The 56,726-nt window shown below is 56.9% G+C and carries 59 protein-coding genes (1 of these 59 cut by a window edge); 16 read left to right on the top strand and 43 right to left on the bottom strand.

Features of this window, described 5'->3' with window-relative positions:
* Positions 1-50: 50 nt before the first annotated feature.
* From hypF to G516_RS0108300, 13 genes are all read right to left on the bottom strand, one after another.
* Positions 51-2,573 carry a carbamoyltransferase HypF gene (hypF, locus tag G516_RS0108360; protein WP_051219090.1) on the bottom strand — a complete coding sequence of 841 codons (2,523 nt, stop codon included), beginning with the start codon at positions 2,571-2,573 and terminating at the stop codon, positions 51-53.
* Complete coding sequence (locus tag G516_RS0108355) at positions 2,573-4,048, bottom strand: sigma-54-dependent transcriptional regulator (RefSeq protein ID WP_028293269.1); 1,476 nt, start codon at positions 4,046-4,048, stop codon at positions 2,573-2,575. Before G516_RS0108355 ends, hypF begins: the two co-directional genes overlap by 1 nt.
* Positions 4,048-5,022, bottom strand: a complete 975-nt coding sequence (gene hypB / locus G516_RS0108350; RefSeq protein WP_028293268.1) for a hydrogenase nickel incorporation protein HypB — start codon at positions 5,020-5,022, stop codon at positions 4,048-4,050. Before hypB ends, G516_RS0108355 begins: the two co-directional genes overlap by 1 nt.
* Positions 5,023-5,364, bottom strand: a complete 342-nt coding sequence (gene hypA / locus G516_RS0108345) for a hydrogenase maturation nickel metallochaperone HypA (protein WP_028293267.1) — start codon at positions 5,362-5,364, stop codon at positions 5,023-5,025.
* A complete protein-coding gene (locus G516_RS0108340) occupies positions 5,357-6,523 on the bottom strand; it encodes a hypothetical protein (protein WP_028293266.1) in 1,167 nt (388 codons plus the stop codon). The genes hypA and G516_RS0108340 overlap by 8 nt, the downstream gene beginning before the upstream one ends.
* 62 nt (positions 6,524-6,585) lie before the next feature.
* A complete protein-coding gene (hybE, locus tag G516_RS23820) occupies positions 6,586-7,284 on the bottom strand; it encodes a [NiFe]-hydrogenase assembly chaperone HybE (RefSeq protein ID WP_051219088.1) in 699 nt (232 codons plus the stop codon).
* A 300-nt stretch (positions 7,285-7,584) separates the two neighbouring features.
* The gene (locus G516_RS24330; protein WP_084644952.1) at positions 7,585-7,872 is read right to left on the bottom strand and encodes a rubredoxin; all 288 of its coding nucleotides are present in this window, start codon (positions 7,870-7,872) and stop codon (positions 7,585-7,587) included.
* A gap of 2 nt (positions 7,873-7,874) precedes the next feature.
* The gene (locus G516_RS0108325) at positions 7,875-8,906 is read right to left on the bottom strand and encodes a hydrogenase expression/formation protein (RefSeq protein ID WP_245582638.1); all 1,032 of its coding nucleotides are present in this window, start codon (positions 8,904-8,906) and stop codon (positions 7,875-7,877) included.
* 16 nt (positions 8,907-8,922) lie between these two features.
* Positions 8,923-9,327: a thioredoxin domain-containing protein gene (locus G516_RS0108320; RefSeq protein ID WP_028293264.1), complete on the bottom strand. Its 405-nt coding sequence runs from the start codon at positions 9,325-9,327 to the stop codon at positions 8,923-8,925.
* Complete coding sequence (locus tag G516_RS0108315; protein WP_028293263.1) at positions 9,327-9,683, bottom strand: HypC/HybG/HupF family hydrogenase formation chaperone; 357 nt, start codon at positions 9,681-9,683, stop codon at positions 9,327-9,329. The genes G516_RS0108320 and G516_RS0108315 overlap by 1 nt, the downstream gene beginning before the upstream one ends.
* Positions 9,683-10,312 (bottom strand): HyaD/HybD family hydrogenase maturation endopeptidase, encoded by a 630-nt coding sequence (locus tag G516_RS0108310; RefSeq protein ID WP_028293262.1) that lies wholly within the window; start codon positions 10,310-10,312, stop codon positions 9,683-9,685. Before G516_RS0108310 ends, G516_RS0108315 begins: the two co-directional genes overlap by 1 nt.
* Positions 10,313-10,662: 350 nt before the next feature.
* The gene (locus G516_RS0108305; protein ID WP_028293261.1) at positions 10,663-11,178 is read right to left on the bottom strand and encodes a cytochrome b/b6 domain-containing protein; all 516 of its coding nucleotides are present in this window, start codon (positions 11,176-11,178) and stop codon (positions 10,663-10,665) included.
* 2 nt (positions 11,179-11,180) lie between these two features.
* Positions 11,181-11,462 (bottom strand): PepSY domain-containing protein, encoded by a 282-nt coding sequence (locus G516_RS0108300; protein ID WP_028293260.1) that lies wholly within the window; start codon positions 11,460-11,462, stop codon positions 11,181-11,183.
* 210 nt (positions 11,463-11,672) lie between these two features.
* On the opposite strand from G516_RS0108300, the gene G516_RS0108295 reads away from it, so the two are divergent.
* From G516_RS0108295 to G516_RS0108285, 3 genes are all read left to right on the top strand, one after another.
* Positions 11,673-13,250 carry an AAA family ATPase gene (locus G516_RS0108295; protein WP_211225084.1) on the top strand — a complete coding sequence of 526 codons (1,578 nt, stop codon included), beginning with the start codon at positions 11,673-11,675 and terminating at the stop codon, positions 13,248-13,250.
* Entirely contained in the window at positions 13,247-14,848 is a 1,602-nt protein-coding gene (locus tag G516_RS21645) for a VWA domain-containing protein (RefSeq protein WP_051219086.1), read from the top strand. Before G516_RS0108295 ends, G516_RS21645 begins: the two co-directional genes overlap by 4 nt.
* Before the next feature lie 277 nt (positions 14,849-15,125).
* On the top strand, positions 15,126-15,584 hold the full coding sequence (locus G516_RS0108285) for an REP-associated tyrosine transposase (protein ID WP_028293258.1): 459 nt from the start codon (positions 15,126-15,128) through the stop codon (positions 15,582-15,584).
* Positions 15,585-15,624: 40 nt separating this feature from the next.
* On the opposite strand, the gene G516_RS0108280 is transcribed toward G516_RS0108285, so the two are convergent.
* From G516_RS0108280 to G516_RS21625, 10 genes are all read right to left on the bottom strand, one after another.
* Positions 15,625-16,353, bottom strand: coding sequence for an ABC transporter ATP-binding protein (locus tag G516_RS0108280; protein WP_028293257.1), 729 nt, complete (start codon positions 16,351-16,353; stop codon positions 15,625-15,627).
* Entirely contained in the window at positions 16,340-17,119 is a 780-nt protein-coding gene (locus G516_RS21640) for an ABC transporter permease (protein ID WP_051219084.1), read from the bottom strand. Before G516_RS21640 ends, G516_RS0108280 begins: the two co-directional genes overlap by 14 nt.
* On the bottom strand, positions 17,116-18,117 hold the full coding sequence (locus tag G516_RS21635; protein WP_245582637.1) for an ABC transporter substrate-binding protein: 1,002 nt from the start codon (positions 18,115-18,117) through the stop codon (positions 17,116-17,118). The genes G516_RS21640 and G516_RS21635 overlap by 4 nt, the downstream gene beginning before the upstream one ends.
* A gap of 510 nt (positions 18,118-18,627) precedes the next feature.
* The gene (locus G516_RS21630) at positions 18,628-18,981 is read right to left on the bottom strand and encodes a HigA family addiction module antitoxin (protein WP_028293256.1); all 354 of its coding nucleotides are present in this window, start codon (positions 18,979-18,981) and stop codon (positions 18,628-18,630) included.
* Between the two features lie 150 nt (positions 18,982-19,131).
* Positions 19,132-19,908, bottom strand: a complete 777-nt coding sequence (gene cybH / locus G516_RS0108260) for a Ni/Fe-hydrogenase, b-type cytochrome subunit (RefSeq protein ID WP_084644951.1) — start codon at positions 19,906-19,908, stop codon at positions 19,132-19,134.
* A gap of 64 nt (positions 19,909-19,972) precedes the next feature.
* Positions 19,973-21,784 (bottom strand): nickel-dependent hydrogenase large subunit, encoded by a 1,812-nt coding sequence (locus tag G516_RS0108255; RefSeq protein ID WP_028293254.1) that lies wholly within the window; start codon positions 21,782-21,784, stop codon positions 19,973-19,975.
* Positions 21,781-22,893, bottom strand: coding sequence for a hydrogenase small subunit (locus G516_RS0108250; protein ID WP_036535297.1), 1,113 nt, complete (start codon positions 22,891-22,893; stop codon positions 21,781-21,783). The genes G516_RS0108255 and G516_RS0108250 overlap by 4 nt, the downstream gene beginning before the upstream one ends.
* 415 nt (positions 22,894-23,308) lie before the next feature.
* The gene (locus G516_RS0108240; RefSeq protein WP_028293252.1) at positions 23,309-24,844 is read right to left on the bottom strand and encodes a nickel-dependent hydrogenase large subunit; all 1,536 of its coding nucleotides are present in this window, start codon (positions 24,842-24,844) and stop codon (positions 23,309-23,311) included.
* Positions 24,841-25,845, bottom strand: coding sequence for an NADH-quinone oxidoreductase subunit B family protein (locus tag G516_RS0108235; protein ID WP_028293251.1), 1,005 nt, complete (start codon positions 25,843-25,845; stop codon positions 24,841-24,843). Before G516_RS0108235 ends, G516_RS0108240 begins: the two co-directional genes overlap by 4 nt.
* Positions 25,832-27,217: a PAS domain-containing sensor histidine kinase gene (locus tag G516_RS21625; protein ID WP_051219080.1), complete on the bottom strand. Its 1,386-nt coding sequence runs from the start codon at positions 27,215-27,217 to the stop codon at positions 25,832-25,834. Before G516_RS21625 ends, G516_RS0108235 begins: the two co-directional genes overlap by 14 nt.
* Positions 27,218-27,832: 615 nt before the next feature.
* On the opposite strand from G516_RS21625, the gene G516_RS21620 reads away from it, so the two are divergent.
* Positions 27,833-28,405 carry a HupE/UreJ family protein gene (locus G516_RS21620; RefSeq protein ID WP_051219078.1) on the top strand — a complete coding sequence of 191 codons (573 nt, stop codon included), beginning with the start codon at positions 27,833-27,835 and terminating at the stop codon, positions 28,403-28,405.
* A gap of 140 nt (positions 28,406-28,545) precedes the next feature.
* On the opposite strand, the gene G516_RS0108220 is transcribed toward G516_RS21620, so the two are convergent.
* The 3 genes from G516_RS0108220 to G516_RS0108210 all read right to left on the bottom strand — a co-directional run bounded on the left by G516_RS0108220 (position 28,546) and on the right by G516_RS0108210 (position 29,763).
* On the bottom strand, positions 28,546-28,773 hold the full coding sequence (locus G516_RS0108220) for a zf-HC2 domain-containing protein (protein ID WP_028293250.1): 228 nt from the start codon (positions 28,771-28,773) through the stop codon (positions 28,546-28,548).
* Positions 28,770-29,399 carry a sigma-70 family RNA polymerase sigma factor gene (locus tag G516_RS0108215; RefSeq protein WP_245582636.1) on the bottom strand — a complete coding sequence of 210 codons (630 nt, stop codon included), beginning with the start codon at positions 29,397-29,399 and terminating at the stop codon, positions 28,770-28,772. The genes G516_RS0108220 and G516_RS0108215 overlap by 4 nt, the downstream gene beginning before the upstream one ends.
* A gap of 160 nt (positions 29,400-29,559) precedes the next feature.
* Positions 29,560-29,763, bottom strand: a complete 204-nt coding sequence (locus tag G516_RS0108210) for a hypothetical protein (protein WP_028293248.1) — start codon at positions 29,761-29,763, stop codon at positions 29,560-29,562.
* Positions 29,764-29,804: 41 nt separating this feature from the next.
* Between G516_RS0108210 and G516_RS0108205 the strand changes: the two genes are divergently transcribed.
* On the top strand, positions 29,805-30,170 hold the full coding sequence (locus tag G516_RS0108205; RefSeq protein ID WP_028293247.1) for a diacylglycerol kinase: 366 nt from the start codon (positions 29,805-29,807) through the stop codon (positions 30,168-30,170).
* Positions 30,171-30,216: 46 nt separating this feature from the next.
* Here G516_RS0108205 and G516_RS23815 read toward each other — a convergent pair whose 3' ends face one another.
* The 7 genes from G516_RS23815 to rpsF form a co-directional block, all read right to left on the bottom strand.
* Entirely contained in the window at positions 30,217-30,762 is a 546-nt protein-coding gene (locus tag G516_RS23815) for a GNAT family N-acetyltransferase (protein WP_028293246.1), read from the bottom strand.
* Positions 30,759-31,325, bottom strand: a complete 567-nt coding sequence (locus G516_RS0108195; RefSeq protein ID WP_028293245.1) for a GNAT family N-acetyltransferase — start codon at positions 31,323-31,325, stop codon at positions 30,759-30,761. Before G516_RS0108195 ends, G516_RS23815 begins: the two co-directional genes overlap by 4 nt.
* A 140-nt stretch (positions 31,326-31,465) precedes the next feature.
* Positions 31,466-32,860: a replicative DNA helicase gene (dnaB, locus tag G516_RS0108190; RefSeq protein WP_028293244.1), complete on the bottom strand. Its 1,395-nt coding sequence runs from the start codon at positions 32,858-32,860 to the stop codon at positions 31,466-31,468.
* A gap of 148 nt (positions 32,861-33,008) precedes the next feature.
* Positions 33,009-33,455 (bottom strand): 50S ribosomal protein L9, encoded by a 447-nt coding sequence (gene rplI, locus G516_RS0108185; RefSeq protein WP_028293243.1) that lies wholly within the window; start codon positions 33,453-33,455, stop codon positions 33,009-33,011.
* A 25-nt stretch (positions 33,456-33,480) separates the two neighbouring features.
* Positions 33,481-34,338, bottom strand: coding sequence for a hypothetical protein (locus G516_RS0108180; RefSeq protein ID WP_028293242.1), 858 nt, complete (start codon positions 34,336-34,338; stop codon positions 33,481-33,483).
* A 57-nt stretch (positions 34,339-34,395) separates the two neighbouring features.
* Positions 34,396-34,626 carry a 30S ribosomal protein S18 gene (rpsR, locus tag G516_RS0108175; RefSeq protein ID WP_028293241.1) on the bottom strand — a complete coding sequence of 77 codons (231 nt, stop codon included), beginning with the start codon at positions 34,624-34,626 and terminating at the stop codon, positions 34,396-34,398.
* Between the two features lie 14 nt (positions 34,627-34,640).
* Positions 34,641-35,069 carry a 30S ribosomal protein S6 gene (gene rpsF, locus G516_RS0108170; RefSeq protein WP_028293240.1) on the bottom strand — a complete coding sequence of 143 codons (429 nt, stop codon included), beginning with the start codon at positions 35,067-35,069 and terminating at the stop codon, positions 34,641-34,643.
* A gap of 741 nt (positions 35,070-35,810) precedes the next feature.
* On the opposite strand from rpsF, the gene G516_RS21610 reads away from it, so the two are divergent.
* The 4 genes from G516_RS21610 to G516_RS0108150 all read left to right on the top strand — a co-directional run bounded on the left by G516_RS21610 (position 35,811) and on the right by G516_RS0108150 (position 37,689).
* Positions 35,811-36,080 carry a hypothetical protein gene (locus G516_RS21610; protein WP_036535289.1) on the top strand — a complete coding sequence of 90 codons (270 nt, stop codon included), beginning with the start codon at positions 35,811-35,813 and terminating at the stop codon, positions 36,078-36,080.
* Positions 36,070-36,438 (top strand): hypothetical protein, encoded by a 369-nt coding sequence (locus G516_RS0108160; protein ID WP_028293238.1) that lies wholly within the window; start codon positions 36,070-36,072, stop codon positions 36,436-36,438. Before G516_RS21610 ends, G516_RS0108160 begins: the two co-directional genes overlap by 11 nt.
* A 213-nt stretch (positions 36,439-36,651) precedes the next feature.
* Positions 36,652-37,089, top strand: a complete 438-nt coding sequence (locus G516_RS0108155) for a hypothetical protein (protein WP_028293237.1) — start codon at positions 36,652-36,654, stop codon at positions 37,087-37,089.
* Positions 37,090-37,104: 15 nt separating this feature from the next.
* Positions 37,105-37,689, top strand: a complete 585-nt coding sequence (locus G516_RS0108150) for a flavodoxin family protein (protein ID WP_156878988.1) — start codon at positions 37,105-37,107, stop codon at positions 37,687-37,689.
* 79 nt (positions 37,690-37,768) lie between these two features.
* Here the strand turns inward: G516_RS0108150 and G516_RS21605 are convergent, their stop codons facing one another.
* The 6 genes from G516_RS21605 to G516_RS21595 form a co-directional block, all read right to left on the bottom strand.
* On the bottom strand, positions 37,769-39,844 hold the full coding sequence (locus G516_RS21605) for an ExeM/NucH family extracellular endonuclease (RefSeq protein ID WP_051219076.1): 2,076 nt from the start codon (positions 39,842-39,844) through the stop codon (positions 37,769-37,771).
* Positions 39,845-39,970: 126 nt separating this feature from the next.
* Positions 39,971-40,999, bottom strand: a complete 1,029-nt coding sequence (locus tag G516_RS0108140) for a CobW family GTP-binding protein (protein WP_028293235.1) — start codon at positions 40,997-40,999, stop codon at positions 39,971-39,973.
* 63 nt (positions 41,000-41,062) lie between these two features.
* A complete protein-coding gene (locus G516_RS21600; RefSeq protein ID WP_084644949.1) occupies positions 41,063-41,689 on the bottom strand; it encodes a histidine phosphatase family protein in 627 nt (208 codons plus the stop codon).
* A gap of 38 nt (positions 41,690-41,727) precedes the next feature.
* The gene (locus G516_RS0108130) at positions 41,728-42,825 is read right to left on the bottom strand and encodes a DUF2955 domain-containing protein (RefSeq protein ID WP_051219073.1); all 1,098 of its coding nucleotides are present in this window, start codon (positions 42,823-42,825) and stop codon (positions 41,728-41,730) included.
* Positions 42,815-43,882, bottom strand: coding sequence for an HlyD family secretion protein (locus G516_RS0108125; protein WP_028293233.1), 1,068 nt, complete (start codon positions 43,880-43,882; stop codon positions 42,815-42,817). Before G516_RS0108125 ends, G516_RS0108130 begins: the two co-directional genes overlap by 11 nt.
* 9 nt (positions 43,883-43,891) lie before the next feature.
* Positions 43,892-44,401 carry a MarR family transcriptional regulator gene (locus G516_RS21595; protein WP_051219071.1) on the bottom strand — a complete coding sequence of 170 codons (510 nt, stop codon included), beginning with the start codon at positions 44,399-44,401 and terminating at the stop codon, positions 43,892-43,894.
* A gap of 710 nt (positions 44,402-45,111) precedes the next feature.
* Here G516_RS21595 and G516_RS0108115 point away from each other — a divergent pair.
* The 4 genes from G516_RS0108115 (at position 45,112) to G516_RS0108100 (ending at position 48,919) form a co-directional block, all read left to right on the top strand.
* Entirely contained in the window at positions 45,112-45,519 is a 408-nt protein-coding gene (locus tag G516_RS0108115; RefSeq protein ID WP_156878986.1) for a DUF6795 domain-containing protein, read from the top strand.
* 30 nt (positions 45,520-45,549) lie between these two features.
* Positions 45,550-46,674 carry a lipase family protein gene (locus G516_RS0108110; RefSeq protein WP_028293231.1) on the top strand — a complete coding sequence of 375 codons (1,125 nt, stop codon included), beginning with the start codon at positions 45,550-45,552 and terminating at the stop codon, positions 46,672-46,674.
* Positions 46,675-46,787: 113 nt separating this feature from the next.
* Positions 46,788-47,966, top strand: a complete 1,179-nt coding sequence (locus tag G516_RS0108105) for a DKNYY domain-containing protein (protein ID WP_028293230.1) — start codon at positions 46,788-46,790, stop codon at positions 47,964-47,966.
* Between the two features lie 176 nt (positions 47,967-48,142).
* A complete protein-coding gene (locus G516_RS0108100) occupies positions 48,143-48,919 on the top strand; it encodes a type IV pili methyl-accepting chemotaxis transducer N-terminal domain-containing protein (protein WP_028293229.1) in 777 nt (258 codons plus the stop codon).
* A gap of 182 nt (positions 48,920-49,101) precedes the next feature.
* On the opposite strand, the gene G516_RS0108095 is transcribed toward G516_RS0108100, so the two are convergent.
* A complete protein-coding gene (locus G516_RS0108095) occupies positions 49,102-51,636 on the bottom strand; it encodes an ABC transporter permease (protein WP_051219069.1) in 2,535 nt (844 codons plus the stop codon).
* Positions 51,633-52,331: an ABC transporter ATP-binding protein gene (locus G516_RS0108090; RefSeq protein ID WP_245582635.1), complete on the bottom strand. Its 699-nt coding sequence runs from the start codon at positions 52,329-52,331 to the stop codon at positions 51,633-51,635. The genes G516_RS0108095 and G516_RS0108090 overlap by 4 nt, the downstream gene beginning before the upstream one ends.
* Before the next feature lie 22 nt (positions 52,332-52,353).
* Between G516_RS0108090 and G516_RS0108085 the strand changes: the two genes are divergently transcribed.
* Positions 52,354-53,112: an arylesterase gene (locus G516_RS0108085; protein ID WP_245582634.1), complete on the top strand. Its 759-nt coding sequence runs from the start codon at positions 52,354-52,356 to the stop codon at positions 53,110-53,112.
* Between the two features lie 32 nt (positions 53,113-53,144).
* Positions 53,145-53,945, top strand: a complete 801-nt coding sequence (locus G516_RS0108080) for an inositol monophosphatase family protein (protein WP_028293225.1) — start codon at positions 53,145-53,147, stop codon at positions 53,943-53,945.
* Positions 53,946-53,966: 21 nt separating this feature from the next.
* On the opposite strand, the gene G516_RS0108075 is transcribed toward G516_RS0108080, so the two are convergent.
* Entirely contained in the window at positions 53,967-55,076 is a 1,110-nt protein-coding gene (locus G516_RS0108075; RefSeq protein WP_028293224.1) for a lipase secretion chaperone, read from the bottom strand.
* Positions 55,077-56,015 (bottom strand): esterase/lipase family protein, encoded by a 939-nt coding sequence (locus tag G516_RS0108070; RefSeq protein WP_036535287.1) that lies wholly within the window; start codon positions 56,013-56,015, stop codon positions 55,077-55,079.
* A 324-nt stretch (positions 56,016-56,339) separates the two neighbouring features.
* Between G516_RS0108070 and G516_RS0108065 the strand changes: the two genes are divergently transcribed.
* Positions 56,340-56,726 carry the 5' portion of a CBS domain-containing protein gene (locus G516_RS0108065; protein ID WP_051219067.1) on the top strand. 33 nt of this gene lie beyond the right edge of the window, so 387 of the gene's 420 nt are visible here — the first part of the coding sequence; its start codon is at positions 56,340-56,342; its stop codon lies off the right edge, out of view.

Raw genomic sequence — 56,726 nt, 5'->3', positions numbered from 1 at the left:
TCCTGGTTGAGCAAATCGGTTGCGTTTGGTCTCAGTGTTCTTATTGGTCGTTATTGATCTGATAGCTGCTGAGTCGCCAGCCACAACTGCCCCAGCGACAACCCGGCATCGTTCAACGGCACCCGGGTGGGCAGCAATACCTTGATGCCCTGCTGTTCCAGCCGGGTTTGTAGCTGATGGCGCAGCAAGGCGTTCTGAAAACAGCCACCCGACAACACCACCGCACGCGGCAAGTCCGCACCATTGGCCCGCTGTGTATCAAGCTGCTGCACCAGCCAGTCTGCCAACATGGCCGCTAGTTGCAGGTGGAACCGGGCCGCCAATTGGGCGCGGCAAGCACCTGTTTTCAGGCCATCCAGCAATTGGCTGAACAATGGGTAGAGGTTCAGATCAGTGGTACCAGAGGACGATGCAGCGGCGTGACATTCGTCTCCAAATTCATACTCAGAAGCAGTTTCCAGACCTTGCTGCCCGCGCGCTTCCAGTCCTTGCTGACCCCGCGCTTCCAGTCCTTCCCGGGCCAGAGCCTCCAGTCGCATCGCGGCTTCGCCTTCGTAACTCTGACGCAGCGGGTTGCCGTCACGGTCAATCAGCTCCGCGCCGATACCCAGCAGCCCGGCTACAGCATCAAACCAGCGACCAGCGCTGGTGCTGCGTGGGCAATTGATGTTCTTCTGCACTTGCAGCTTCAGCATGGCCAGCGCCTGCTCTGACGGTACATTCAGACCGGTTGCCAGTACCTCTTCAGTGCTCAAACCCAGCTCAAACAGTACGGCTGCGGTTAACCGCCACGGTTCGCGGCTGGCAGCATCGCCACCGGGCAGTGCCAACGCGGATAACGAGCCCAGATGCTGGAATTCAGCGCCGTTAATCAACAAACATTCACCACCACGGGCTTGGCCATCCCAGCCCAAGCCAAAACCATCCAGCGCCAGCCCCATGATCGGTCGTTCTGGTCGCCAACCACGGTCAGCAAGCACCGAGGCGATGTGGGCCTGATGGTGAGGAATTTCCAGCAGTGGTATATCCAGTTCAGCGGCCAGCTTGCGGCCCAGTACCGCCCCGAAGCCTTCCGGATGCAGATCACAGGCAATGGCATCTGGAGTGACTTTCATCAGTTGTAACCAGCGCCGTGCCGTGTGTTCCAGCAAGGCGCAGTTGTCGGGGTGGTCGAGGTCGCCAATGTGCTGGGAAATCGCCACCTGCTGCTGACTGTTCAAGGCGATGGTATTTTTCAGAAAGCTGCCCAGCGCCAGCACCGACGGCAACGGTCGCTCTTCACCTTCTATGTTGCGAGCCGGCAGCAGCGACAACGACAGCGGTGCAAAGCCCCGGCCAATGCGTTGCACCAGCGGCGCACGCTCGGTCAGGCAAGCCACCACACTGTCGTCGTTGCGGGTTTCGATATCGCGGTTGTGCAGCAGCCAGGCATCGGCGACACCGGCCAGCTGACCCAGCGATTGCTGGTTGTCGGTAATCAGTGGTTCCCCAGACAGATTGGCACTGGTCATCACTAACGCCAGTTCAGGGCAATCCAACTCGGTGCGGGCAATTTCGAACAACAGCCAATGCAACGGGCTTTGCGGCAACATCAGGCCAATGGCATCCAGCCCAGGGGCCAACTGTTGCAGGCTGTCGTTGTGGAAGGTGCGGGCTGCGCCGCCCTGGGGTACCAGCACCACCGGAGCCCCCGGTGCCATTAGCTGCTTGCCCGCATAACCACTGAGTTTGCCCCACACCCGCGCCTGATCATGATTGGCGACCATCACGGCAAACGGCTTGGACGGCCGATGTTTGCGCTGGCGTAGATTGGCAACCGCGGCGGCGTTGGTGGCATCGCACACCAAATGGAAACCACCCACGCCTTTGATAGCAACAATATCGCCCTGCCAAAGTCGGTGAATAACTTGCGCTAAAAGTTCACTGTCTGAACCCGTCAGTTGACGTTGTTCACCACCCGATTCAGTCACGACCAGAGACAACGATGGCCCACACGCCGGACAGGCGTTAGGTTGCGCATGAAAGCGACGATCAGCCGGGTCCTGATACTCGGCACTGCAAGCGTCACAAAGCTGGAACTCTGCCATCGAGGTGTTAGGGCGGTCGTATGGCAGCTCTCGAATCAGGGTGTATCTGGGGCCGCACTGGGTGCAGTTGGTAAAGGGATAGTGATAGCGGCGGTTGTGGCGGTCGGCCATTTCCGCCAGACAGTCGGCACAAGGCGCGGTGTCGACGGTGATCGACAAACCGGCGTCGTCCGAGCGGTCACTGTGGTCGATAAAGAATTCGCTGATTTCCGTCAGCTGCGACGGCTCGAACGACTGACTGTCGAAGCGCTGAATATGCGACAACGATGGCGCTTGCTGTTGCAGGCGCTGCTCGAATTGCTGCAAGGCCGTCCAGCTGCCTCCGGCTTCAATGATCACATCGGCGCCACGGTTGAACACCCGTCCAACCAGCTCCAGCTCGATGGCCATGCGATAAACGAACGGCCGAAAGCCAACGCCTTGCACCTGCCCCTGAATATGAATCCGGTGGGCATGGGCTGGTAGCGGGATCGCAGCCGTTGCCATCAGGCCAGCGGCTCCAGTCCGTAGCGGTCGAGCTTGGCGCGCAAACCAACCCGCGACAGCCCCAGTTCATCAGCGGCGCGGCTCTTGTTCCATTTGTGGCGGATCATGGTTTCACGCAGCAGTTGTTTTTCCAGCAGCTCGGTTTTGTCCTTCAGGGTACTGCCTTCGCTCCAGCCTTCCTGACGACGCAGCACGGCTTCCAGAATCGGTTCCGGCTCGGTGTGTTCAGGCAGGTTGCGCAGCAGCCTTGGGCTGATCAGCTCAGCTCCCAGCACGTCGCCTTCGGCCAGTACCAGCATGCGGCGAATCTCGTTTTGCATCTCACGGACGTTACCCGGCCAATGCCATTGGCTGAGAGCTTCAATCGCACCATCGCTGAAGCCCGCGGCAGGTTTGTCGTAATCACGGCTGGCCTGGCGCAGGAAATGATTGGCCAACGTCGGTACGTCCATTCGACGGGCTGCCAACGCTGGCAACAGCAGCGTCATTTCTGCCAGTCGGTAATAGAGGTCTTCCCGGAATCGTCCGGCGGCCACTTCGGCTTCCAGATCGCGGTTGGTGGCGGCGATGATGCGCACATCCACCGGGCGACGTTTGTTATCGCCAACGCGGCGCACTTCGCGTTCCTGCAATACCCGTAACAGCATGACCTGAAACGCCGGTGAAACATCGCCAATTTCGTCCAGAAACAGGGTGCCGCCATCGGCCTGTTCAAACAGACCGGCGTGGTCGGTCATGGCACCGGTAAAAGCGCCCTTGCGGTGGCCAAACAGCTCGGAGGCCAGCAGGTCGTCGGGCATGGCACCGCAGTTTTCCACCACAAACGGTTGGTCCGCACGCAGACTGTTGTAGTGCAATGCCCGCGCAAACAGTTCCTTACCGGTGCCGGACGGGCCGCTGATCAGCACCGAAATATCGTAGGGGGCAATTTGCTGCACCCGCTCACAAATGTTGTTCAGCGGGCTGGATTCGGAGCGCACGATTTCGTCCAGTGCAAACTGCTGACGCAAACGGGCTTTCTTTTCTTCAATGCGGGTTTCGGCCTGGTTGGCCGTGAGCCGGATTTCGGTGGCCAGCAGAGCATTCTCGCTTTCCAGCGACACCAGCCGACAGGCATTGCGCAGCGACAGCAACAAATGGTCCGGGTGCCACGGCTTGGTGATGTACTGGAAAATACCCGCCTCATTAAGGCCACGGATAATGTCTTCGGAATCGGTATAACCGGACAGAATCAGCCGGGCAGTATTGGGCCATTGCGCCCGCACCTGAATCAGCAGTTCAACCCCGGTGGTGCCGGGCATGCGCTGGTCACACACCACCGCAGAGACCGGCTGGCGCTCGAGGATTTGCAACGCCTGTTCGGCGCTGTTGGCGGTAATGACGTCGAACTCTTCGTCCAGCGTCCGCTCCAGGGTTTCCAGCGAGCGCAGTTCGTCATCGACGCACAACACGGTATGACGACGCATGGCATTCATCAGAGCAAAGCCTCCAGCTGTTTCATCTGACTTTTGAGTGCCTGAATCCGTTGTTGAATACGTGCGGCACGACGCTCGGCTATCCAGCCCAGCCATTGGTCCATGCCTTCGCCGCTGCGGGCGGAGCACTGGATCACCTGAATGTCCGGGTTCACCCGGCGGGCGGCCTCGATACAGGCTTCAACATCAAAATCGAGATACGGCAGCAGATCAACTTTATTGAGAATCATCAGATCAGCGGCGTGGAACATGTCCGGGTATTTCAACGGCTTGTCTTCGCCTTCGGTGACCGACAGGATCGCCACCTTGTGGGCTTCGCCCAGATCAAACGCCGCCGGGCACACCAGATTGCCAACGTTTTCGATAAACAGCGCGCCGCCTTGCAGTTCGTGTAAACCTTCCAGCGCATGACCCACCATATGGGCATCCAAATGACAGCCCTTGCCGGTGTTCACCTGAATGGCCTGAACACCCGTTGCACGGATACGGTCAGCGTCGTTGCTGGTTTGCTGGTCGCCTTCGATGACCGCCATCGGCCATGGCGATTGAGCCTGACCCAAGCGCGTGATGGTTTCAGTCAGCAAGGTGGTTTTACCGGAGCCCGGGCTAGATACCAGATTCAATGCCAGCAGATTCAGCTGCTCGAAGCGAATGCGGTTAACGGCCGCATAGCGGTCGTTCTTGCCAAGAATGTCCTGCTCGATCTGCACCATGCGCGCCTGGGTCAGACCCGGCGCATGGGCATGGGCAGCGCCTTTGCCATAATGCAGGTCGCCGTTGCTGGCGGTCTCGACCACGTTTTCCTGCTCATGACTGTGGCTGTGTTGATGATCATGGCTGTGATCGTGCGCATGGCTGTGATCGTGCTGATGATCATGAGAATGACCATGAGAGTGGCTATGTGAGTGATCGTGAGTATGTGCGTGTCCTTCAATCTGGACCTCGCCTTCACTGCAACCGCATACCGTACACATTCAAACCACCTCCAATTCTTTGATTCGTAACTCGTCACCCGAGGTGACCTGTAGCTGATAGCTGCCGCAATGCGGGCACTGATCGTAACGCTGATTGATTTCGACTGTTTGAGCACACCCCAAACACCAGGCCTGACCGGGCAAACGGATGATTTCAAGTGTCGCTCCTTCGGCCAGAGTCGAGCGGGTCACGGCATCGAAACAAAACACCAGCGCATCCTGCTCGATGGCGGCCAGCGGGCCGATTTCCAGCCACACGGCTTTCACCCGTTGAAAATCCTGGGCTTTGGCCTGATCTTCAATCACCTGAATAATGCCTTCGGCGATCGACATTTCATGCATTGTGTTTGGCTCCTGAATCGGCGCTGACGTTTGCCTGCGCTGATGTGGTTGGCTTATCCGTTTCGGGCTCTCTGATTTCAAGCTCACGAATTTCGATATCAAACCCGACGCAAGGGTCCAGCGCCCGCACGATCCAGCGCAAGGCCTTGTCGACCGTGCCGTTGGGGACGCTCATCCCCGTCAGGCATTGCGTCACCAGCGGACCCTGAAAATTCACATCCGTAGGAGCCTGAATCATCCAGCCTGCATTATCCGTGACTACACCTTCCGCCACGCCATGCTGCTGTACCTGATGCAACAGCCAGCCCCGCGCCGTGCGCACCCAGCCCTGTTGTACGGACTGACCCGCAGCATCCAGAGTACGATGGCAGCGCACCCAATCATGGGGATTGGCGGCCTGCATCAGGGCTTCCATCACTCGCAGAGTTGCCTGCCATTGCTGCTGCGCCACGGCCAACAGGGCCTGCGCCAGCGGCTGGCCGGCATGATGCAACAGGGCGTCGGCTCCGGCACCACTGAACACCCGGCCGGATTCCGGCATAAGCCCCGGCTGGCAGGCTTGCCAGCTATCCACTTCGCTGTCGGGTAATACCACCCCGGCCAGTTGCTGTTGCAAGCTGTCTTGCAGTTGCGGCAGCCATTGCTGCTGGTGGATATTGCGCTCTAACTGCATCAGCAAGGCTTCCACCGCCAGCGAGCGGGCAACGTCGTCGCCGCGCTCCATGGCAAAACTGATTTCTTTCATGGCCTCGGCAAAGGCCTGGGTCGGCAATGGCAAATGCCAGAACTGCCGCAACTGCATCAGATGCTCGCGTAGATTTTCTCGCAATACGCCTGCTAACGCCCGTTGTATAGAAGGGTTCCGCCGGGATGATCCTTCCGGCGTGCCGCCGTTGCTGTTACCACACCCATCGATAACCGCATCGTCTTCAAACAGACCGCAGGCCAACTTGCCTGCCAGCGCATGGGCTTCACCACACACCGCGAACAACAACGGCAGCATTTGGCAGGCCTGGACAGGACCTTGCTTGAGCAACAATCGCTGCATGCTTTGCAACGGTCGGGTCAGCTCGCTGGATGCTGCAACCACCTGTTGCCGATCGACCTGAACCTGAATATTCAAGGCACCGGCAGCGCGATTTTCCGTCGAGTTCAACATACTGCGTACTCCTGCTCTGATTGACCGCCCGGGTTGCTGCTTTTTCTGGTTCTGGTGCTGTTTCAGCGTCCAGCCAGAGAGCGTAATAACCCGCGTCGGCTCAGCGTTTTTTGTTGTGTGTTGCTACGGTCTTCTGCGTTCGATGTTGGCGCTTCTGCTTCGGTTTCTTTTGCTTGGGTTTCTTTTGCCGGTTGTTTTTCTATTTTCGGTTTTTCTGCTTCAAGCCGTTCAGCCTCAAGCGCTTCCAGTCGCTGTCGCTCGGCAGCCAGTTGCTCCAGCTCACTTGGACCAGTGTCTGGCAACTCGGCATCGGTGCTATGGATCAGCAACAACACCTCGTTGGCAAAGGCACGGGCGGCTTCCATGTTGTCGAACTGCTGCATCAACGACAGCAGCGAACCAGAAGCATAATGGCCCAGAGCGTCACTGTGGGCTCGGGTCAGTTCAAAGCAGTGGTCGTTAACTTCCAGCAACCACTGGCTGCCGGGTTCACCAGCGGCCATGCCACTGGCCATCAGGTTCATGCACCAGGGCGTAATCAGCACCCCAGCCCACTCTGGCCGGTCAGCCGCCACCGGTTGCCATCCCAGCAACTCCACCGTTAATGGCGGGTGATACAGCGGCAGCGATTGCATGGCGCTGGCGGCCTGTTGGTATACGGCTTCAATGTTTTCCTTACTGAGTTCTTCCTGGCCCAGCTGTTCCTGACCCAGCTCTGTTCGGCTTAGCTCTTTGCCGCCGATCTGGTTCCCGCTAACCACGTGCTATCGCCCCTCTTACCCTGCTGATGACCTACAGGGGACATCTATTTAATCCTGCACGACTCTGCGCGAGCGTTGCCGTTGTTCAGGGCAAGGCGACGAATGCAGCGAAATGACGAGTCCTTTTCAAATTCGTCAACACAGCACTGGGCGGCGGCAACCCGCGCCCTGAGGGGGCTACCGGATGATCTCGACTCTGTGTCGCCGACTTTTGACTTGACCCGTCAGGCCTGCAAATCGGCTTCGTGATTCGAACCCATCCGGTAGCCCAGAGCGAGCACCGGATTAAATAGATGTCCCCTAGAGATCGACCACCATAAATTGGTCCTTATCACCGTCACATTGTGGGCAGCGCCAGTCATCCGGCAATTGGCTGAAGGGCGTATGGGCGGCAATCTGGCGGTATTCGTCGCCTTCACTTGGTTGGTACTGATACCAGCAAATCTTGCATTCCAGCACAGTGCTGTCGTCCAACTGGCTTTCGTCGCCGAGGTAGCTGCCTTCAAAACCCTTGGTTGTTTGGGCCCGGGGATGAGTCTGGGTCTGGGACTGGGCCTGTGTCTGGGAGCCGATCGTATTGTCCGTCATGGTCAGGCTTCCTCAGCAGGCATCAGGGCATCGAAGATTTCGCGCAGACGTTCAGCGGAATCTTCCAGGTCTTCACGGGCGGCGCAGGCAACTTGCGGCACCGCAATCACTTCCAGAGTGTCCAAAATCAACTGGTCGGTGCTGTTGAAGTACTGCACGCTCCAAACTCCGGCCACGGCGGTGCTGTGGATGCGGCAGTTGCCGTAGCCGCGCGACAGAATGGCCACCCGACCACCGCCCAAACGCAGATGCAGGAAGTTCTGATCTTCCGGGGAAAACGGCAGCAAACTGAGGTTCACCACATGGGGCTGCTGCAACGGCGTGCGCGCATGCTCGGCGGCTTTTTCCAGCAGCTCCAGCACCACGGAAGCCCCGTTCAGCAAGTTGCCCGGCAGAGGACCCAGCTCGAAGGTATTCGGTGTTTGAGGCGGGAAAGCCTCATCCAGCACAGCTTCCGGAATGGCACCCACTTCCAGCCACTGGGATTGCAGCTGTTGCTGGTCGTCCAGTTGCTGAATCCACCACACCCCGGCCAGTACCGTTTCCTGCACTCGCAGACGGGTGGTCAGCTGGTCGTTCAGAACCATTAAGGCCACTTCGCCTTCGCCAAGGGTTTGGTACAGCAATGAACAAGCGCCCGGTTCTATGCCATCCAGCGACAGCTTTTGGGTACCTTCTAAAGGAGCTCCGCCTTCCGTCACACCGTCTTGCGCAACCGCCATACGGTCGGCGGTAACATCAAGCAGCAGCTGCAATTGTTGCAGCGCAGCCGCTGCTTGCGGATGCTCGCTGAGCTCATCGGACTCTGGCAGCAACGGAATGTCGAAGGTGTCCATTTCCTTCGGCATTTCCATGTAGTTCAGAACCAGTTCTTCCTGATGGGAACCCGGGCCAACCAGCCCAGCCCCAGACAGTGGATTGGCAAAACTGGACATGCCGGAGTTAATGCCCAGCGCATCGGCTTCGTTGGTTTTCGAGCCAATGTCCGTGCCAAGACTGGTGCCCAGATCAAACAGTGGAATATCACCTTTCATAATGTCACTCCGGAAATCAGGCGTCGGTGCTGGCCAGCGGTTCTACTGGCTGCGGCTGGCGGTTCAGGATTTGGGGAATCTGCTGCATGTAGTCGTCCCAATTCTGGATTTTGATCATGCTGCCGAGAAACTCACCGCGCTTCAGAAACACCAGCGCCGGCCAGGTCACAAAGTGGTAGCGGCCTTGCAGCTGTTTCTCGTGCTGACGGTCAATCACAGCCGCGTGCAGCTGTGGAAAAGCCGCCACCAGCTCGGGCAACACCACCGCCACGTCGAGAGCTTCTTTCACCTTGTTTGGGTCTTCACTGAAAAACAGCACGCTGTATTCATGGCCGTCGGCAAAGGCATCAACGGATTCGGTGGTCAGCATGGGATAACCGAATTCGTCGGTCAGTCGCTGGATCAGGGGATGAACAGACATCAGGCGTTTTCCTTGGAATTATTCTTTAACTGCGCTTGCAGGTGTGGCGGTAGCTGTGGCTCTCGGTCAAGGTCGGCAAACAATTCATCAAAGCCATCCAGCTCACCGAGTTCGGCTTGCTGCAAGGCCCGCAAAGCCAGCCCAACCTGTTCAGCCCGCTGTGGCGTCAGGCATTCACGGGCAGCACCCAAAAACACCAGCAACCACTGGCCAACGGCCACCTCGCCCACCAGTGCGATGTCCACCATAGCCAGGGCTTGTCCGGGCATTGCTCCCCACGGCAGGCATTCGGCACGCTCCAGCGTGCTGCCATCGCCGTGCAGGCGAGTCACTTGCATTGGAATGCCAATACACATCAGTGGCTGGCCTCGGTTTTGGGCATAAAGCGGCTATCGCCAATGCGGCAGGCGTCGTCTTCGTCCGGGCGGCCGGATTCGTATACGTGAATGGCTAATTGGTTGGGGGACAGGTCTTCGGCTACTGAGGCCTCGGCTTGCGGGCGCGGCACCAGCAAAGTGTCGCGTTCGGCCAGGTAGTCCACGGCTATCTGAACCGCCGGTGCAATCTGGTCTTTCACCACATCACGCAGGCTGCCGCCGAAGTCTTCCAGCGCTTCCGGCTGCACGCCCAACAACAGCAGTTCATCGGGGTAGCCACCAGCAAACTCCGCCAGCGCCAACACCTCCTGAAAACCGGTCTGGTGCAGGCTCATCTTCTTGGCACCCATGAATTTGGGCACCTCGTCACCTTCCACGATTTTCAGCGTACCAGGTTCAAGGCCGTAATCGACGGCATCAAACACCACCAGAATGTCGCAGTTTTGGACGTGCTGAACCAGATACAGCCCCTGGGTACCACCGTCCAGAATCTCGACGTTGTCGGGGAGTTCAAAGTGTTGATTGATGTGTTCGACGCAACGCACACCAAAGCCTTCGTCGGCCCACAGCACGTTGCCAATGCCCAAAATCAGAATGTGTTGCTTCACGGTTAGCCTCGATCTCTCACTCGGGCAGGTTCAAACAAACACGGCCGGTGAGTTTTTTTATGTTATCGAGTGTTAATCAAGAGCTGTGCCAAACGGAAAAAACCGCGCAAACGCCACTGTAACGGCAGGGGTTACAGGTTTGGAGAAACAGGAGTGGAAAGTTATATTTCAAAAAATAAGAAAACCGAAAGATTAATTACCACTACAGGCAAGAGGTGCCTGTATCGACCTTCTGGGGCTGAACTGCCCGGCAGACAGATAACCACCTGCGGATGGTTATCTGCCGCTTCGCGTTTAAGGAACCCACCAAGTAATCAGCGAAGTCCTTAAAAGAGCTCTCAACGGAGCTTTTAACGAATCATTGACCGCACCAGCGGCAAGCGGAACTTGTGCTGAATCCACAACACCGCCGACACATGCACGACCACAGCAGCCATCACCAGATTGGCGCTCCACTCGTGCAACAGCTGCACCCACTGTTCGCCCCAATAGCGGTCGGTTTCCTGCAACCAACCCGAGAAGCCCACCAGCGCCAACCCCAGCCAAAGCCCGACCACCATCACACCCGCCAATGGCGTATGGTGAGGACGGTAGCCTTGCGGCTGATGTTCAGCGTCGAAATGGCGAATGCTGTGGCGCACCCGCGCTGGCGTCGGAAAGAAATCCCGCCAGCGGGCATTGGCAGGGCCAACAAAGCCCCAGCCCCAACGAATCACCAGCACTGCCAACAAGCTGTAGCCCAGCCACTGGTGCCAGTCGTCACCGTCGTCTGGCCAAAGGTAATTCCACAGGAAAACGGCGGCGACCCACCAATGGGTGAGTCGCACCAGCAAATCCCAGCGGCTGGCGTGGGAGTTAGCCGCCATGATCAGTCGATTTCTTTCTTCACGATGGCGCCGGTTTTGGTATCGAAGTACACCTCAATACGCTCAAACTTGCTGCCATCGTCGCTCAATCCCCAACCGTAGATTTCATAGCAATCGCCGGAGCGCAGGAACTTCTTGATCGCAAAACCGTATTCATTAACGATTTTTTTCTGCATATCCAGAATGTGCATTTGCTCGGCTTCCGAGTGCTCCTGACAGTCAGCCCCAGCCATTGCTACGGACGACGCTGCCATCATCGCTGCCGCCATCAAAACCTTACGCATGTTTCATCCCCTTTTTTTGATTATCAATGTAGTGATTGGGCGAATTCCTCTGCGTCGAACCGCCCAGGTGGAATGTGATAAAGATTATCAAGCGCAAATATAAAAGATTCGTTTCCCTAATAAAACGATCAAGAGACGCTCATCGAAACCCGCAGCGGGTCAGGCTATGATGGCAAAGCCCGTTTTTGCCCATCACCGCACGGAGTCCGCGTGAGCCAGTCACAATCAGCCCAGCCACAGCCGCAACCAAACTCGAGCCAGACCGATCTTCAGAGCCGTATCCAGTCACTGGTTGAACACATCAGCGCCGGCATGTTCGAGCGTGAAGAAGTCATCGCCGTTGCCCTGCTGAGCGCGCTGTGTGGCCAGAACTGTTTTCTGTTTGGCCCACCGGGTACCGCCAAGAGCCTGATCTCCCGTCGGATTGCCTCAGCGTTCACCGAGCCAAGCTACTTCGAATACCTGATGAACCGTTTCAGTACGCCGGAAGAAGTGTTTGGGCCAGTATCCATCAAGGCATTGAAACAGGACCAGTACCTGCGCAAGACCAAGCATTACCTGCCGAAAGCCGAGTTCGCCTTTCTGGACGAAATCTGGAAATCCAGCCCGGCGATTCTGAACACCCTGCTGACGCTGATGAACGAGCGGGTGTTCCGCAACGGCGAACGGCTGGAGCAGGCACCGTTAAAAGCCCTGATCGCCGCTTCCAACGAAACGCCACAGCCGGATCAGGGCCTCGAAGCCCTTTACGATCGTTTTATCGTACGCCTGCTAGTGTCTCCGATTCTGCACAACCATCACTTCGACCAGCTGCTGAATAGCGCCCCCTCTGCCGATAAGGTCGACATGCCCGACGGACTGGCGGTCAGCTCAGATGAATGGCTGCAGTGGCAAAGCGAGATCGATCAGGTTGCTATCAGCAACGACTGCTTCACCATCATTCACCTGATTCGCAGCCAGCTGGAGCAACAACGTGAAGAACTGGGCGTGTACGTTTCCGACCGCCGCTGGCAGCGCGCTGCACGTCTGATGAAAGCCTCAGCATTTTTCCACGGCCGCAACAACACCAACCACAGCGACGCCCTGCTGCTGCGCCACTGCCTCTGGACTCAGGAAGGCAACCGCGACGCCGTTGGACTGATTGTGCTGGAAGCGGTGCAATCGGTTGGCTTTGAAGCCGGTATGCAGCTGTCGACGCTGGATCAGGCCAAGGATCGCCTTGACCGCGAAATCAACGACGAGCTGTTTTACTCCCAGGACGTCTACAAAACCGAACGCATTGAAGACCGTGAATTCTTCTTCCTCGACGCCCAGTTCGAGCTGGTGAACTACCGCGACGTGAAAGAAGTCGAGCTTTATATTCCGGTGGAAAAACTGCGCACCCGCGATGTTTTCTCGCCGCTGGACGACCGCGGCAATGAGATCAGCGAAGTCACCGCCCAGTTCGAAGGCCAGGGCAGCTGCCGGATGGAATACCGCGACTATTCCTATCGCTACGAAGAGCTGATTTTCCAGCCGGAAGTGCTGTTCTACCGCGGCGACCGCAAGCCGGATGTGAACCGTCGACTGGTGAGCTCACTGGCGCAATCGGTACGGGAATTAAAAGCCGAGCTCAGCGAACTGGTGGCCCGTGCTGAAGCCAGTCAGGCCGAATACCGCCAACAACTGCGCTCGCTGTTTGTACCCGTTGAATTGACCGATCAGGCGTTAGTTGGCGTCGAACAACAAATGAACAGCCTGCGTTTACGCATCAAGGACTGCGAACGACTGGAAGCCTTGTGTCGATGACAAATTCTGGCTTTCAATCCAGCCAGCCGGACGCCGACAAGGTTCGTATTGCAGGCCACAGCATCAAACAACAGCTAAGCCAACAGCACGACCACTGGCTGCGCTCCAATCCGCAAGCGGAAGACCTGATCAAGCGCAAGCTACAACGCTGGGACGAAGACACCCGCGTCATCATGATGCGTGAATTTCCATTCAAGCCACAGCTACAGCGCCTGCGCCGCTGGGAAAGCCGGGTGGTAGCTATGGCCGCTGAACTGGGGGCAAGCCAAGCGCAAACGGACGACCAGAATAACTATCAAGCCACCGACGACACGTCAGCGAAAACAGCGATCCGTAAACTGTTCGAGCAGATATTCAAGGAATTCCGCCAGTTCTGTCAGGTGCTCAGCCGTCCGCTCGACGAAGACTACTGGCTGCATCTGGACGAAGACATCGTGGTCGATTCCGGTGAAGTCGTCGAAGTCGATGAAAACCCGATTTTCCACCTCGAAATGCTGCTGGCCGAATGGCAGAAAACCCTCGACCACGCCCGCAGCGAATGGGAACTGCAACGCATCAGCGAATGCCGCCAGCAGTTTCTTGCCGACATCGACGAACTGCTGTTGTTGCTCGGACAACTGCACCATCAGCTGGAACCGCTGGGCATGAGCAGCGGCCTGCTGTTCGACCTTTCTGCTACCGACATCAAAGCCGACGACCTGCGCGAACTGCAACGCTGGAGCAACTACCTCAACAACGACGACGGCGTCAAAGCCATTAGTGAATTGCTCGGCAAACTGCGCCAACTGGAACTGTCGCAGCAACTGGAACAAGTCAACGCCCGCGACCTCAACACCGGTAACTGGCACGACAACCACGCCCGCGACGAACTGGTCGGCCTGCGACTGGGGCGTGACCTCGAACACGTGTTACCCAGCGAACTGGCACTGCTGTCCGATCCCGATACCGAGCTGTTGTTTGATCTTAAATTTATTGAATCACGGCTGATGTGTTTCGACGTGCAAAGCCTTGATCATCAGCCCGAAGAAGACGAAGACGGCGATCCAACCGACATCAGCCGTGCCGTGCGCGGCCCGATGATCATCTGCGTCGACACCAGTGGCTCCATGAGCGGCCCACCGATGACCGTCGCCAAAGCCGTCACCCTGTTCCTCGCCAGCCAGGCCCGCGAAGAAAACCGCCCCTGCCTGCTGATCAGCTACTCCACCAGCGTGGAAGAACTGTCACTGTCGGATGAGCAAGACCCCGAACAAAACCGCAACAACCTGATGGCCTTCCTCACCCGCAGCTTCGAAGGTGGCACCGACATCACCCCAGCGCTCGAGCGCTCGCTGGAACTGATGCAAACCGACCAATACCGCCGCGCCGACCTGCTGGTGATCTCCGACTTCCTGATGGCCGAACTGCCGGAACCACTACCGGAAAAAATCGAAACCACCAAACAGCGCGGCAACCACTTCCACTCACTGGTCATCGGCGAAACCTACATGCTCGACCGCATGAAACACCTGTTCGACCAGGAATGGGTCTACGACCCGCACAGGAGTGAAATCAAGGAATTGGTAACGTTTAAAAAGCGGGTGGTTGAAGAAAGATAATCGGACGCAAGCGTCCTCCTACGAATGAGCCAAACGATCAAACGCCAGATCAATCGCCAAGCCTCGTAGGAGGACGCTTGCGTCCGAATGACGTCAACGTCAGATTAATCGCCAAGCCTCGTAGGAGGACGATTGCGTCCGAATGACGCCAACGTCAGATTAATGACCAAGCTTTGTAGGAGGACGCTTGCGTCCGAATGACTCCAGCGTCAGATTAATTACCACACCTTGTAGAAAGACGCTTGCGTCCGAATTCAGATCTGTAAGGACACAGACCATGAATCCAGCGAAAGGACACAGAAACCTGCGTATCGGCCGTTTCTCCGAAGCAGGACGAATCTATCTCGTCACAACAACCACACTGAATCGTACGGCCGTATTCCTTGACTTCAATGTAGCCAGGTCTGCCATCAAGGCATTCACATCCGAGCGAGCCTTAAAAGACGCAACCCTGATCTGCTGGGTGCTGATGCCCGAGCACGCACATTGGTTGATTCAACTGGGAGAGGACACGCTTTCAAAAACCGTGATGCGGATGAAGTCTTTGTCAGCCCGAGCAGTTAACCAGCAAAGAGGAATATCAGAGCAGCTCTGGCAGCATGCTTTTCATGATCATGCCTTGAGGCAGGAAGAAGACCTGAAGGAAACATCTCGCTATATCGTCGCGAATCCATTACGCGCGGGCTTGGTTAATACACCGGGAAACTACCCATTCTGGGATGCCATTTGGCTGTAAGCCGTCATTCGGACGCAAGCGTCCTCCTACGAGCGAGAAGCTACCTACCCGCCAGCACCCCGGGATGCTCCGCCAGCAACCCTTGCTTCCACTCTTCCACCTCAATCGCTCCCCTCGGACGCGGCAACTCAACCGCTTTGTCCAGAATCAAACGCCCCGGCGCTGCCGATAAAAACAGCACGCGGTCGGCCAGTTGTATGGCTTCGTCGAGGTCGTGGGTAACGAAAATAACGGTGGGCTTTTGCTGCTGCCAAAGGTTTTCCAGCATGCCCCGCAGGTGTTGCGCGGTTGGCTGATCAAGGGATACAAACGGCTCGTCGAGCAATAACAAATCCGGTTTGGCCAAAAACGCGCGGGCAATGCTCACCCGCTTTTGCATGCCGCCAGAGAGTTTACGTGGATACTCAGCGCCCTTTCCTTGCAGGCCAACAATGTCCAGCATGGCTTCGATGTCAGCTTGACCGATCTCCGGAGCCGTCAGTCGCAGATTTTCTTCAACCGTCATCCACGGCATTAGCCGTGGCTGTTGAAAGATGTAGCCCAGCTGGCAGGGAGTTTGAGCCTGGCTTTGGCCGTTCACCTTGATGGTGCCCGGTTCGCTGGGCTCCAGCCCGGCGATCATATTCAGCAACGTGGTTTTACCGGTACCGGAAGGGCCGACCAACGCCACAAACTGGCTTTCGGGAATACTGGCGTTGATTTCTCCCAAGGCCGCCTGCTGGGCGCTGGCGTAGTATTTTTGTTTCAGATCGAGATCAAGCCTGACCATAGCCACCCCGCGCAATATAGCGGTCGATAGGCCGCATAATAACGGCTTCAATCAGCAGGATCACAATGGCAAACGCCAGGGTGTAAGCGAGGATGCTGGCAATATCGAAGAAGTGGAAAAAGGTACCCAGCTGAAAGCCAACGCCGTCGCTGCGACCGAGCAATTCCACCACCAGCACAATCTTCCAGATTAACGACAGACCCGACCGCGCCGCCGCCATAATGAATGGGTAGAGCTGCGGCAAATACACATGGAAGAAAGTCTTCCAGCGCGATACCCGATACACCTGCGCCACCTCCAGCAGCTGACGATCCACAATGCGGGCACCTTCTCGCACCATCACCACCACGGTTGGAATCTTGTTCACCGCCACCGCCGTCACGGCCGCAGCTTCGGTCAAACCAAACCAGATGTAACACAGCAGAATCGTCACCAACGCAGGTACGTTCAAGGCGATCACCAGCAAGGCATCACCGGCCAGATTCAGACGTCGATAAGCGCCCATCACAATGCCGATTACCACGCCCAATAGCATGGCGATGGCAAAACTGACGGCGACGCGAAGCAGGGTTACCGACAAATGATGCAGCATGTCGCCTTCTAACAGGTGTTCGTACAAACTCCCCAGCACGGCAAACAGGCCGGGTAAATTGCTGCTGTCGGCCCAACGGGCGGCAATTTCCCAGCCAGCCAGTACCAGCAGCAGTGGCACTGATGACCACAGCAGGGATGACCAAATAGCGGGAGGATTACCGTGCTGGCTCATGGCGAAACCCGCTGAACCTCACAACGGCTAGCTGGCTGACATTCAACCGGCATCAGGAACATGCGGTCATCAAGCGTATTCGCGCCACCGGTCAATTGCTTGCCGCCTTCGCGGGCAAAAATATCGTAGAGGGCATGCAGCGCCTTGACGTTATCGGCGTTGAAAGTGGTCAGAACACCTTTGCGATATTCATCACGCAAGGTATTAAAGATGGCGTAGTCCTCGCTTTTGGTCAGCGGCTTGATGCGCTGCCATTCGGCGTCGGAGGTCAACAGAATCTGCCGGGCTTCACTCGATGCCAACAGAAAACGGTTCAGCAGCGTACTGTTGTCTTGCGCCCAATCATCACTCACCACCCAGCCAACCAAAGGCACCTGCGAGCGAATACCCAAACCTTCCAACACCTGCTGAACAGTGATCAAGGGCCGGTAGCCACGGGCTTTCAAACGGGCGCTGTAATGCCAGAAGTTCAGCGAGGCATCGAGCTTGTTGTCGAACATCAGCTTGTTCAGCAAAGGGGGCGCGGCGAAAACCGGCTGCACGGTTTGCTGCAATTCAATGCCCTGTTGTTTGGCGTAGGCTTGCAGCAGCAGCCAGCTTTTATCCACAGCGCCACCGGCAATGCCCAATCGCTGGCCATCAAAACCCTTCAGCGAACCGACGTTCAGATCGGGCTGTAAATACACCCCACCCGCTGCCGCCGACACCGGCGAAAAACTGTACATACGACGGGCATGACGCTGACGGTTCACCCACACCCAATCGCTGTAAATAAGATCCACGGCACCGCTTTGAAGCGCCACCGAGCTGGCGTTTTTACCGCCGACGGGCGTCACATCCAGCTGGAAGCCGTGCTTGCGATCCAGCTGGTGCTGGCGAATAACGTCCATTTCCCAGTTCAGCGTGCCGAATTGCAGCACAGCCACTTTTACGCTTGGTAGCGCGGACTGGGCGTTCGCAGTAGAAAAGGTCAGCAGCAAGCTCGCAAGCAGTGCCATAAGACGCAAAGCCCGGGAAAACAAATGCAAACTGAGCGGCCGGACCAAAGATGGAGAAAAACGTGATGTAACCATAGGCGCTTCGTTGTTGTTATTGGCTGCATTGGTTGTATAGGCAAGGGCTCGCCACTGACGCGCCCCGTCAGTTGAGTATAGCCAGCGGTAACAAGTCGCTCCTATGCCACCATCGTTGTTGATAAAACGCTGAAATGTGTACCAAAGCAGTATTGGCGCAGTGTGTTACTAGGGACCCTCTGAAAAACTCTGCACAGCTCTGCGCGTGTCCTGCAGGTTGTCAGAACAAGGCGGCGAATGCAGCGAAATGACGGGTCCTTTTCAAATTCGCCAACACCGTTCTGGCGGGCTGCAGGCCGCGCCCTACGGGGATGGCGGGGCATTGCTGACTCTGTGTCGCTGATTTTTGACTTGACCCGTCAGGACTGCAAATCAGCTTCGTGATTCAGCTTCGCCATGTCATCCAGAGCGGGCACCGAGTTTTTCAGAGGGTCCCTAGCGCAGATTAACAGGCGGGTTCGAGTGCAGCGCCCGGTACAGCTCCCACAACTGCTGTTTTTCCAGCCAGAACATGGGCGTAGTGTTGAAGTGGGCAGCCAGTTTGAGGGCGGTATCGGCGCTGATGGCGCGCTGGCCGTTGACGATTTCGTTCACCCGACGGCGGGAAACGCCGAGGATGCGGGCAAGGTCGGATTGGGAAATACCCAGCGGGGTCAGGTAACAACGCTGCAGGAAGACGCCGGGATGCTCGGGTTTGCGCATCGGGAAAGCGGCAGGTTTGCGAATGGCGGAAGTCAGCGGTTTGATGGCCGTTGCGGTATTGATGGCTGTTACCTTGTTGGTTGTCACGAGAGCACCGTGTGATTTGGGAAAGGCGGGCCAGCGGCCCGCGCTCCCGGCGCCAGAATAAAGCGGTCGCATGCTCCAGGCGGCTCAAGTAGGAGCGAATTCATTCGCGAATAAATTCGCTCCTACAAGACAAGCAGTAGCTACGAACGCTCAGTCTGGCTTGTCGTCCTTGAACATTCTCCATCCACCTACCATGGTGGAAATCAGCGACTGGCGCGACATGATGTCTTCACGAATCGCCACGTACACGTGGGTCATGACGAAGACGATGATGTACCACATGCCCAGGTGGTGCCATGTGTGCACATCCTGGCTTTGGCCCATCAGCGGGATCACCCAGCCAAACCAGCGGTCGGCCCAGCTGCCCACACCCAAACCTTCACCGTACAGCGCAAAGCCGGTGACGATCATGAAGATGGTGCCAATCACGAAGAAGCTGAACATCGCCAGCTGGCCCATCGGGTTGTGGCCGATGTATTTCTTCGGGGTTTTCTCGATGAACATGTACCAGCGTAGTTCGTGAAACAGCTCGCCCCACCACTTCTTCTTGTGGATCGGCACAATAAACAGTTCACGAGCATGATGGTTACCCACGAAGGCCCAGTACACTCGGCCAACGAAGGCAATGGCAAAGACGTAGCCTGCGGCAAAATGGGCAAAGCGGATGTAGCCCATCAGGTAGTTATCCATGGCTTCGCCCGGCATGGTGGGCAGTGGCGAGCCGATGAAATAGCCGGTCACGCACAGCACGATGATGCACAGCACCGTCACCCAGTGCCACAACCGCAGCGGCCATTCGTAAACGAACACGGCGGTTTGACGGCGTACCTGTTCTCCCTGAACGGTCGGGTCTTCGACCTGGGTTGTGGTGGAAGCGGACACTGCTGCAGCCGGTACGTCGTTGGTTTTTATGCTTTGTTCAGACATAACCTTTCTCCTGTCAGTGGTACACCCGCAAGCCAAAAGCTAACGGGTGTTACCGACTCCGGTTTCAGCGGATTTTCACCTTGCTCAGCTCCTGACCGTCCGGTGCCATCACGTGGGTAGAACACGCCAGGCAAGGGTCAAAGCTGTGCAGGGTACGGAGGATTTCAACCGGTTCGTCCGGGCGCTCCATCGGGGTGTTCAGCAGCGAGGCTTCAAACGCACCGATGTTGCCTTCGGAGTCACGAGGAGAACCATTCCAGGTGGTCGGCACCACGGCCTGATAGTTCTCGATCTTGCCGTCCTTGATCTTGATCCAGTGGCCCAGCGCACCACGCGGCGCTTCGTTGATGCCCACACCTTTGGCTTCTTTTGGCCAGGTGGATGGGTCCCATTTTTCAACGTTGGCTGTGGAAGAGTCACCGGCCTTGATGTTCTGAACCAGCTGGTTCCAGTCATCAATCATGGAGTCGGCGCACAGCTCGGCGTCCAGCGCACGGGCCAGGGTACGACCCAGTGTGGTCGGCAGGAACTGCTTCAGGTTCAGGTCTAGGCCGTTGTTCTGGTTGAAGGCCGCCAGCGAGCGATCCACCTGGTCGCGGACGTAATCCTTACCAGCAATGTAGGCGATGATGTAGCGAGGCAGTGGCCCCACTTCCATCGCATGACCCTTCCAGCGTGGTGCCTTGATCCAGCTGTACTTGTGGGCTTCGTCCAGCTCTTTAATGTCGGTTTTGGTGCCCTTGGTGTTTGGCCCCAGCTCGAAGCTTGGCTGGTCGGTCTGGCCATCCCATGGGTGCAACCCTTTTGCGCCATCGGCGTAGGTGTACCAGGAGTGGTCAACAAATTCCTGTACCTGTGATGGGTCACGCACATCCACTTCGTGGATCTCGTTCCAGTTACCGCCGATGATGGCACCGGCTGGCAGTAAGTCGGTGGACTTGTCGCCTGGCACCACGGTATGGGTACCGTAGGACATCACGTTTTCAGCCGCCAGACCGCCACCGTACAACCAATCCTTGTAGATACCGGCAATGGCCATGACGTCAGGAATGTAGACGTTCTTGATGAACTCCTGCGCTTCCTGAATACGTGCCAGCACGAAGTTCAGGCTCACCATGTTCACTGGCGCACCGGCAGCACCAACGTCATCGAGGTTAATGGCACAGGCCACACCGCCCACCAGATAGTTCGGGTGCGGGTTCTTGCCACCAAAAATGGTGTGTACCTTGACGATCTCTTTCTGCATATCCAGCGCTTCAAGGTAATGCGCCACCGCCATCAGATCGGCTTCCGGTGGACACTTGTACGCCGGGTTATCCCAGTAACCGTTGGCAAACAGACCCAACTGGCCGGACTGCACAAACTTCTTGATGCGGTTCTGAATGTCACGGAAGTAGCCCGGCGAAGACTTGGCGTGGGCCGGAGAGACCATTTTTTGCAGTTCAGAGGTAGCTTTGGGGTCGGCCTTCAGCGCGTTTACCGGGTTGATCCAGTCCAGCGCGTGCAGGTGATAGAAGTGCACCACGTGATCATGGATGTTCAGCGCCTTGTCCATCAGGTGACGGATAATGTGAGCGTTGAGCGGAATGTCGATGCCCAACGCATCTTCTACCGCGCGTACGGACGTCAGCGCGTGACAACCGGTACACACACCACAGATACGTTCAACAAAAGCCCAGGCATCGCGTGGGTCACGGCCTTTCAGAATCACTTCCAGACCACGCCACATGGTGCCGGTAGAAACGGCGTTACGAATGATGTTGTTCTCGTCAACGTTCACTTCGCAACGCATGTGACCTTCAATGCGGGTCACCGGATCGACCACCACCCGGCGGCCGCTGTTATCCAGCTGACTGGCGTTCAGTGGTGTGTTCATGCGTGATCCTCATGTTCTTTCTTGGTGGAATCCTGGGGTTTGGTGTCTTTGCGAGAGGCCTGCTTCAGGGCGCTGACAGCCGCGTGGGCAGCAATGGCCGCCCCCACACCACCAGCAACGGCGGTACCGATTTCGTCGGCGTTTTTCTCAATGCCAAACTGCGGAATATTGCTCAGACGGTCGTAGAAGGAACCCTTGTCCCAGAAACCGTCTTCAGAGCAGCCAATACAACCGTGACCGGCCTGAATTGGGAACGACACCCCTTCGTTCCAGCGAATGGTCGAACAGGCGTTATAGGTGGTTGGGCCTTTGCAGCCGACCTTGTACAGGCAGTAGCCCTTGCGAGCGGCTTCGTCGTCCCACTGCTCCACAAACTGGCCAGCATCGAAATGCGGACGGCGGTAACATTTGTCGTGAATACGCTGGCCGTAAAACATCTTCGGACGGCCCTGACGGTCGAGTTCCGGCAGCTTGCCAAAGGTCAGCATATAAGTGATTACGCCAGTCATCACCTCGGCGATTGGCGGGCAACCCGGCACCTTGATGATTGGCTTGTCGGTGATCACCTTGTGAATCGGCACTGCCTGGGTCGGGTTCGGACGAGCGGCTTGCACACAGCCCCAGCTGGCGCAGGAACCCCAGGCAATGATCGCCTTGGCATCTTTGGCGGCGTGCTTAAGCTGATCGAGGAATGGCTTACCGCCAACGATGCAGAACATGCCGTCTTCGTTCAGCGGCGGGTTACCTTCCACCGCCAGAATGTATTCGCCCTTGTACTTTTTCATGGTTTCTTCGAGGGCGGCTTCAGCCTGATGACCGGCAGCCGCCATCAAGGTGTCGTCGTAGTCCAGTGAGATCATCGACAGCACCACGTCTTTAACTAACGGGTGTGCGGATCGAATAAAGGACTCTGAACAGCAGGTACATTCCAGACCATGCAACCACAGCACCGGTGTGCGCGGTTTGTTTTCCATGGCGTTGGCAATCTGCGGAACAAAGCTTGGGCCAAGGCCCAGAGCAGCAGCGGTCAGGCTGCAATACTTGAGAAAGCTGCGTCGGGTAATCCCCTGTCGCCGCATTACTTCATAGAAGGTTTCAATCTGAGACATGCGGTGTCCTCTGGCGTCCGAACCACTCACGGTAAGAAGGGCTGAAAAGAAACCTTCCAGGGTGGTTGTTATCGTTATATGCGTTGCACCGCTTGCCTCAGCAAGAACCGAACCAAGAACATTTATTCAATAAAATCAGATGGTTACAGGATTTGGAGAAAACAGAACCGGGGATAATTCAAAAACAAAAAGACAGTTAAGACACAAACCGGAAAGTTGATTTGCAGCAGAAGAAGCAGTCAAGCCAGCACGAAATAGCGACCCGGAACGGCATGTGGATAGCCGCTTTCCAGAGCGGCTCAAAAAACGAAGCTTTCCAGAGCAGTCAGCGAGATAAGTGATGTAGCTGAGTCACGTAGGTCAGACAAACCCGCGAAGCGGGTGCCATCTGACGCGCGCCTTGATACACCATGCCTCAATGCACCGTACACACCATGCACGGGTCGAAGCTGCGGACGATGTGCTGAACGGCAATAGGGTCTTTTTCAGCGGCCATCACGGGGGCACCTTCTAACGCCTGCTCCAGCGGGCCGGGTTGGCCTTGTTCATCGCGAGGGGAGAAATTCCAGGTGGTGGGCGCGACAATCTGGTAGTGGCTGATACGACCGTTTTTTAGCCGAATCCAATGGCCCAGCGAGCCCCGGGCGGCTTCCATCATGGCCGCGCCTTCGCCCTCTTTGGCCAGTGCTGTGTTGTTGCAGTAGGGCTGATCAACTTGCAGGTCTTTGGCCCATTGCTGCATTTGGGGCAGCATCCACGCCAGCTCCAGCAAACGCGCCAGCATGCGGGTGTGTACGGTCGCGCCTTGTTGCTGCATCAGTTCGGTCATCAGCGGTCGCTGACTGACCACCGCCCGGGCCAGTGCGCCGGTTTCCACGACCTCGCCATTCAAACGCGGTGCCTTGCACCAGCTGTAGGCATGGGGCTTTTCGCTGGAGGCCAGTGACACTTCGGTATGGCCCTGGGCCGGATGCTCGGCACCGCTACCGTCTTCCACCCAGCTGTGGGAGACGTCTTCCTTGATGGCGTCGGTATTAAGCGGCTGCAATCCTGCCGTCGGCAGCCATAGCCCCCGGCTCACCTGCAACGACAGGCTGCTACCGGCAAGATCCGGCTGTGGATAATTGCCCATGCTCATCAGTTTGTCGGTGGCGCGTCCCAGCTGACTGAAGGTCAGCTGATCCGACAGATGCAGGAAGGTTCGCAGGTCGGAAGACTGCCAGCTGTCTTGCGCCGCCCAGTTGGTCAATGCCGATACCGAGTCCAGCTCGTTGATGGCATCGAGGTCGGCACCAAATAGAGTGGTTTCCAAAAAGCGGCGAAACTCCGCCAGAATCGAGATCACCCGCAGCCGTTCCTGACGGGTCACGGCCTTGCTGCTGCCACCGGGCTGAATGGCCATGGAGTGCGGCCAATGTCCGGCCATCAGTCCCATCAGATGCAGAAACTGGGCGCGAGCGGGTAACACCTGTTTGGTGGCGTTGCCCTTGATGGCCTGAAAGCGCTCGGCCACTGGTTCATACCAGCTCTGCTGCTGGTAAACCGGCCGCGCCATATCGGGCATAAAAAACAGATAGAAGTGGGTCAGCAAATCGGTCAGGGATTCATTCGCCAGCAACAGGTTTTGGCTGCGAATGCCGTTGGCCGTTGGTTGCACGCCGCCCGCGTTGGCCAGTGCATTGGCACAGGCAACGGACTGCGCCACCGAGCAAATGCCGCAAATACGTGGGGTGTACACCAGCGCATCCATGGCGGGTTTGCCCACCAGCATTTGTTCAAAACCCCGAAACAGGGTCGAGTTCACCCGGGCGCTGTTTACCGTTCCCGTACCCTTGCCGTTGCCCTTGCCACTGGCATCGCTGGTGTCTGTAGCGATATCCAGTCGAATATCGAGGTCACCTTCAACCCGGTTGAACGGACCAACCTGTAAGCGGCGAGTGTTGTCGCTCATTTGTGATTCTTCTTATGCAGAGTGGGCGGATAAATCAGGTGGTCGGAGCGGGCATTTTCTTTCAGACGCTCCGGGGTAGCGGCTTTCGACAGCGACGCCAACGCCACAAACCAGGCCTTGGGCATATCAGTCGGCAAGCCCACCGGAATACCGGCGATTTTCGGGGTTTCGACAAACGACTGCCGAGGTTCTTCAAACTCCGGTGCGGTGCAGTTGATGCACGCGTGTCCGGCCCGGGTGCAGGAACCTCCGCCATTCCACAAGCGGCTGTTGCAGTCGGCATGGGCCTGAGTACCAAGGCAGCCCATGTGCTCCATCATGCAGCCCAAGTCCCCCGGCTCTTCGGCGCTGGCCTTGTATTCGTAATATTCGTTGCGATTGCAGCCGTGGTGCACCAGTTGGTCGGTGTATAACCGCGGCCGGAAGAAGGCGTCAAAGTCGTCTTCATGACCTTCGTCCAATACCAGCTGCATCAGGGTTTCGGTGACCCAGTCCGGGTGCGTTGGGCAGCCCGATACGTTCACCACCGGCAAGCCGCCACTGGCTTTGTAATCACTGCCCAACAAACCGCCGCGCAGTTCGCCTTCAAACTGCAAACCGGTGGCGTCGGTAATGTTATCGGAGGAGGAGCTGATACCACCAAAGGCCGCACAGGAACCAATGGCCAGGGTGTAGCGGGCTTTTTCGGCCAGTTTACTGACCCACTGGATCATTGGAATGCCGGTGCCACCCAGCAGGTGAAAACGGCCAGTACCGGCTGGGCCACGCAGCATCGAACCTTCAATGCAGAGAAAATCCAACGGGGTTTCACCGGCAATCACGCTTTCCAGCAAAGCCTGCACTTCGGCACCGGTTTGCTCGCTGAGTGAGGGGTGCCAGAGGATATCAATACCGGCGTTTTCCAGCGTCGACACCAGATCCGGGCGTTCGGCGTTCAGCAACGACATGGTACAACCGCCACAACCACCGGATTGCAGCCACAGTAAATTAGCTCTGGCCATAAATACCTCGTGATTCGGCGTCGCTGGCTACCGGCTGCACCGGCAGTTCCAGCCGGGCAATTGCACCGCCCTGTTCACCGTTTTGGATGGTCAGAGTACCGCCGTGCTCACGCACAATGCCGTAACTGATCGACAGCCCCAGACCAGTTCCCTGCCCCGGCGGTTTGGTGGTGAAGAAAGGGTCAAAAACATGAGCCTGATCCTGTTCAGAAATACCCGCGCCGTTGTCGGCCACTTCCAGCCAGAGCATATCGCATTGCTCCGGTGAGGCCGCCGAGGCAGGCAAGCTGCCTGCCCGAATCGTCAGCCGGGCGTCATCCTGATAGCGAATGGCGTCGACCGCATTCTGTACCAGATTCACCACCACCTGATGAATCTGACCAGCATGGCCCTGCCCCATTAACTGATCGGGTAAATCGCGCTCTACCTGTACCTTGGGATGTTCTTTCAGAATCCAGTGCAATGCAGACTGCGCCACATGCACCAGGTCGTAGGGCAGTTTTTCGCTGCGCTGGGTCGAAGAAAACTGCTTCAGGTCGTTGACGATTTCCCGCACCCGATCCGCGCCTTCCAGCGTGCCTTCTACCAGAGAATCAAGATCGGCAATGGCCTTGTCGATGCGCAGCTCTTCACGCATTTGCCGCAAGGCATCGCGGCTGGCACCGCTTTGTACCGTGTCGAAATACTGCACCAGACGACGGGTGTAACGTTGCAGGGCGTGCATATTGCCGTACACAAAGCTGATCGGATTGTTGAGTTCATGGGCAACCCCCGCCACCAGTCGGCCCAGCGATGCCATTTTTTCGGCCTGCACCAGCCGCTCCTGAGCGACCTTGAGCTCAGCGTGGGCTTCGTTCAATTCCTTGAAGGCTTTTTGCAATTCACCTAACGGTCGTCCGGCGACCACAACGCCAATCAGTCGACCGCGCTTGTTAAAACGCGGCGAGCAATTCAATGCCATCGGCACCGGGCCATCGGCGCCGGTCAGCATCAGTTCCTGATCCCGAATGGCTTCGTGACGAACCCGGTTCATGCAATCTTTCAGCACCGGTCGGCTTACTTCCGCAACCAGCGTAACAATCGACTCTCCGGCCAGCATGGCGCCGGTTTTACCAGTCAGTTCTTCACAGGCCCGGTTGACTTGCTGGATACGACCTTCGTGGTCACAGGCAATCAATACGTCGCTCATGGCCGCCAACACACCATCGAAGAAGGTGCGCGACTCTTCCAGCTCAACGTTCTGTTCTTCCACCTGCACCTGGTAGTCCACCAGGTCGGCGTAGGCTTCGTCCATTTTCTGGATCACACTGAGCCAGGCATCCTCACCGGTACGAGGAAGCGCAGCGTCTGTCACCTGATCTGTTTTCGTCATAACGTCTGTGCTCAATCGAGCCATAACCATTCCGATCCATTGCTATGCCAGTGTGGGGCCAACTTCTGCCAAACCGGAGCAGAACCGACGACATGCCCGTCAATGTCGGCCATTGGGTCGGCCATTGGGTCGGCCATTGACGAGTGTGTGAGTCATGGCTGTGGAAATCAACTTTTCAGTTACCAGACGTACCAGCAAGGCTACTTTCCACTGAGCTTCCGGCTCGTATCGACGTGCGACGCCACCCAGCTCCGTGTGTGGTTACCTGTTGATACATAAGCCAGCTGTCTGAACATCTACCCGAACATCTACCAGAGCAGCGGCCGAAACACGGTCAGACGCGCGGTCAGCGGCGTCACTGGCCTGCCTCTAACAGCCTCCAACTGTCCACAGGCTGCTGAATCCAACGGGCGAACAACAAAGCTGGCATTAGCCTTGCTAACACCCTGATCAGGAGCACGGCCCAAACGTTCTCGCCATGAGTCCAGAGTCTCAGGCTTCAGAAACTCTGAGCCTCGATACTCGAAGTCTCAAATATAAGAGTCTCAAATACAAAAGGCGCCTGCCGTGATCGTTACGGTCGACGGCCCACACAACAATAATGAAGGAATTACCATGTCTCGCACTGTGTTTATCGCTGGCGCTTTGTTGCTGGCCTCGCCAATGGCGATGGCGCACCCTGCGCACGGTTCCGGCATCGGTGCCGGTTTGCTGCACGCCCTGACCGGCATCGACCACATGATCGCCATGCTGGCGATTGGTTTGTGGAGCGCCAACATGACCAGCACCAACCGCCAGCGCCTGATTACCGGCCTGCCACTGGTACTGGCCGCCGGTTTTGCCCTCGGTGCCCTGACCGGGTTGGGCAATCTGGTGGCGACCGCCGACCAGGCCATCGCCCTGTCGCTGGTCTTACTGGGCGGCCTGATCGCCACCCATAAACTGGGTTTGGGACAGATTCCAGCACTGCTGCTGGCAGCTTCTTTTGTCACGGTACACGGCATTGCCCACACCGAAGCGCAAATGGGCCACGCCGTTGGTTTTGTGTTGGGTTTGATGGTGACGTCGACCCTGCTGGTGGCGCTGGGCGCCAACATCGGCCAATGGCTGAAAGCAGAAGCCAAGCCTGCCATGACGGCGCTGGGTCTGCTGGTATCGGTATCCGGTCTGGTACTGATTCGCGGCTGATTAACAATGTTTTGATCGGAGTGCATCGACTCGATGTGATGCGCTCACCTTGCCTCGGCCGGTACCTGTTCCGGCCACCCTTTCTCCCGGGCTGTGGCTGACCGAACTCAGCCCGGGAGCTTTTCTCCTAGGGCCCCTCGCTAGCGCTCTGACTTATCAGCGTCCGGATCGGACGGCTTGCGCAGATCATCTTGCTCCGGACGGGCATAGTCCGACATAAACGAGCGCAACGACGACATCTGTTTGCCGAAGTTTCGACAACCGCTGCACATCATGGTGTGAAACTTGAGCTCGACGTTTTCCGCCAGGGTTAATTTTCGATCCTGCGCTTCTGACAGCAGCCGGGTCGCTTCGCGGCAATTCATCATGACGACGCTCCCATCGGTCCGGTGAACCAGTTATTTTCCAGACATTCACGCAACTGCACACGAGCCCGGTACAAGAGCACATGCAGGTTGCTGACCGTCAGCGAGGCCGCATCGCAGATCTCTTCCGACGTCAGTTCCAGAAATTCCCGCATCATGAATACCCTCGCTTGTTTGGCTGGCAAATGATTCAAACAGGCGTCGAACACCGCCCAGAACTGGCGCTCGTGCACCAATCGCGTGGGGGCATTCCATTCCACGGGCCGCTCTTCAGCGTGCCAATGGCCGGTTTGATTAAAGAGTTGGTCGTCCAACTCCTCGCCATTCTTACAAGCGTCTGCTTCGGCCAGCATGTGCTCTTGCTCGCGGTACTTGCTGCGCAGGCTATCGGTAATCTTGTTCTTCAGAATTGAGAAGACCCAGGTCTTCAAGGCCGCCTGACGGTTAAACGACGCCGCGTTCTTGAGCGCGCCAGCCAGCGCCTCCTGTACCGCGTCTTCGGCTTGCTGGTCATCGTTCAGCTGCAAGCGTGCAAACGACAGCATCTGGCTGCGCAGGGATTTGAGGAACTCAGGGTCCAGCAAGGCAGCGGCTGCCGTCGTCGAGGATGTGGGTTCAACGGTGGTCACGATCGTTATCCATAATGAGTAGTTATTGCTGGTATTGACTGTCGGCCACGCACTTCGTTTCTTACCACTGGCTGAATTTTGGTCAAATATCAAAGCCAACAGCGCAAACGCTACAGACAGAACACAACAGAGAGAACACCAGCATCAGCTGCAGACGGTGCTACTGCGCCGGAAAACTGACGATCCAGTGTGCCATAGTGGTGTTGTTGGCTCCTATGGCAAATGTCTCAAATAGCAGCACCGGAAACGTCGTTTGTGCAACCCGACCAAAGCCCCAGAGCAGCCCAGCGGGCGTTGGCACAAATAGCATCAAAAGCTCTACACAAGTCACTGCAAAAAATCTGACAAGCTTTTCCAATAGCATAGACGTCCCCTGAACCTTTCCCGATTCTGGAACCGCGCACCATGCAAACGAAAACCACCGGGTTTAAACGCTTTTACTACGCCTCTCGGTATTCCTGGCAAGGCATCAAAGCCGCCTACTGCAATGAACCGGCGTTTCGCTACGAAGTCTGGGCTGGTGCGGTGCTGCTGCCTGCCAGCTTTGTGGTGGCCACCAGTGCCAGCCAATGGGCACTGCTGCTGTGCAGCTATTTACTGATTCTGGTGATGGAATTGGTCAACACCGCGATTGAAGCCGTGGTGGACCGAGGTGGGCTGGAATACAACCCGATGGCGGGATTGGCGAAAGATCTGGGATCGGCAGCGGTCACCGTGACCATCGCCATTTGCACCCTTTGCTGGCTGGCGACCCTGATTGATAACGCCTGACAGAGCTGGCTCACACGCAGTGAGCCAGCCGCGGCATATAAGTCGGTCAGTCTGACGACAGGCGCGAATACAGCACCTGATCAATCCAGTTGCCTTCAAACTCCAGCTGGGCTGGCAAAACCCCTTCGCGCTGGTAACCCAGTGCTTCGGCCAGTTCGGTGTGCTTGGTGGCGCTCGGCAACATGCGCAGTTCAATACGGTGCAGTTCCAGCTCGCTGAAGCAGAACTGTTCAATGGCACCAATAAACTCCGCCAGTTGTTCGGCGTTGACGGAATCGTCCAGCTCCCACTGCAAACGGGCCGAAGCCTGCATCCAGTTGATGTCCTTGATCACCACCCGGGCAGCCAGCTTGGCGCGTTCTTCCAGCGTGCCGGTCAGGCGTTCAACCACCCAGGTCGCTGCTTCACGGGCCTGGAAAGTCATGGTGGCACGGCGCAGTTCATCCAGGACCTGCACGTTGGCGTACAGCTTGGATTTCGGCAAGTGCGCCCCAACCGTCGGGTTTTGCAGCAGGCCGTAGAGCGACTCTTCGTCCTGATCGGTGATCGGCAGTCGAATCAGGAAGTTGTCGGTTTCAAAATTCCAGTTCATGCCTGATCCCCTTCTGCCTGTTCGGTTGCCAGCAATACCTTGTGATACTGGCTGACATCCAGCCATTCGTTCTGACCAATGCGCCAGGCACCCCGCAGCGTCGCTGCCAGCTCAAAACCGGCGTCGCTCAGCATGGTTTTGATGGCCTCATTCTGACCGGCAATCCACTGGTAACCAAAGTTACGCAGGTGGTATTTCTCGGCCATAAACGCCATGCACTGTTGCAAGGCTACGGCCCGGGTTGCCATGGTGGCAGCTGGCAGGGCATCCACGCGCAGCATGACTTTCAGGTGGGATGGCTGCCAGTCGAAGGCACTGACCTGACCAACCAGCTGGTAGCCGTCTCTATCGTTGCCAATTTCCAGCGCCCACATCATGCCGCGCTGGGTCGCTGCCATTTGCACGCTCAGTTCGATCATACGATCGAGCTGCTCCGGCTTTTCCAGAGGGCGTTGACCCGGCAGTTCCGGTTGTTGATATACCTGAAACAGGGCATCGCGGTCGTCGGCCTCTAACGGCCGTACACGGCCACCGTCAAAGGACAATGCTGGCGTAAACTTCATGCTTTTCCTCGGTCGTTAAACTCAAAGCGCAAAGAGATGATCCGGAGCCAACCTCCTGGGGAGAACTTCCCTCCCCGAAGGGTGCTCATCTGCTCGACGCTTGAGGTGGTCAAATCAATCGCTCATCCGCATCACAGCGGTTACTCGTCGTCGTAATCGCCGTAGCCATGGGCCAGATTTTCAAAGCGGGTGTGCTTGCCGATAAACGCCAGTCGGTCGGTACCAATTGGACCGTTACGGTGTTTACCGGTGATGATTTCGGCGACGCCCTTTTCCGGGCTGTCTTCGTTATACACTTCGTCGCGGTAGATAAACTGAATGATATCGGCGTCCTGCTCGATGGCGCCGGATTCACGCAGGTCGGAGTTCACCGGACGCTTGTTAGGACGCTGCTCCAACGAGCGGTTAAGCTGCGACAGCGCGATCATCGGGCATTCAAATTCTTTCGCAATCACCTTCAGGGTGCGGGAGATTTCGGAAATCTCCTGGGTACGGCCTTCGGACTTACCGGTAACCCGCATCAGCTGCAAATAGTCGACCATGATCAAACCGAGATCACCGGCTTCACGGTAAACCTGACGGGCTCGGGCCCGCATTTCCTGCGGGGTAATGGCTGGCGTATCGTCGATGTACAGCGGCAGGTCTTTCAGCATGGTGACGGCGGCCGACAGCTTGGGCCAGTCTTCGTCGATCAGCTTGCCGCTACGAATGCGGCTCTGGTCGATCTTGCCGAGCGACGACAGCATACGCATCACGATGGATTCGGACGGCATTTCCAGCGAGAACACCAGACACGGCCGCTTGGTGGCCAGCAACGCGTTTTCAATCAGGTTCATCGCGTAGGTGGTCTTACCCATGGAAGGACGGGCGGCGATGATCACCAGGTCGGCCTTCTGCCAGCCGGAGGTACGCTGGTCGATGTTGTCGAAGCCGGAGGTGACACCGGTCAGGCCTTCTGGCTGGTTGAACATCTGGTCGAGCTGATCCAGCGTCTTCTTCAGAATCGGTGCCACTTGCACCGGGCCACCGTCCTTGCGGTTGCCTTCGGCAATTTCAGCAATGGCCTTTTCGGCGTCGGATACCAGCGTCAGGGCGTCGTCGCCACCTGGCTCGTAAGCCTTTTCCATAATCTCGGTGGCGGCTTCAATCAGACGACGCTGCTGCGAACGCTCACGGACGATTTCGGCGTAGGCGGTGCAGTTGTCGATCGATGGCGTCATGTCGACCAGACGGGCCAGGTACGATGCCCCGCCGGCCTTGTCCAGCTGGCCACGCTCTTCCAGCTCTTCCGCCACGGTGACCACGTCGATGGCTTGTTCGACCGATGACAAATGGCCGATGGCGCGGAAAATCAGCCGGTGGTCCTGACGGTAGAAGTCGGTGTCGAGCAAGGATTCACTGACGGTTTCCCAGGCTCGTTCGTCCAGCATCAGCGCACCCAGCACCGACTGTTCGGCTTCAACCGAATGTGGCGGTGTGCGCGAACTGGAGGGCTGATCATCGGACTGATAGTCTGACTGATAGTCGTCGTTCATGAAGTCGGTCCCGAAAGCTGGAAAGCAGGCGCCGTGAAAAACAGCAGCCATAAAAAAAGCACTACAGGATAACCAATAGTGCTTTTTTCTTAAATGTCGATGTCTGCAATTCAGACATCGACACCTGCGTGAAGAACGTCAGTTGCGATTATTCAGCAACAACGTGCAGTTTCAGAACTGCTTCAACTTCAGCGTGCAGGTGGATGGCAACGTCGAATTCGCCAACTACGCGGATAGGACCGGTAGGCAGACGAACTTCAGACTTGGCCAGTTCAACGCCAGCCTGGGTAGCCAGTTCAGCGATGTCACGGTTGCCCAGAGAACCGAACAGCTTGCCTTCGTCGCCAGCGCGAACAGCAACAGACAGTTCGATTTCTTCGATTTTCTCTTTACGGGACTGAGCTTCAGCCAGCTTGGCAGTAGCAGCAGCTTCCAGTTCAGCGCGACGAGTTTCGAAGTGCTCAACGTTAGCCTTGGTCGCAGGAACAGCTTTGCCCTGTGGTACCAGGAAGTTACGAGCGTAACCTGGCTTAACGTTTACCTGATCACCCAGTTCGCCCAGGTTTGCTACTTTTTCCAGCAGAATAACTTGCATCTTGAATTCCTCATTACAGGGCGGGTTATTTGTCCGCCGTGTCTTTTAGTCGCGACCGGATGTCCAACAGGCTATCCAGAGCCGCTACGAAAATTAGTAATGTGTACATGTAAGGACCGAACATCAGCAGTGCCATATAGACAGGCATCAACCAGTTCGGACTGGCGTTGGTGTTGAACACCACACCATGAAACACCGCAAGACCCGCCAGCACCATGACCACGGTTAATACCGGAGCCATGCCTGCAATGGCCGGACTCAGCTGAGCCGCAACAAAGACGGCCAGCAAGGCAGGCGCCGCGTATGCCAGAGGCAATCGCAACTGCCGGAATTCCTTGCCAAACCCACCAGGGTTGTACAAGGCTCCTTGCCAATAGCGTCCCAATAACAGACACAAACAAATTACCAGCGTATGCAAAGCCGCCAACACACCATGAATCATGGGGCCAACCAGAGGTTGGAGCCGAGCCTGAGCTTCAGGACTGGCTTTGAGCGCCTCGCTTACAAGGGTTTCGCCCTGCTCGACCACCGTTGGCAATAGATCCGCCAACAGCAACGGCAAACAGAGATAAATGATTTCGCCCAGTACCACCGCTGCCAGCAAGGCCCATGAGAGCCGAACGGTAGAGCGCAGTACCAGAGCCACCAGCACCGTGCTGGTTGCTACCAGGAATGGTGTCGGGTCACCCGCGGCCAGCCAGGCCAGCGCCGGTAACACCGCCCACATCACAACGGATGTGGCATCCCTGCGTTGCTGGCGCAGGATAACCAGTGCCAGCAATGCCGATCCCACCCAAAACAGCAGTGGAACCGCCAGAAACGCAGCGGCTGCAAGGGTTACTTGCAGCCGACTTTGCATGGCCCATTGAGCCAAAGACTTCATGATTCAACTCCGGAACAGTAACCGTTCGGCGAGGCCGGGGTTAGCGTTCCGAACCGATCAATTGTCGTGTGCGTCAGAGTACGGCAGCAGTGCAATGTAGCGCGCGCGCTTGATTGCAGTAGACAGCTGACGCTGATACTTGGCGCGGGTACCAGTGATACGGCTTGGTACGATTTTGCCAGTTTCAGTGATGTAGCCTTTCAGAGTGTCCAGATCTTTGTAATCGATCTCGGATACGCCTTCAGCAGTGAAACGGCAGAACTTGCGACGACGGAAAAAACGTGCCATTGGAAAGCTCCCTATTACTCTTCTTCTGCTGCAGCTGCTTCTTCAGCAGGTGCTTCAGTAGTTGCTTCTTCGTTCTGAGGCTTACGCTCTTCACGATTGTCGGAACGACGACGATCTTCACGGCTTTCAGCCGCTTTGATTGGGGACATTTCAGTCACAGCTTCGTCGCGACGGATCACCAGGTTACGCAGAACAGCGTCGTTGTAACGGAAGTTGGTGGTCAGTTCTTCCAGAGCTTCCTGGGAACATTCAACGTTCATCAGGATGTAGTGAGCTTTGTGAACATCGTTGATTGGGTATGCCAGGTGGCGACGACCCCAGTCTTCAAAACGGTGGATAGCACCGCCGGTACCTTCGATGGTAGAGGTGTAACGCTCAACCATGGCAGGAACCTGTTCGCTTTGATCTGGGTGTACCAGAAAAACGATTTCGTAGTGACGCATTGTCAGCTCCTTATGGGTTTCAAAGCCTTCCGGCCCATCCGGTAAGGCAAGGAGTCCGCATTGTTCCGGGCTGGGGTGCAGGCACCTTTGCCAGGAACACGGATAAAAAGGAGCGCGGACTATACCCGAAGGTTGTTCATCATTCAACCAGTGGCTGTCCCGGCTGTTATCGTACAGTTTTTAAACGCCGCCAACCCGGGAATTCACGGCCTATCAATTCTTTACACAATTACTCGGGTATTGCGGCAACTTGCCACATGGTTTGGCGTCATAGCCGGGCGTAAGGTGAAAACATGAACCATGAGGGTGGTTCTTTCACCTACCCAACGAAGGATTCCACGTTGGGTGCAGAGCGATTAGCCCGCTGTTTGCCAGTCCCCGTCAGAGATTGGCTAACAGCGGGATTTTTTTGCATGCGATAAAGCCAGTCATACCCAGCCACTCATACCCAACCAGATAATGTCAGATGGCAGCCGCTGCGCGTCTTTATCTGACCTACGAATATCCATCTGAACGTGAGCACCCGACTCCCGCGGCTGCGCGCCCCGCTCACTCCCGACACCCGACACCCGACACCCGACACCCGACACCCAACTCCCGACACCCAACTCCCGACACCCAACTCCCGACACCCAACTCCCGACACCCAACTCCCGACTCCCGACTCCCGACTCCCGACTCCAGACACCAAGCCAATCCTGAACTAGACTTAATCCATTCAAGCGACCCTGGGGTTAGGCAATGTGGCGACGATTCTATTTCTGGATACTGAAGCGTGCAGAAGACGACCGCGGTAATCTGGGCTTGTTTGTCGCCGGTGCCGTGGTGTTTTTTGCCGGTGGCGGTTTGATCTATGTTGCCAATTTGCGCATGTCGCCATCACTGTTACAGGAACTGGTGGCACTGACCGGCTTGCTAACCGCGATAGGCGGAGCAATCACCGCAGCCATGGGGTATATTGCGCTGAGCGTTTTCCGAATCATAAGGCACAGCCGCAAACATGACCTCTAGCTCATCCGATATTGAAATCTACCTGCTCAAAGCCGAGCCAAGCGCCATTCTGGAATGGCTGGCCAACGAGCTGGGCGATGTCGAGCAACAACAGCAGAAAGGCGACAGCCATCTGTGGACCATCAACGGCATGAACATCGTGTTCACCCCCAATGCCGAAGCCAACTTTGGCTGCCTCTGGATCAAACAAAACAACACCCAATGGGCAACCGACCTCGACTGCGCCCGCTCAGCTCACGCCGCGCTTGAACGCGAAGTCCGTTGCGCCGCCAGCGAATGGAGCGAGTCCAAAGCCGATGAACAACCGGGCTGGGTGAAGATCACCCGAGGCGTCGAAAAGCCTTTCGACTGGGACTAAGGACCCTCAGAACAACTCGGTGCCTGCTCTTCTATATGCCCCGTTATATGCCCCGAGCACTCACGCCACGGGGCGCTGATTTCTTTCTGTAACACATCATTTGCAAATCATGACCTGAATCTCACGAAAAGCGGGATTCAAATCAATTCCGCCTATTGCAAATGAGAATAATTATTATTAATGTGGTCTTGACGTTTATCGGAGGCCACAACTATGTCCGCCACCCTGCTGAAGTTTCCCACTCCCCAAACCAGTGCTCAGGACGCTGCTGGCCCACTTGCCAGTGCCCGCTTTGAAGCCGAAACCTGCCGCCTGGAGCTGCTGGAGCACCGCATCCGCAGCGAGCAAAATGAAACCCGGCTGGCGATGTGGATCGACAGTTATCTGGACATGGGGCTGGAGCTGGCATCCCACGCCGCTCTGAACAAGCTGCCCTGCTTGCAGGAAAGCTGGCTGCGACGCATGTACAACCTGCTGCGCGATGCCGCCTTCCTCAATCACAGCCGTGCCGTTAACCGCACCCTGTGCCTCGAAAACCTTTACCAGCCGTATTTTGCCCTGCGCCACTTATACAGTGCCCAACCGGACCGTCGGGCCTGTTTGAAGAACTTGTCGCGGGATATGGCGGTCACTGCCCAATACCTGTTTTGATTGCGAGTAATCACCATGCCTGAAGTCGCCATTCTTTATGACAGCAGCTGTCGTTGCTCTACCGCAACGGCGTGTGCTCTGGAACATTATCTGGACTGGACCGATGTGGCACTGTGCAATCTGCTGAGCTGCCTGCCGGAAGACATCCAGCCCTACAACACCCTGATTCTGGCGCTGCCGATCCATGCCTTCGGCACCCCGGAGCAACCTTGGGCGGATGCCTGGCCGATTCTGGAAGACGTCAGTTATCAGGGCAAACGGGTGGTGTTGTGTGGCACCGGCAGTGACTTTTGTTTCGATGACGACCGGCTGGCAGCCCTGGCGGCGCTGAGCCTGACCCTGCAAGGCTACGGTGCCGAGCTGGTCGAAGGATTGGCCGATATGCCAATGCCGCTGTTGAATGAATGGATGCAAAAAGGCAATCGCTGCCGCTGGCAGCAAACCCGGCTGATCTATTCCGAAAACCAGCAACACGCCTGCTCTACCCGTCAACAGCCCATGAACGATGGCGAACTGCGCCAATTGAGCGAGCGGATTCGACTTGCCCATCAGGGCGCTGGCGCGCTGGTTGAGCAAGCCAAACAGCCCGGCTTTCATTAACAGACCGGGCAAGTCAGTCGTGCTGCTTGCCCGGTAAAGCTTAAGTATTGGGGTTAGACAGAAGAACTAACCCCTGCGATCAAGCACGACGACGGGCACGCAGAGCCGCGGCGGCCAACAACAGCAGTACCCAGCCGGACGCCCCCGCCGAAGAATCCGAATCACTGGCTTGTTCAGCAGTGCTGTCATTGTCAGCCGTATCCTCGGTCACATCGTCTGTCACATCATCCGCCGAACCATCAGAGCCCGTGTCTGAATCATCTTCATCCACCGGAGTTTCAGCCGCAGCCGCTTCAATACGCAGACCAATCACCACTGGATCGTGGTCGGAAGAGCGGTAAGGATCGGCATTGGCGTAGTTGTCCACCGAGCGGTAGCTTTGACCGTTGGTTTCGGTTTCATAATCCATCAGCGAATCTTCCACCGAATTAATGTGCCAGGCTCCGGCACTGACCACCCAATCCGCCAGGGTTTGCGTTGCCAGCGCATGGTCCAGTGAACCCAGCAAACCGCTGTAGCTGTAGGAATACGGCTGCGCTTCGGTCGCCGCTTGCGAGGTTTTCAGGTTCACATAGCCACCATCCAGCAGCGTCTGTACCGGATCTTCCATACGATAGGCATTGAGGTCACCCATGATCAGGTTGGCATCAGATTCAACACCGGTCGGACGCTGTTGCAGGAATTGCAGCAAGCCGCTGGCGGCGCGGGTGCGGGTCTGGTTGCAATTGCCCTGACCGTCCTCGCCTTCGCTGGCTTCATCGCAGGCCGAACCTTTCGACTTCAGATGATTGACCGACACCGTGAAAGTCTGGTCGTTGAAACTGAAAGACTGAATCAGTGACGGCCGGTTCTTGTCATCCCTAAACAGCACGCCATCATCATCGGTTGGCGAATTGCTGCTATCCAGCACCACGGTGGTGCCCGTGGCCGTTACCACTGCCGGACGATACAGCAGCCCCACCGCAATGGCGTCGGTGCCAATCACGCCGCTGGCGGTTTGCGGATTCACAAACTGGTACTCATCGCCTTCGGCTTGCAGCGCGTTCAGCTCATCCACCAGATACTGAATGGCACTGTCGGCGGTAAAGCCGTCGTTCTCGATTTCCATCAGGCCAACCACGCCGGCGTCCATGGCGTCGATGGCCGCGACAATCTTGTCGCTTTGCATCTGGAAGGCAGCCTGCGTTTTGGCACCCCGAGCCGTCGGGAAACCGCCCCCTTCGCCATCTCCATTGAAGTAATTCAGTACGTTCATGCTGGCGATGCGCAGATTGGCGTCTTCGCTCACGCTTGGCTCACTGCTGCGCGGATGCGTTGCGGTAATGGTGTAAGTGGCAGGAATCACCGCGTAGTGGCGCCCCAGCACGTGCATCACGCCACTGAGCTCATCGACGGTGTCGCCAATGCGTACCGGGTTATCCACACCGTAGCCGTTCACAGCATCCGGGAAAGGAATAAACGCCGGGTAAGTCTCGGCGCTGCCATCGTCCACCAGCAAACGGTCAAACGCATAACCAGCGCTCAGAGCTGCGGCTTGATCACTACCCGGAGCGGCCAATTCGGTTGGTTGGAACTGCAAGGCAGACGACACCACCAGTTGGCCGTAATTACCAAAGCCGTAGCCAGTGCCATAAAAGTCGGATACCAGCAGCGACTCCGAGGCAACAATGCGCATGCCTTCGAGAGCTTCAAACGCCAGTTCCTCGCTGACTGGTAGCACCAGTGGTTGCGCTTCGGGCAGCTCGTTGCCACTGCTGCACACGGTCATGTCGGTGACGGTTTTCAGTTCCGTAAGGGTGTTGTACTCCGCCACGGTGGCGGCCAACCGAACCTGGTCGCCCACCGCCACTTCAAGATTGCGGTCGTATACAAAGATGCCTTCCGAGGTGCTGGCGTCGTTGTCTGAATCGGCGCTTTGCTCCTGCAACCAGAAACCGTCAAAAGCACTGTCAGAGCCGTCATTGGACACCCGGGTGACAATGGCATCCACCACCACGATGGTGCCGGTCATCGGGCTGGCACTGCCGTTGCCCTGTATCGAACTGATCAGGGTGATGCCGCTGCTGTCGCCACACGCCGCCACGTCGGCATTGCTGGCCGCGTGACAGGCATTGACCACAACGGCCATACCGAGAACAGACATGATCATGCGCATTTTGGATACCTGCTGAGTCGTCAAAATGAACGCTGATGGTCTTCCCCCAAAGCGGGTCATCAGCGCGGAACGCAGCAGTGTGGATAGTGAGTGTGGCATTTCTGTAGGAATTCGATGACAGATTGATCAAGAAGCCGGAGACTGCGAACCCGTTCCGACACACGCCTGCCATGCCTGTAACAAGCTGGCTTCATCCAGTGCCTTGAGGTCGATCAGTTCAAGCCGGTTTTCCCAGGCAATGGCATCGGCCTGACCAAGATATTGTTCACTCAGGGCGCCTTCGCGGAAGTTAAACGCCAGCACGCCTTCGTCGGTGGCCAACACCGCCTTGGCGCGTTCAACATCGAGGCCGTACAACCAATCCCGCACCTTGCTGGCGGAAAAGCGCCAGCGGTCGGTGATCAGCCAGCCAACGGCAAAGAAACCGTCGGCCTGCTGGTGCAAGGCTCGGTACGATTCATCGTTTTTCAGCGTCAATGGCTGGGTTAAATCCAGTACCGGCGGCAGGCTGGCAGTGCCAGAAGAAGTCTCAACAGAAGCACTGTCCGTCACAGACAACAAGGCGGTGTCGAGCTCGCCATTCACAATCTGACTGGTTTGCAAGGCAGGCTTACTGACTTTGAGCGACTCGACCAAGGTGGCAAACGCCGCCATATCCTCGTCATTACAAAGATCGGTTTTGTTGGCAACCAACACATCCGCCACTGCCAGCTGATCCTGATAGATATCGTGTTCGCGGTAACGGGACTGCGACAGATGACGCGGGTCGACCAGAGTAACGGTCGCGCCGGTATGCAATACGTCGGCGTAACCATCCTGTCGCAGGATATCGAGAATTTGCTTAGGATGACCCAGACCAGTGGGTTCAATCAGCAGCACGTCTGGCCGCTCGCGGGCAATCAGGCTGTTCATGCCAATCTGGAATGGCAAGCCGGACACACAGCACAGGCAACCGCCCGGCACTTCACGCACCGCCACGCCGTCCCCCAGCGATTTCAGAATGGTGCCATCCACTCCGACTTCGCCGAACTCGTTCACCAGCACCGCCCACTTTTCATTGGCAGGCTTGTGCTTCAGCAAATGCAAAATCGTGGTGGTCTTACCGGTTCCGAGAAAGCCGGTAATCAGGTGCACACGAACGGAAGAATCAGACATAAAAAACCCACCACAAATAAACCGTTACAGGGTAACAAATGCGGCGGGTTCAGAGAATGCGGTTCAGGAAATCAGGGATGCCATCTGATCGGCCGACAGTTCGGCCAACGGCGTAATGCGCCAGTGACTGTCGTCGTCCGTATCCCCCACCGGTTCAATCAATACCGGCGTGGCGTTGGGAAAGGCTTCGCACTCGGTGGTGTTGTAGAAAATATCGTAGATACAACGGTAGACCGCGCCGTGGGCAACAAACAGCGGTAGCGTGTATTGCTCCAGAATGGCGTTCAGGCCGTCGGCGACGCGGTTGCGAAAATCAGCCCAGGGCTCGCCTTCTGGCGGCGTTGCCAGATGGTTGATCGGCCGTTGAATCGGCTGGCCTTCGTCGGCGCCAAAGTGGCGTTCATTGAAGCGCGTGTCAATCAGCAGGTCGGTATTCGGCACCGCCAGTTGCGCGGTACGCTGGGCGCGTTGCAAGCCGCTGGCCACCACCACCGACCAGTCGCGATTCAGCAGCGCTGCCGCACTGCGGGCCTGCTCTTCCCCTTCCGGGGTCAGCACCGCTTCGCTGCTGCCGCAGTACCAATCGTTAACGTTGTAGTTGGTCTGGCCGTGACGCATGTATACAAATGGTCGCCGCAAAATCATGCCGTACTCCTCAGAATCCATACGGCTATCTTGCCTTATCAGCATGACGATTCCAAAACGCCGGGATGAAAATCCCCGCCGCTTCACTCGTTGCGGGTAGCCGCAAAGCCGTTCAGCAGTCGATCCAGCAAGTGGGCGCAGATCATCAGAATCACCAGCGCAAAGATCACTGAGGTAACGCGATAAACGCTGGAATACAGAATATCGCCGCCGGGCTGCATGTATTGGCCAAACAAAATGCCAATGGTGGTGAGCGCACCAAAGCCCGTTGCCGAACCTGCGCGCTCGGCCAGATGCAGCCGTGCTGCTACCAGAATGGTCATGAACATCGCCAGCACCACCAGCACCAGATGATCAATCAGGTCGTACATCAGCACTTGCACCAGCATGGCCATGGCGCAGCCATACAGCACACCGCGAGCCCGGTTCCAGGCGCTCAGCAGGGTGCCTTGCAAGGTCATCGGGAACAACACCAGCACCGTCGCCACTTGTGCCGACAACGAGTCCTGCAAGTCAAACAGCTGAAACACCACGTAAGAGCCCGTACAGAGGATCGCGCCCATCAACATGCGGTGGTTGATCTGGGCCTTGCTCAAGTGCTGCTCTGGCGGTCGCCCAGGGCTGTCCGGTTCGGGAATCAGCCAGAACATCAGCGCCGCCGCCACCACCGAAATGATGCTGGCAAGAGCGGTTGCAATCATCATGTTGTGAATGCTCTCGGGCTGGTAGCTGCCCAGATTCAGCACCGTGGTGGTGGTGACCAGACTCGAAGCCCACAGCAGCAAATACGGCGTGGTGATCATCCAGCGAAAATGGCAGCCAAAGAAAAACGCCACCACCATCAGCATCAGTACCGGATACGGCACCAGCAGGGTTTGCAGCAGCCACACTTCCAGCGCCGACACCACCACCCCGCCGAGGAACTGGGCTGCGATCATGGTGTTGAACACCGGCACCATGCCCATCAACAACATGGGAAACACGGCAAAGAACACCCCATAAGGCCAGCCCATGATCTTGCAAATGGCAAAGCCGGCAACACCGCTGAAGGCAATACGCAGCAAGCGTCGTTGTTCGAAGTCAGATAACGCCAGCGTGTTCACTGGCCTGTTCTCAGTTGTGTTGGCTGGCGTGTTGGCCGTAGTGCTGGTCAGAGCAGGCTGAGAGGTCTCAGTAGACATAACGCAACCAGCTGATGATGTGCATCTGGGCCGCCGCCAACCAGGCCAGCAGTCCGCTGTCTGACGCCGACATCATCACCGTCGCCCGTGAACCACTCACCAGCGCATTCGGCAGAGCACCGGCATCGGCTTGTAAATACACCCGTACTCGCTGGGCATCACGGACCCAGCGGTCGCTGTCGTCCAGTTGCGCCAATTGACCATTGGCCAGCAGCTGCCCTTTGGCAACGCCCATGTCACGGCTGTCCAGATGGGCGTGGACAACCTCACCCGGCAAGGCATCAAACACCACCCAGGCCGCCGCGTCCGGGTCGATGTTCAGCAAACTCTTTTCACGATAATCCGCCGCAATACGGCCATTACCGGCAGCCACAAGGGAAATCAGCGACTGGCCAGCATTGGCCTGGGTGCCCGGCAGCAGTTGCAAGTTGGACACCACACCGGCCTCCGGTGCCACCACCGTGGTTCTCGACAGGTTCAGTTGCGCTTGTGCCAACGCATTGCGTGCCTGACGTACCCGCAGGTTATCTTCACCGTCGTCCCCCAGTTGCACGCGGGTGGCATTACGACTCTCCAGCGCCGCCTGATAATGGGCCTTGGCAGAATCCAGCCGGGTCTGGGCCTGATCCAGTGCCTGCTGGCTCGACAGCTTGCGTTGGTGCAACGACTCGGCCCGTTGCAGCTCGCGCTGCGCTTCGGTAACCGCCACGTCGGCCTCCTGCACCGCCGCCTCGGCTTGTGCCAATTGCGCCTTCAGCGCGGCATTGGTCTGACTCACCTGTGACAACGCCAGCTCGGCTTTTTCCAGCGCAAGGCGGTAATCGCGGGCATCGATACGAAACAGCACATCGCCCTTGTTTACCTGCGCGTTGTTTTCCACCAGCACGTCGGTCACAACACCCGACACCTGTGGTGCGACGGTGACCACCGGCCGCTGCACCATGGCATAGGAGGTCAGCGGCAAGGCAATATCAATAAACAGCAGGTAAGCCAAAACCAGTAGAAACAGGATCGCCGCCCGCTTCATCCAGCGGTTGAAATGAATATCAGGTGTCATGTGAACTCGTTAATTGCGTGTATCAGGAAGATCGCTGGCAGTCGCCGGTACAGGTAGCGACTGACGACGCGGACAGGAAAGAGAGCCTGGCCGCTGCGTTGCCACATGGGCGTTTTCAAGTAATTGCTGCAACACCGCCCGGAACGCCAGCCGTTGATCCGGACTCAGCCCGTCGAGCAAGTGGCTACGGCCTTCGACAGCACGTGCCTCTACCTTTTCGAGCAAGGCCGTGCCTGCTGCGGTAAACCACAAGGTGCGACGACGGGCATCCTGCTGGTCGGCACGACGCTCAATCAGGCCGCTGTCTTCCAGCTGATTGAGGGTTCGCAGCATCGACGGTTGTTCGATGCCGATATCCGCCGCCAGCTGGCTCTGGGTGACGCCTTGCCCCATCCGCTTCAGGTGCAACAATGCGATCCAACGCGACTGGGTCAGCCCCAGATCCTGCATCCACACATCCACCACTGTTTTCCAGCTGTGGGCAGCACGCCCCAGCAACCAGCCGATATCACTGTCCATGTTTGCGATCCCCGTTACCAACACAGCAACTGATCAGCCCAAGTTCAGCGCCTGCAGGTTAAATTACTTGAATAGTTAACTAATACACACAGAGTAAATTAGTTAGCCTGCTAACAAAATATCGACCTATCGAACGGACTATTCCCACTTACGGCAACAATTTACACATAAATACGTTCGTTGTTTCTTCAGAGGCAAGAAAAACGACTTAGGGACCCTCTGAATAACTCTGCACAGCTCTGCGCGAGTCCTGCAGGTTGTCAGAACAAGGCGGCGAACGCAGCGAAATGACGGGTCCTTTTCAAGTTCGCCAACGCCGTTCTGGCGAGCTGAAGGCCGCGCCCGAAGGGGATGGCAGGGCATCGCTGACTCTGTGTCGCTGCTTTTTGACTTGACCCGCCAGGCCTGCAAATCAGCTTCGGGACTCAGCTTCGCCCTGTCATCCAGAGCGGGCACCGAGTTATTCAGAGGGTCCCTAGTATCCAAACTGTGAGCCAGTTCGTTAATTGACAAATTGATCGCCACAACTCGACAAATTGGAACCACGTTCCCGTTTGTCACTGGCCCTGGCAGGTAAGCTGCCCGCCAATTAACACAAGGACGTCGATCAGGGCGTCTGAAACAAGGCACTCCAAAAAGAAGGCTCGGGAATGAAATTGTGCGCCGTCATTTTGTGTCTCATCAGCCTGAGTGCATGCGGAGAAAACACAGTGGGACTCTTTAACGCAGACAAGGTCTGCCTGTTTTCAGCCTTTGAAGGCCAGCTTTTCAACGATGGCAAAGCCCTTGCCAACGTCACCATCACCCGTACCGCTGACTACGGCGGCAAAACCTACACAGACACAGCCACCACCAACAGTGACGGCGTGTTCCGGTTTGACGCTCGTTGGGGCGAAAGCCGCCTCGGCGATCTGGTCCAGTTTGTTTCCCATCAGGCCATGTTTGTTGAATATCAGGGCGACAGGCAACAGATCTGGGGCGGTGGTAAATCCAGACCGGAGGAATATGCCGAGTTTGGCGGCAAGCCAGACAACCTCACCTGCGACCTGCAAAACCCACTGCAACGTTCCGACAAAACCGACAGCATGATCGGCGGTTTGTGTCGCTGGGATATCTGACATTTCACTTTCACAGGGAAGAACCGCACGATGCAAGCATCTGAAATCGCCCGCATGGCAAAAGAGGTCTACGACGTACAGTCGGACTTCGACATGCAAATCTTTGGTCAAAGCTTTGGTCTGGCCGAGCAAAGCGGTCAGGTTGTGCAAGCCAAAACCGGCTTCCGTCTGATCAATGCCCAATCAGCATTTGCCATTTGTGCGCGTGGCAAAAACGCCAACAGCGGCGATGTGTTTATTGTTTTTCGCGGTACAACGAGCAGTAACTACGGTGCCGACTGGATCACCGACGCGCGCATGGGACTGAATATTTCTTCCACTGGCGAGTTTGTTCACTCGGGCTTCAACCATACGTTCAACACCTTGAGAGAGCAGCTGGTCGAATACCTTGCCAGCCAGAAAGACGTTCGCACGGTTCACTGCATTGGCCATAGCCTTGGCGGTGCCGTTGCCAACCTGGCGGCGGACTGGATTGCCAGTAATTATCAGGTCAAGGTGAAACTGTATTCCTTCGGTGCGCCAAGGGTTGGTTACGGCGAGATGGGCTTTGCCCGCAACATCACCACCAAGCTCAGCCCCGATAATATTTTGCGGGTCTACCACAGTGCCGACCCGGTCCCGATGGTGCCGCTGTTTCCCTACGCTCATGCGCCTGCCTGGGGGCTGCCGTGCTACATGCCGAATGCCGGACAGGTATTCAGCTTCTCCCAGCACAAAATGGGCAACTACCTGAACTCCGTTGGCAGCAAGGCCTGGAAGGAATTACGCCGCGCGGAACCCCAGTTCTCATTCAGCGCCATCAAACAATGGCTCGACAGCGACGCCATCGACTCCACCGCCAACTCGACGGTATGGCACAAGCTAAACGCTGCAGCCTTCTATCTGGTGAAAGCGGTATTGGCTGTTGTGGCGGTGCCATTGGTCGCTGGTATGACGGTGGCAGACTACCTCGCCATGGTGCTGAGCAAGGGACTGGAGCTGGCGGTGGATATTTCCGGCTGGATTCTGAAGTTCATCCAGAAGCTGATGCGAATGGTCGGCTACACCGTCGTCAAGGCCAAGGAAGAAGTCACCACCCAAATTCTGCAATCCCTGCTATATCGGGTCAGCGAGACGATTTACCGCGAAGTACGCAAGGCGATGAAGTCGCTCTAGGTTCCTCGTAGTCCTGGACTCCGGCAAACATCGCAACGCTTGCCAGCCCCTTTCACTTACAAGTGCCAGGGGGCTTTCTGTTATTTTCCTTTTACGTTCCGGTACATCAAACCATGAGTCTGATTCTGAACCTGTTCGTCACCATGCTGGTCACGCCCTGGGGCAGTGCTGTGATGATGTCGCCCATGATGTTTGCCGCACCGGGAAGCCATGACAGCCTGCGTGGACTCATCACCGGGATGGTATTTTTGGGCTACCCATTACCGATCTTCCTGATTGCAGGACTGTTCGGCGTAAATTTCTGGGGATTCAACAGTTTCAAGGTCGCCGGGGCTGTTGCCGTTGTCTGGATGCTGGCCATCCTGTTTCTGGGCATACCAGGCGCACTGATCAACCTCGCTCGAGGCATTGCCAACGAAGGCTATTCCGTGGTGGATAATGTTGCTTACTACAACGCGCGCCCCATCGCAGGAAGCGATGCCGCCACCTTTACAAGCTTCAATACGATTGAAGAGTTCCACCTCCGCTACTTTGCCCTCGACAAACACCGTCTGTACGAATTTGGACGCCCGGTAGAAGGCGTCGACGCCAACAACCTGCATCTGGTGGAACGTCAGGGAAAAGACTACTGGATGAACGACCATCAGGTGGTGCATGGCACCGACATCGTCAAAAACGCCAACCCAGCGACGTTTCAGCTGTTTGAAGAAACCAACTGGGCCCACTCGGAAACCGGCGGTGTCTACACCCTCTACTACCAGCACGAACCCATTGCCGACGCAGACTTTGCGACCTTTGAGCCCATCGATTATTGGTTTGCCAGAGACAAGCAGCAGGTTTACTACCGAGGCGAGAAAGCTCCGGTCGACCTCGATCCTGCCAGTCTTGTCGTTATGGAAAACCGCCTGGTCAGAGATCATCGCAATCTGTACGCCTTTGAGGACATGAACTTCACCCCACTCCCAAACATCGACATCAGCACGCTTGAGCAAGTCGACAGCTTGTTTGTCCGGGACAAGGAGCAGCTGTTCTTTCATCAGGATGCTCATGTTGAACGCCTCGAAGGCATCGACCCCAACCACTTCAAGCCGCTGGGCCGACAATACTACCGTGCCGGCAATCGCATCTTTTTTACCAGCCATCGTGACGGCCTGATGGAGCTGACCAGTGCAGATGCAAACAGCTTTGAAGTACAGCAAGACGACTCAGACACCCGCTTCGATGCCCGGGACAAACAGCAAACCTACCGCTTTGGGGAAATCTACGAGGAAGAAGCGCAGCCCGGCAACTGACTTCCGCCGCCAGACCCTGACCACACAACCTGACCACACAACCTGACCACACAACCTGACCACACAACCTGACAATATTGATGGACAATCCTACAGATTGACGCTGAATTTCCATTGAAGCGTCACAGTGCAGGTCTAGGATTAACCTTACGAAAAATGTGTAAAAGGAGTTTGGTATGCGCAAATCTCAAATGCTGTGCACTCTGCTGGCAGCAGGTTTTTCCTCTACCGTCCTCGCCGAAACGATTTCAGACGCGGAAGCCGATTACCTGTCAGGCCACTTGTGTGCGTTATCGCAACGGATTACCAAGGACTACCTCGCCATTGGCGCCGGTATTCGCCCGGAAGCCATGCAAGCCGATATGCAGGAAAGCATGGCGGTGTTCAGTGATGAGCTGGCGCAGTTGCAGCAATACGCAGTCGAGCACCAACTGGAGCAACCACTGGCGGAACTCAGCCAAAACTGGCAAGCCTTCACCCAGCGTATCGCCGCAGAGCCGGAGCTAATGCATGCCAACGCCATGTCGGTTATCAACGAAAGCAACGCCTTGCTGGCCAAATGCAACAACACGGTGGATGCCGTTAATCATCAGTCGAGCTCGGCCAATGCCGACCTGATTGATATGTCGGAACGAGAAGCAGCCCTGACCCAACGAATCGCTCGCGACTACATTGCCTATTATTGGAAAGTACCGTCCGAGCAGGTGGAACAGGATTTGATGGCGTCCATTTCGCAGTTTGACGAAACCCTGACGGCGCTGAACAACCGCGGTAATACCTCGGCAGAAACGCGGGAGTTGTTGGGCCAGATACAGGCACAGTGGAATTTTTCGCGCCGCGGTTTAACGCTGGAAGAAAACGCGCAACTGGTGCCGGTGGTGATCAACTCAACCACCAACTCCATTTACACAAAAATGACAGCGTTATCAAAAGCCTACACCAAAGAGAGCTAGGCGGCCTGGAGTCTGGAGTTGAGCGGGTCGCGTAGCCTCTGGCGTCTGAAAACAGAGCTGTGAAAGTCGCTTGCCGTCGATCATCCATCGGCAGCAAGCTACCTCCTACAACAGCCCTGTAGGTCGAATAAGCCGAAGGCGCCATCCGACACACCACAGACTGCTGCATCCGCCGCCGCCCATCAGCCCAATTCGCGGATAACCCGCAGCGGTGCCACCCGTACGGTTTTGCGCAGCAAGCCACTGCCCAGCAGTGCCAATGCCAATGCTGCGACCACTGGCAACCACAGCCAGATCCAGCCCAAACCCTTGTACGGAATATTGAGCGCAAAGGTGTACAGCGACCAGCACAGCAGCTCCGCCGACACCAGCGCCATGACCGAAGCCACAAGCCCCAGCAAACCAAATTCGGTCAGTTGCGCCTTGCGAATCACATCGGTGCTGGCGCCCAGCGTGCGCAGTAGTGCGCCTTCCTGCAAGCGTTCACGCAGACTGGCCACCAGCGCCGACACCATCACCAGCACCGCGGCGACCAGTACCACCACCAAAATCAGCTCAACCGCCAGGGTAATTTGCTGCAACAGGGTATGCAGCTGGGTCAACAGTGCCTGCATATCCAGAATATTCACCGCCGGGAATTCCCGAATCAGGCTGGTCAGCTCGGCTTGCTCGCCGTCTGGCACGTTAAAGCTGGTGATGTAGCTCGGTGGCAGTTTTTCCATAATGTCCGGTGAGAACATCATAAAGAAGTTAGGGCTTAGCGAGGTCCAGTCCACTTCGCGGAAACTGCTGACTTCGGCTTCAAAATCGACCCCGGCTGCACGGAACGACAGTGTATCGCCCAGTTTCACGCCCAGCCGTTCAGCCAGTTCGACCTCCATCGACAATTGTCCGGGCTCAGACATGCTCCAGTCCCCCGCCACCACGCGGTTGGAATCCGGCAGCTGGTCATCTGCGGTGAGCGCCAGATCACGGTCAATGGCACCAACACGGTCGAGCTTGAGGTCCTGAATGCTGGTGCCGTTAATTTCCAGCAACCGGCCCGGCACCATCGGATAAAGGGTTTTCGACACAAAACCACGGGATTCCAGTGCCTGTTCAAAGCCGTCCTTGTCGTAGCTCTGAATGTTCAGCGCGAATACGTTGGGAGCGTCCTGCGGCAGGCTGTTTTGCCAGTCGGCCAGCAGGTCGTTACGCAACATGGCAATCACAATCATCACCTGCAAGGTCAGCGAGAAGGCCAGAATCTGGCCCGCGGTCTGGCGGCTATTGCGGCTCAAGTGCTGCCAGGCAAAGCGCAGGTTGAGCGGTAAATCGCGATTGGCCAGACGCTTGCGCAACAGTACGATCGCCCCTTGCAGCCCAGCCAGCAACACCAGCACCAGTGCCGAGCCACCGCCCATCACCAGCAATGTCAGCAACAGGTCACCGGTGAACACCCACAGCAACAGCGCCAACGACACAATCGCCACAGCGGTGATCATCCAGCCTGCCAGCGGCACCGGCGTCAGGTCCCGACGCAACACCCGCAACGGCGCAACGTTAGCCAACGGCAACAAATGAGGCACGCCAAAGCCCAACAGAGTAACCAGCCCGGAGCTGAGCCCCAGCAGCCAGGCCAGCGCCGGAGCAGCAGGCAGTTGTTCCGGCAACACATCTGCCAACAGCGAAATAATCGCCGCCTGGAACCCCAGTGCCAGCAACGCACCAATGGCAGCGGCCGCCAGTCCGAGCATCAGCAATTGCCACAAATACAGCTTGAGCACATCGTTGCGCTTGAGGCCAAAGGTGCGCATCAGGGCACTGATATCGAAATGGCGCTGGGCATAGCGCTGGGCCGAAATTGCCACTGCAATACTGGCCAGTACCACTGCCAGCAGCGACGCCAACGCCAGATATTCCCGTGCACGATCCAGCGAGCGCGACATACGACGATTGCCCTCTTCAAGGGTTTCAATGCGTTGTTTATCGGTCAGCGGGAAGCTGTCTTCAAATTGCTGCAACTGGGTTGGCGAACCCTCCAGCAGCAGGCGATAACGCAGGCGGCTGCCGGGGCCCAATAGCGGGCTGTTTTGCACGTCGTCCCAGTGCACCATCATGCGTGGGGACAAGCTGTAAAAACCGCCGCCGCGATCGGATTCTTCGGTGATTTCACCGGTTACCCGGAACACGCTGTCACCTAATTCAATGTTATCCCCCACGCTGGCGTTCAGCAGTGCCAACAAGCGCGGTTCCACCCAGGCTTCGCCCCGTGCCGGGCCATGATTTTGCAGTTGCGGCTGTTGGTTGCCCTCGGTAATCACGTTCAGGCGCGCTTGCATCGGGTAGTTGTCATCGACGGCCTTGATCGCCGCCAGCGTCATATCGTCGCCATGCAGCACCACACTTGGAAACGTCAGTGCCTGTGCTTGTTTGAGGCCCAGCTCAGCCGGTATCGCCAGCTGTTCATCACTGAACGCCTTGCTGGAGCGCACCCGCATATCGGCCCCAAGCCAGGCGGAGGATTTGTCGTCTAGCGCCAGTTCCAGCCGTGAGCTGAACAGCGAAATCGCAGTGGTCGAAGTCACCGCAATCAACAGCGCCAGCAGGATCAGCGTCAGCTCGCCACTGCGGGCTTCACGCCACAACAGTCGCCACGCCAGTGCCCACTGTCGCAACAATGGCATCGAGCGACCAGCGGGCATTGCTGAAGAATTGCCAGAAGAAGTCGTGTTCATGACCCCTCCTGCACAGTGTCCGCCGGGCTAACGTCTTGTAGATGGCCATCGGTCATACGTACCTGACGCTGGCAACGATCCGCCAATTGTGGGTCATGAGTGACCAGTACCAGCGTGGTGCCGCGCTCGCGGTTCATGGCGAACAGCAGATCTTCTACCTGCTTGCCGGTATTGCGGTCGAGGTTGCCGGTCGGTTCATCGGCAAAAAGGATTTTGGGTTCACCGGCAAACGCCCGGGCCAGGGCTACCCGCTGTTGTTCGCCACCGGACAGCTGGCTTGGGTAATGATCCAGACGATGGCTGAGGCCAACGCTGTCCAGCAGCTCACGGGCTTCTGCCCGGGCATTGCCAGCCAGGGCACGAATTTCCAGCGGCAGCATGACGTTTTCCAACGCGGTCAGTCCCGGCAGCAGCTGGAAGTTCTGGAATACAAAGCTGACGCCTTCCGCACGCACGGCGGCACGCTGGTCTTCGTCCAGCTGTTGCAGTGGATAACCCAGCAGCTGAATGGCACCAGAAGTCGGCAAATCCAACCCGGCCATAATGCCCAGCAAGGTCGACTTACCACTGCCGGAAGCACCGACAATGGCCAAACTGGTGCCTTGTGCCACTTGCAGCGATACCTGATTCAGCAGCGTCAGTGAATCGCCACTGGCGGCTTGCACGGTTTTGCCAACCGCGGTTAACTCAAGCACATTCACGGCTGCGGGGGCAGCGATGGAATCTGTTGCAGCCGCTGCTGTCCCAGTCTGGCTGCCCTCTGATGGCTGTGAACTTTCTGAAACCGAAAAGGAATCCCGTGTGCTGGCGTCATTCTCTACTTTACTCATGAATCGTTCCCAATCCGTGCGGTTATTGGTGCTGACTTGCTTGTTGGCGCTGGCTTCAGGCCCGGCTCGTGCGGCGTCAGATCACCCGGTTATTCTGATCGTCGGAGACAGTATTAGTGCGGGTTTTGGCGTCCCGGTTCAACAGGGCTACGCCACCCTGCTGGAACAGCAATTACAGGAACACATGGCGGGTATACAAGTGGTTAACGCCAGTGTCAGTGGTGATACTACCCAAGGTGGCGTGGCGCGATTACCGCAACTGCTGGAACAGCACCATCCAGATCTGCTGTTGATTGAACTGGGCGGCAATGATGGCCTGCGCGGTACACCGCTGAAACTGATCCGCCAGAACATCGAGCGAATGATCCGCATGGCAGAAGAGCGTGGCACCATGGTGATGTTGCTGGGCATGCAGATTCCGCCAAACTATGGCCAGCGTTACACCAAGGGCTTTGCCGATATTTACCCGCAGCTGGCAGAGCAATACGACACCTTGCTGGTGCCGTTTTTACTGGAAGGCGTAGCCACCGACCCTGAGCTGATGCAAGGCGACGGCATTCATCCCACCGCCGAAGCACAACCGATATTGCAGCAGCTGGTAATGGACGAACTGCAGTTGTGGCTGGAACTGCATCAAGGCGAGTAACCCGAATTTTCATCACGTTTTAGAGATAACCCATGAGCCAATACCAACCCATGATGGACCTGGCGCTCACGCTGGCACGTGATGCCGGTGACGAGATCGCCCGCCAGCGCAATGCACTGGAAATCAACTTCAAATACGACGGTGCCGAGCTGGTAACCCAGGCCGATGTTGCCGCCGACAAACTGATTAACGACGGCATCAAAGCGGCCTTTCCGGATCACGATATTCTGTCGGAAGAATTGGGGCCGGATAACGAAACCGACTGCGAGCACCTGTGGATCATCGACCCCATCGACGGCACCGTGAACTACGCCCACGGCCACGCCCAGGTGGCGGTATCCATTGCTTACTACCATAACGGCGACTGCAAGGCGGCGGTGGTTCATAACCCGTTTGCCGAAGAAACCTTTGAAGCCATGGCGGGTAAGGGCGCGTTCCTGAACGACCAGCCGATTGAAGTATCTGGCAAGCAGGACATGCGCCGGGCCATTGTTGGCACTGGTTTCCCCTACCAGAAGGACGACATCGACGAGCTGATGAAGCGCGTCACGGCGGTGCTGAAGCAGTGTGGTGATATTCGTCGGCTTGGTGCAGCGTCACTGGATATTTGCTGGGTCGCCTGTGGTCGTCTGGATGCCTATTACGAAACCGTCAAACCGTGGGACTTTGCTGCCGCGCAGTTGATTGCCCGCGAAGCGGGCGCGCGCTTTGGCCATATCTACCCCATTCCACAGGGGTTGAACCCACAGATTTACAGTCACAACATTATGGTTGCTACACCGGCTCTGTTTGAGCCGATGCAGCAACTGTTGATCAGCGCGGATAGATCCTGATCGTTCTGCTTTCGGCAGCAACTAATCATCTGATTTCGAAAGCGTCAGCCACTGCAACGCCGCCGTCAGACGGCGTTGTTCTGCCGCACTGAAGTTGGTTTGGCGGTAGCTTTGTAACTGGCGCTCGCGGGCTTCTGCGGTTTGTTCCCTGGCTAACGACTGCTCGAATTGTTGATACGCCTGCAACCGTTGTTGCCACTGCTGCTGACGGCTGTCCAGTTGCGCCAGCCGCTGAGCGGCAGCCTCGCCATATTGCCGGGCTCTCTCCTGATAAACCTGATCCTGAGCGACCTGCCCCTGAACAACTTGGCCTTGAGTAGCACCACTGCTATCAGCGGTCTGCTCACGGTAGGTATCCGCCGACAGCAGTGGATTATTTAATAGCAGCTGACTCTGCTGGCGAGCATGCTGCAAGGCCTCCGGCATTTGCGCTAACGCCTGCTGAACCTGCTCGTCAGAGACTTGCCCCAACTGCTGCTGACGGCGTGCCAGCAAATAGCGATCGAGTGCTTCGTCGTCGGCAAAAAACGCGCGAACCACCTCAGCCTCAAAATACTGGCGGCGCAACCGCTCCACCCAGTCGAGCCGCTGCTGCAGATCGGTCAGGGTCATTTGCGACAAACTGCGGGCTGAACGCTCGTCGTAATCGGCCAGCGCCCGTCGGTAATCCATCCACTGGCCCATCAGCGACAAGGCCTGATCCCGCCCCGGCTGTGGCAGCTGGTTAATTTGCCGAATCATTTCAGCCGTCACCTGCTCCAGCGACCATTCCCCCTGCACCGACAGCCAGCCATCCAACCAGTGACGTAATTGCCGATCAACCACCAGCTGGCCACGAGCATCCACGCGCAAACGACCATCGGGCGAGGCCCCACGAAACGTATTCAGTTGCAGCGCTTGCTCTGACGGCACGGCCTCCCGACGCCCGGCCAACAAGGCCGAATGATCGCCTTCATTAGCCGCTGAGGACGTTCCGTTTGAAGACGGCTGCGCCAGCGTATGCACCGGCACCGGCTGCCAAAGTGTCAGCACCAGCCAATACGCTCCAAGGCACAGCAGGGTAGAAACCAGAAACAGCACCAGCAAGCGCAAACGGCTTGCTGGTGTGTGGTTCAGCACAGAACCGGGCATTTACAGACCGGCCTGCTGCAAACGATTGGCGTGGGTACGGAATACCGCCAGCGGATCGGTTTCGGTCAGGTGATGAATACCAAAGGTCTGGTTGATTTCATCCAGATGGTTCATGCGGAAATCGTTGCGCACCACCATGCCCAAATTGGCATCACAAGCGCCGACCAAACCGTCGTTAGGGGTGTTGCCGTCGAAGAAAACAGACGCCACCACGGTAACGCTTTCGAGCGGATCAAGAATGTTGGTCAGCGGCTCAGCACCCGCCCAGGAGTAGTAACGCACGCCGTTGTATTCATAGTCGCCCTCACCGCAAGCAGAGGCCGGAATGCCACCCGGATGCTGCTGGTTGAACGCCATCGCATCGGCGGTGGTCATGGACGCCAATGAAGCAATCACATCCTGCTCATAGCCGCCACCGGAGAGAAAATCGATGGCTGTTGCCAGCGCCGTGGCCAGACCTTCCACTGCGCCGGTCAATGGCGAGCCGCCCTGATACCAGTCGTAAACGCCATCGGCCACCGGGGTGCCCTTGTTAACACCCGATACCGAGGTTACCGAAGCAATGATGTCCGGGCGAACCGAGGCTGCATAACGGGTGGTCGGGCCGCCGTGGCTATGGCCAATCAGGTTGACCTTGTCGGCACCGGTGATGGCCAGCACCTGTTCGATTTCCAGAATCAGTTGTTCACCCCGCACCTCGGGTGAATTGGAGTTGGCTACCGAAGTAATAAATACCTGGGCGCCGTCGGCTTGCAGGGTTTCTGGCACCTTGTACCAGTAATCCACCCCCAGAATGGCATCAAAGCCAAACAGGCCGTGGGCCAGCACAATGGGATAACGGGTAGCGGTATAACCGCCGTCAGCCTGATCAGACATGGCATGGGTCCAGGCCGGCAGGCACACCAGTGCCAGCAGCAGTACTCGTGTTGCTCGGGTCATGAGGTCGTCTCCTGAGAGCTTCTCTGGCAAGCGAGCCGATACCCGCTTGCAGAAATTCCCTGAATTATTTTTATTAGTGAGTTTTGCTCAACACGGTGTTGAGATTTGAGAACATCTAACAAAGCCCCGAGCAGGGCATAGGACAGACCGGGCCAGCGCCAACGGATTCTGACGGCGAACCGGTGCTTGTCTTGTTGAAGCACAAAAAATGATCAAAATGGGACACACAGATGCAAGGATTCGTGGCTTTAAAACGCCGGATTCACTGCGTTCTGGCAAATACCTGCTTTACTTAAGACAGGTTCCCAATCACAGATACTCGCCATGAAACACGTTCACGAATTGATGAAAACCGAACTGCTGACGCACACCCCGGATGAGACCCTGCGCGATGCGGAACAGACCATGGGTGAACACAAGATTCGCCACCTGCCGATCGTCGATGGCGACGGCCATTTGGTGGGCTTGATGAGTCAGAAAGAGTTTCTGGCAGAAGCGTTTAAAATCACCGACAAATTCGGTGCGCATCATCTACAGGAATATCTGGCCAAAACGACCATCGACAAGTGCATGCAGACTGAGCTGCACACGGTCAAAGCCGACAGCCTGCTGAAAGACGCTGCCGAGTTGATTCGCACCAATCGCCATCAAGGCTGCGCTCTGGTGGTCGATGACAGTAACAAGCTGGTGGGGCTTTTGACCTCGCAAGAC

The organism is Oceanobacter kriegii DSM 6294 (genome assembly GCF_000422845.1).
GTDB classification, from domain to species: Bacteria; Pseudomonadota; Gammaproteobacteria; order Pseudomonadales; family Oceanobacteraceae; genus Oceanobacter; species Oceanobacter kriegii.
The sequence above is the reverse complement of the archived record's forward strand: the minus strand, read 5'-3'. Positions and strand labels throughout refer to the sequence as shown.

Bases quoted from the DNA above. Each gene is read 5' to 3' on its own strand.
- hypF (WP_051219090.1), bottom strand. From the start codon at position 2,573: ATGGCAACGGCTGCGATCCCGCTACCAGCCCATGCCCACCGGATTCAT.
- G516_RS0108355 (WP_028293269.1), bottom strand. From the start codon at position 4,048: ATGAATGCCATGCGTCGTCATACCGTGTTGTGCGTCGATGACGAACTG.
- hypB (WP_028293268.1), bottom strand. From the start codon at position 5,022: ATGTGTACGGTATGCGGTTGCAGTGAAGGCGAGGTCCAGATTGAAGGA.
- hypA (WP_028293267.1), bottom strand. From the start codon at position 5,364: ATGCATGAAATGTCGATCGCCGAAGGCATTATTCAGGTGATTGAAGAT.
- G516_RS0108340 (WP_028293266.1), bottom strand. From the start codon at position 6,523: ATGTTGAACTCGACGGAAAATCGCGCTGCCGGTGCCTTGAATATTCAG.
- G516_RS24330 (WP_084644952.1), bottom strand. From the start codon at position 7,872: ATGACGGACAATACGATCGGCTCCCAGACACAGGCCCAGTCCCAGACC.
- G516_RS0108325 (WP_245582638.1), bottom strand. From the start codon at position 8,906: ATGAAAGGTGATATTCCACTGTTTGATCTGGGCACCAGTCTTGGCACG.
- G516_RS0108320 (WP_028293264.1), bottom strand. From the start codon at position 9,327: ATGTCTGTTCATCCCCTGATCCAGCGACTGACCGACGAATTCGGTTAT.
- G516_RS0108315 (WP_028293263.1), bottom strand. From the start codon at position 9,683: ATGTGTATTGGCATTCCAATGCAAGTGACTCGCCTGCACGGCGATGGC.
- G516_RS0108305 (WP_028293261.1), bottom strand. From the start codon at position 11,178: ATGGCGGCTAACTCCCACGCCAGCCGCTGGGATTTGCTGGTGCGACTC.
- G516_RS0108300 (WP_028293260.1), bottom strand. From the start codon at position 11,462: ATGCGTAAGGTTTTGATGGCGGCAGCGATGATGGCAGCGTCGTCCGTA.
- G516_RS21645 (WP_051219086.1), top strand. From the start codon at position 13,247: ATGACAAATTCTGGCTTTCAATCCAGCCAGCCGGACGCCGACAAGGTT.
- G516_RS0108285 (WP_028293258.1), top strand. From the start codon at position 15,126: ATGAATCCAGCGAAAGGACACAGAAACCTGCGTATCGGCCGTTTCTCC.
- G516_RS0108280 (WP_028293257.1), bottom strand. From the start codon at position 16,353: ATGGTCAGGCTTGATCTCGATCTGAAACAAAAATACTACGCCAGCGCC.
- G516_RS21640 (WP_051219084.1), bottom strand. From the start codon at position 17,119: ATGAGCCAGCACGGTAATCCTCCCGCTATTTGGTCATCCCTGCTGTGG.
- G516_RS21635 (WP_245582637.1), bottom strand. From the start codon at position 18,117: ATGGCACTGCTTGCGAGCTTGCTGCTGACCTTTTCTACTGCGAACGCC.
- cybH (WP_084644951.1), bottom strand. From the start codon at position 19,908: ATGTCTGAACAAAGCATAAAAACCAACGACGTACCGGCTGCAGCAGTG.
- G516_RS0108255 (WP_028293254.1), bottom strand. From the start codon at position 21,784: ATGAACACACCACTGAACGCCAGTCAGCTGGATAACAGCGGCCGCCGG.
- G516_RS0108250 (WP_036535297.1), bottom strand. From the start codon at position 22,893: ATGTCTCAGATTGAAACCTTCTATGAAGTAATGCGGCGACAGGGGATT.
- G516_RS0108240 (WP_028293252.1), bottom strand. From the start codon at position 24,844: ATGAGCGACAACACTCGCCGCTTACAGGTTGGTCCGTTCAACCGGGTT.
- G516_RS0108235 (WP_028293251.1), bottom strand. From the start codon at position 25,845: ATGGCCAGAGCTAATTTACTGTGGCTGCAATCCGGTGGTTGTGGCGGT.
- G516_RS21625 (WP_051219080.1), bottom strand. From the start codon at position 27,217: ATGACGAAAACAGATCAGGTGACAGACGCTGCGCTTCCTCGTACCGGT.
- G516_RS21620 (WP_051219078.1), top strand. From the start codon at position 27,833: ATGTCTCGCACTGTGTTTATCGCTGGCGCTTTGTTGCTGGCCTCGCCA.
- G516_RS0108220 (WP_028293250.1), bottom strand. From the start codon at position 28,773: ATGATGAATTGCCGCGAAGCGACCCGGCTGCTGTCAGAAGCGCAGGAT.
- G516_RS0108210 (WP_028293248.1), bottom strand. From the start codon at position 29,763: ATGCTATTGGAAAAGCTTGTCAGATTTTTTGCAGTGACTTGTGTAGAG.
- G516_RS0108205 (WP_028293247.1), top strand. From the start codon at position 29,805: ATGCAAACGAAAACCACCGGGTTTAAACGCTTTTACTACGCCTCTCGG.
- G516_RS23815 (WP_028293246.1), bottom strand. From the start codon at position 30,762: ATGAACTGGAATTTTGAAACCGACAACTTCCTGATTCGACTGCCGATC.
- G516_RS0108195 (WP_028293245.1), bottom strand. From the start codon at position 31,325: ATGAAGTTTACGCCAGCATTGTCCTTTGACGGTGGCCGTGTACGGCCG.
- dnaB (WP_028293244.1), bottom strand. From the start codon at position 32,860: ATGAACGACGACTATCAGTCAGACTATCAGTCCGATGATCAGCCCTCC.
- rplI (WP_028293243.1), bottom strand. From the start codon at position 33,455: ATGCAAGTTATTCTGCTGGAAAAAGTAGCAAACCTGGGCGAACTGGGT.
- G516_RS0108180 (WP_028293242.1), bottom strand. From the start codon at position 34,338: ATGAAGTCTTTGGCTCAATGGGCCATGCAAAGTCGGCTGCAAGTAACC.
- rpsR (WP_028293241.1), bottom strand. From the start codon at position 34,626: ATGGCACGTTTTTTCCGTCGTCGCAAGTTCTGCCGTTTCACTGCTGAA.
- rpsF (WP_028293240.1), bottom strand. From the start codon at position 35,069: ATGCGTCACTACGAAATCGTTTTTCTGGTACACCCAGATCAAAGCGAA.
- G516_RS21610 (WP_036535289.1), top strand. From the start codon at position 35,811: ATGTGGCGACGATTCTATTTCTGGATACTGAAGCGTGCAGAAGACGAC.
- G516_RS0108160 (WP_028293238.1), top strand. From the start codon at position 36,070: ATGACCTCTAGCTCATCCGATATTGAAATCTACCTGCTCAAAGCCGAG.
- G516_RS0108155 (WP_028293237.1), top strand. From the start codon at position 36,652: ATGTCCGCCACCCTGCTGAAGTTTCCCACTCCCCAAACCAGTGCTCAG.
- G516_RS0108150 (WP_156878988.1), top strand. From the start codon at position 37,105: ATGCCTGAAGTCGCCATTCTTTATGACAGCAGCTGTCGTTGCTCTACC.
- G516_RS21605 (WP_051219076.1), bottom strand. From the start codon at position 39,844: ATGCGCATGATCATGTCTGTTCTCGGTATGGCCGTTGTGGTCAATGCC.
- G516_RS0108140 (WP_028293235.1), bottom strand. From the start codon at position 40,999: ATGTCTGATTCTTCCGTTCGTGTGCACCTGATTACCGGCTTTCTCGGA.
- G516_RS21600 (WP_084644949.1), bottom strand. From the start codon at position 41,689: ATGCTGATAAGGCAAGATAGCCGTATGGATTCTGAGGAGTACGGCATG.
- G516_RS0108130 (WP_051219073.1), bottom strand. From the start codon at position 42,825: ATGTCTACTGAGACCTCTCAGCCTGCTCTGACCAGCACTACGGCCAAC.
- G516_RS0108125 (WP_028293233.1), bottom strand. From the start codon at position 43,882: ATGACACCTGATATTCATTTCAACCGCTGGATGAAGCGGGCGGCGATC.
- G516_RS21595 (WP_051219071.1), bottom strand. From the start codon at position 44,401: ATGGACAGTGATATCGGCTGGTTGCTGGGGCGTGCTGCCCACAGCTGG.
- G516_RS0108110 (WP_028293231.1), top strand. From the start codon at position 45,550: ATGCAAGCATCTGAAATCGCCCGCATGGCAAAAGAGGTCTACGACGTA.
- G516_RS0108105 (WP_028293230.1), top strand. From the start codon at position 46,788: ATGAGTCTGATTCTGAACCTGTTCGTCACCATGCTGGTCACGCCCTGG.
- G516_RS0108100 (WP_028293229.1), top strand. From the start codon at position 48,143: ATGCGCAAATCTCAAATGCTGTGCACTCTGCTGGCAGCAGGTTTTTCC.
- G516_RS0108095 (WP_051219069.1), bottom strand. From the start codon at position 51,636: ATGAACACGACTTCTTCTGGCAATTCTTCAGCAATGCCCGCTGGTCGC.
- G516_RS0108085 (WP_245582634.1), top strand. From the start codon at position 52,354: ATGGAATCTGTTGCAGCCGCTGCTGTCCCAGTCTGGCTGCCCTCTGAT.
- G516_RS0108080 (WP_028293225.1), top strand. From the start codon at position 53,145: ATGAGCCAATACCAACCCATGATGGACCTGGCGCTCACGCTGGCACGT.
- G516_RS0108075 (WP_028293224.1), bottom strand. From the start codon at position 55,076: ATGCCCGGTTCTGTGCTGAACCACACACCAGCAAGCCGTTTGCGCTTG.
- G516_RS0108070 (WP_036535287.1), bottom strand. From the start codon at position 56,015: ATGACCCGAGCAACACGAGTACTGCTGCTGGCACTGGTGTGCCTGCCG.